Here is a 57,671-nt window from a genome sequence, read left to right as displayed (position 1 = left end):
CGAGATGACCTCTGCTCCGAAGATTTTCGAATTGATCTCTCTGCAGTTGATGGACTGCTCCAATGGTATGCCTTCAGCGGCGGTAAGCATCAAGAAAGATGACAATGAGATCATTGATGCGAGTATCGGTGACGGGACTATGGATGCCATTTTCAAGACCATTGACCGTATATCCGGCTATGACGGTCAGTTGTTGGACTATAAGGTCAAATCGGTCAGCAAGGGAAAAGATGCTCTTGCAAACGTGACAGTCAAAGTATCCTTCAACGGAGAACCTGCCATTATAGGGCACGGATTGAATATCGATACGATGCTGGCCTCTGCCAGAGCCTATATAGGTGCACTCAACAGCTACTTGAGCATGGAAGGGAAATTGAAATCACGTCACAGTGACAGTTCGAAAACAATATGATTATATTTTTGCGTAGGGTGTGCAGTTGCACACCTCATATATAAATAATTGTGTTATATTTTTGATCATATTTAAATTGGTGTGCAATTGCACACCCTACATATATTTTTTTAACACTTCCGGAATCTCTATCGTCCCGTCTTCATTCTGATAATTCTCCATGATTGCGATCAGCGTACGCCCTACGGCAAGTGCCGAACCGTTCAACGTATGGACCAGCCTGTTCTTTTTGTTGTCTTTAAACCTGATCTTCGCACGTCTTGCCTGAAAATCCCTGGTATTGGAGATGGAAGAAATTTCCCGGTATTTGTTCTGCCCCGGAAGCCACACTTCAAGGTCGATGGTCTTTGACGCCGAAAAACCGAGGTCCCCTCCGCAAAGTTCCACTACCCTATGCGGCAAGCCAAGTGCCGTCAGGATATCCGAAGCATTCTGTACCATCATATCAAAGACTTCGTCACTCTTGTCAGGGTGGGCAATAGCAACCATTTCTACCTTGTCGAACTGGTGCTGGCGGATCATCCCTCGTGTATCACGTCCGGCTGAACCTGCCTCTTTTCGAAAACAGGGAGTATAGCCTGTCATGAGTACAGGCAGTTCACTCTCCGAAAGGATCTCATCATTATACATATTTGTTAACGGTACTTCCGCCGTAGGGATCAGGTAGAGATCCTCATCTTCTATTTTGAAGAGATCATCTTCAAATTTTGGAAGCTGTCCCGTTCCCTGAAGCATCTGGGCATTGTTCATAAACGGCACACAAAGCTCTTCAAAGCCTCTTTCTGTGTTGGTATCAAGAAAGAAGTTGATCAGCGCTCTTTCAAGCCTTGCAGCCTCACCACGTAAAACAGAAAAGCGGCTTTTTGCCAATTTTACACCGCGTTCGAAATCGATCCAGCCATTTTTCTCCGCCAGTGCCCAGTGTTCCAACGGTTCAAAGTCGAAACTTTTCGGTTCAAGTACTTTGATCAGTTCAACATTGTCCTCTTCATCGGTACCTTCTGGAACAGAATCGTCAGGAAAGTTCGGGATAGCCAGTGCTACTTCATACAGGGATGCCTCTGCTTCTCTTGCCTTCTCCTGCAGAGGTACCATCGCCTCTTTATTTGCATCGACCTTTGCCTTAAGTTCAGTAATATCCTTCCCTTCGCGCTTATACTGCCCAAAGAGTTTGGACATACTGTTCTGTTCTGCCTTAGCTGCTTCGAGTTTTGCGTTGGCCTCTTTGAGTGTTTTAAAAAGGTTTTGCAGATGTTCAAGTATTGCTGTATCCACACCTTTTTTTTGCAATTTTGTACTTGCTTCATCGAAGTTGTTCTGGAGGTATTTTAAGTCTATCATGAGTCTTGCCTGATATGTGGTTTATGTTAGGGGAATTATAGAGTAAAAAGAAATAGAGTCTGATTAAAATTAATCAGATAGAAGATTGATGTACGATATTTTAAAAAATTTTGAAAGTAGATAGATAAGACTCATGGGGTTTAAAAAGTGTTCTAAGTGGTAGCAAGACGGGAACTCGAATCCCGGACCTCCGCCTTATGAGAGCAGCGCTCTAACCAACTGAGCTATCTTGCCACTAATGAAGAGACCGGAATTTTAGCTAAAGTTTGCTTTATTGTCAATAGTTTTTTAAAAAAATCATAAATTTAACACTTTTTCCACTTTTTTCTGATCGAATCCGCAGATCCATTGTGAGCCGATCAGATAAACAGGAACTCCTCTGCACCCATGCTGTTCACAGTCTTTTGCCGCTTTCTGGTCTTTTGAAATGTCAATGACCTTGAATTTGATGCCGTGTGATTTCAGGTGGTTTTTTGCCGTCGTACACCATTTACACGTCGGTGTAGTGAAGAGTACTACTTTTTTTTGTTTTTTTTCCATAATATATACTATCTCCTTTATTGATTTTTAAAAAGATTATACAACATTTACAAAATGAATTCAATATATATCTTAAAGATATTTGTTAAAAAACTTTAGTGATAATGACTAAAGACTATTGACAAAACAGACATTTTTTTGTATGATTGCATTACATAAATTATAAATCGTAAGGAGATATCATGAATTTTAAGCCATTAGGTGACAGACTTTTGATCCAAAGAGTTGAAGAGGCCAATACAACGGCTTCAGGAATCATTATACCTGATAATGCAAAAGAGAAACCGTCAAAAGGTAAAGTGATCGCTGTAGGCAGCGAAGTTGAAGATATCAATGTGGACGACACTGTCGTATTCGGAAAATATTCCGGAAATGAGATCATCCTGGATGGAGAAGAGTTTCTCATAATGGAGAGCTCCGACATCTTTGGAATACTCGTATAACATTTAAAATAATCTAATAAGAACTACATAAAAGGATAGAAGATGGCAAAAGAAATATTTTTTTCAGACAAAGCAAGAAACGGACTGTTCGAAGGTGTCACGAAATTGGCAGATGCCGTAAAAGTGACTATGGGACCAAGAGGGCGTAACGTTCTCATTCAAAAAAGCTTTGGTGCCCCCCACATCACAAAAGACGGTGTGAGCGTAGCCAGAGAGATCGAACTTGACGATACACTGGAAAACATGGGTGCACAGCTGGTCAAAGAGGTGGCAAGCAACACAGCCGATGAAGCGGGTGACGGTACAACAACTGCAACCGTACTGGCACACTCTATCTTCAAAGAGGGATTGAGAAACATCACGGCCGGCGCCAACCCCATCGAAGTGAAAAGAGGTATGGACAAAGCCAGTGCAGCGATCATCGATGAGCTCAAAAAGATCTCCAAAGAGGTCAAAGACAAAAAAGAGATCGCACAGGTAGCGACGATTTCCGCAAACTCTGACGAGACCATCGGTAACCTTATTGCCGAAGCGATGGAGAGGGTAGGAAAAGACGGTGTTATCACTGTTGAAGAGGCAAAAGGGATCAATGATGACCTTGAAGTGGTTGAAGGTATGCAGTTCGACAGAGGCTACCTCTCACCCTACTTTGTGACCAACACGGAGAAGATGACCTGCGAGATGGAAAATCCGCTCTTACTCATCACGGACTCGAAAATCACGTCCCTCAAAGACCTGATCCCTGTCCTTGAGCAAATTCAGCAGAGTGGAAGACCGCTGCTCATCATTTCTGATGACCTTGAAGGTGAAGCCCTGGCAACACTGGTACTCAACAGACTCAAAGGCGTACTCAATATCGCTGCCGTTAAAGCTCCCGGCTTTGGAGACAGAAAGAAAGAGATGCTCAAAGACATCGCCATCCTCACGGGAGCGAACGTCATCACCGAAGAACTTGGACTCAGCCTTGACAAGGCGACACTTGATGACCTTGGACAGGCAGCACGCGTGGTCATAGACAAAGACAATACTGTTATCGTGGACGGTAAAGGCGACAGTGCTGCAGTTGAAGCAAGAGTAGCCGAGATCAAGGTGCAGGTGGAAAATACCACAAGCGAATACGACAAAGAAAAACTCCAGGAGAGACTGGCAAAACTTTCAGGCGGTGTAGCGGTCATCAAGGTCGGTGCGGCTACTGAGACTGAAATGAAAGAGAAGAAAGACAGAGTAGATGATGCACTCTCTGCAACCAAAGCAGCTGTGGACGAAGGTATCGTCATTGGTGGTGGTGCCGCACTAGCCAAAGCAAGTAAAGCCGTAAAAATTGATCTTAATGGTGATGAAGCAGTCGGTGCAGAGATCATCCTGAGAGCCGTCTATGCTCCGATGAAGCAGATCGCACAGAATGCAGGATTCGATGCAGGTGTCGTTGCGGACAAGATCGCCAACAACAGTGATGAGAACCTTGGATTCAATGCGGCAACCGGCGAATATGTTAACATGCTTGAAGCAGGGATCATCGACCCGCTGAAAGTAGCACGTGTAGCCCTCCAGAACGCCACTTCCGTAGCAAGCCTTCTGCTCACAACGGAAGCGACAGTCTCAGACATCAAAGAGAAAAATCCAGCACCTGCACCTGCAATGCCAGACATGGGCGGCATGCCTGGCATGATGTGAGAACCGTAAAGAAAACGTGAACTGCTTCACGTTTTTAGGTTCGAAACCGAAGCGGTCGGAATGACCATCGGGAATGTAGCCGCGTAGGCTGGAAGATACGTAAATAGACGTGAATAGTTTCACGTCTATAGTGTCGAAACTGTGAAAGCCGTTAAAACAACACAAACTTCTATTGCCGCAACATCTTCTGAAACTCAACGACCGGTAAGGGTTTCGAGAAATAATATCCCTGCATGTAATCACAGCCATACCCCTCAAGAAGCTCTACCATTAGGCTGGTTTCCACCCCTTCGACAACCACCTTCATTCCCAGACTGTGTCCAAGATCGATAATCGCTTTTACAATACGCTGATCCTCCTCATTCATCACTATATTGTCAATGAGTATCTTGTCAATTTTCAAAATACTGGCCGGAAACCTTTTCAGATAGGAAAAAGAGGTATAGCCTGTCCCAAAATCATCCAGTACAACACCTATACCCAGTTTTCTAAGTTCATAAAATATTTTGGCTGAATGTTTCTCATTCTGCATTGCCAAACCCTCGGTTATCTCATACTGGATCAACTCCGGGTTGACCTGATGGTGCTCAAGACGCTGGACTACCTCTTTAACAAAATGGCCCGTCTCTATCTCAAGTAAAGAAAGGTTGATCGAAACGACTATCTGTCTGAACTTGAACAGTTCCCATCTTTTTTGCTGTTTAAGCACCTCATCCAGTACAAATTTACCCAACTCTACAATAAAACCGGTCTTTTCTGCAATTGAAACAAAAAGATCTGGAGGAACCAGTCCATACTCAGGATGATGCCATCTGATCAGGGCTTCTGCCTTGACTGCCTCTTTATTCCGGGTGTCGACAATGGGCTGATAGTACACTTCAAATTGTTTTCGTTCTATGGCTGCATGCATATCATTGTAGAGTATCAGTTCGTCATAGTTATTCTTTTCAGTCTCCTTCAGGAAAAACTCTACTCTCCCATAGCCGCTCTTCTCTGCCTGGGTCAAAGCCCTATAGGCAAGATCAAAGAGTTTTGCAACCGGACCACTATCCGGATACACACCAATACCTATGGATGCGGAAAGATGTAGCCTGCTCTCACCCAGTTTATAGAACCTGCTTAACTCTTTTTGGATCCTCTGTGCCAGATCATTCAACTCTTTAATGTCTTTCACATCAGGAATGATCAGCAAAAAATTATTGTAAAAGGTATGGTATGTCTTAAAGCCTGTCTTGACTGACAATTCGGTAAGGTAACTGGCAAACTTTTTGAGTATCAAATTGCTCTGACTAACGCCTATGATAGAGCGCAACACAGACAAGTTGTCAATATCGATCACCATTACAGCCAGTTTGTCATCTGAAAGATGCAGCCTGGCATTGAGCGCATTAAGGTCATACTGCGCTTTTATCTGGTTTGGCAAGTGTGTAAGCCGGTGGTAGTATTCTGCATCCTCCTTTGCCTTTTTCTGACTAAGATCATGTATCGATACAATACTCCATACCAGACTTGAAACACCTTCTTCCTCTATCCTGTCAATACAAATATCGACAGGCAATTCATGCTTGTCTTGTGTCAACAGTTCTGTTCGAAGCAGTGTAAAATGTGAAGCTTCACTTTCTGAAAGTTTCTCTTTGATCACTCGTCCCAATGTACGCCACTCTTTTCCTACCTTGACCTTGAGTGTATTGTTCAAAATACTATTTTCATACTTTTCATGTAAATGGAGTAATGTTCTCATTGATTTATTGGCATAGAGTACTTTCTGATCCATTGAAAGGATCAGAACGGCATCCGTACAGGTTTCAAGTGCCTTTTGCATCACCGATACCTCGCCAGAAGCCAATGCCTGAAGCTTATTTTTTGCATGCTTGATGAAAAAGATATACAGCAATATCAAAAGGATCAGTATGACTGCCAAAACAGTAAAAGGTATCGAAATAAATTGCTGCATGATGATTCCGCCTATTTCTTGAGTACCCATACCCTGCCTTTGGAAGAGTGAATGCTCATTATATCATACCCTACGTAAAAGGGTCGCATTGTCTTATTCATACCTATACCTATTCATACAATTTTTGTTTATTGACACATACCGCTTCGATTCTGATAGAGGCATCTTCAAGAATGAAACGTGTATCTTTGTCGATCGATGCAAGTGCAACGGGCTTTCCATTCTGTGATATCTGTGCCCATCCCGGACGGCACTGTGAGCGCGGGTCATTCATCTGGAATTTTTGCATCAAATGGTCGAGATGCTGCTCTTTTCGCTGTAGTATGAACTGCATTGTCTGTATGTAAGTATTTCTCATGCTTGGCAATGCTGATTCGAAACGTTCCATTCTATAGGAGATTATACGTCTGAATTCTTCCTCCATACGTTTGAATTCCATTTTGGACTCTTCCAGCCTTCGCAGCGGTGATGAACGATAAAGCATTTCCTCCACATGTTTGAGTTCACGTATCGATTGATTGAGTCTGGAAGTGATCACCTGTTTGAAACGCTCCTCATACTCCGAAAGAGTGTAAAGAATTTCCTGAAGATCGGGAAGTATCATTTCCATCGCAGCACTGGGTGTCGGTGCACGAAGGTCCGCTACAAGATCACTGATAAGTACATCCACTTCATGCCCGACTGCAGAGACCACAGGCGTCTGCATGGCGAAGATCGCATCAGCCACAAGCTCTTCATTGAAACACCATAGATCTTCCGTACTGCCCCCACCCCGTCCAACTACAATGACATCTGCACCGAGAGTGTCGGCATAGCGAAGAGAATTGGCGATCTGGTCTGCTGCAGACTCGCCCTGTACCAGCGTATCAACGATCGTAACTTCCAGCAGTGGCCAGCGCTTCTCTATAATTTTGAGCATATCGTAAAGAGCAGCACTCTCTTTGGCTGTCACCAGTACGATCTTCTGTATGCTTTTGGGCATAGGTTTTTTTCTATGGGCATCGAAATAGCCTTTAGCTTTAAGACGCTCTTTGAGCTGCTCATAGGCCAGTGCCAGTGCCCCTTTGCCATAGGGTTCGATACGTACCGTCTGAAACTGGTATTCTCCTCTGGGCGTATAGACAGAGACCGAACCTTCCACAACGATGTGCATCCCTTTTTCAATATGGAATTTCATCCTGGCAACCGAAGATCGCCACATCACACATTTAATAGCACTTTTGTCATCCTTGATGGAAAAATAGAGATGTCCTGAGGAGTGATAGGTCACAGAAGCCACTTCCCCCTCGACAAGAATATGCATAAAGGTAGCTTCAAGCAGGGATTTTATCTTGGTATTTAGGGAAGATACTGTCATCATATTTGACATTATTTACCTTGTAGGGTGTGCAATAGCACACCTCTGTGTATTCATTTTTATCTGGTGTGCAGTTGCACACCCTACGTTATTTCTTTTGTGCAACCAGCAATGTTGAAATACCCATTGAAAAAGACTTGGTATATTTCATTTCAAAACCTGCCTCTTCCAACTCTTTGGCCAACATCTCCGTAGTCAGAAACTCTTCTATGGAATCGGGCAGATATTTGTATGCTTCATAGTTTTTGGAGATAAAACCGCCTACTCTTGGAAGTATGTTTTTCATTCCGAAATCCACCACTTTGTCTACCAGTCCGCTGCGTTCCTGTTTTGTGAACTCGAGTATCATCACAATACCCTCCGGCCTCAATGCCCGGTGAAACTCCTCCAGTGCCTCAACTCTGTCAACGACATTCCGTATACCGTAAGAGATGGAGATCACATCTGTACTCCCGTCGCCTATAGGCAGTTCCTGTGCTTTGCCTTCTATGAACTCGGCAAAATCCACTTTTTGGCGGGCCACATCAAGCATACCTACAGAGGGATCGATCCCTACGAACTTCTCTATGTTGACACCCTGCTTTGCCGCCTGTTCTTTCCAATAGATCAGCAGGTCACCTGTACCTGTCGCCACATCTGTGATCTGCCCCAGATTCTCTTTTCCCAGAATTTCAAAGGCTTTGTCACAACCTTTTTTACGCCACTGTATATCGATACCCATACTGAGTACCCTGTTGGCTTTATCGTAGGTCGATGCGATATCATCGAACATATGTACGATCTTTTCCTGTTTTTCCTCTTTGTCCGTCAGTTTTTCAATGCCCAATTCTTCTACTCCATAGTAACAGATCCACATCTTTTTTATCCTGATGCAAAAATGCCAAATTCATGTCGATATTATAGGATAATTGGTTGGTAGAGAGCTTAGGTGTCTGATAGATCAGCATCCAATCTATTTTCTCTTTAAGTGCATTAAGCATACCCTCACCCCCTTCCACAAGAACAAAAGAAGGTTTTTCCAAAAAGTTTAAATTATCTGTAACAGTGACCGTTCTATTCTTGATAGTAAAAAGTGGCATTTGTCTGTCTATATCATCTTTTTTTGAATAGATCATGACATCCGGTGCCGCACCACCTGTAAATCGGCAATCCAATGTCGGCCTGTCTGTTCGTACCGTATTGCCTCCAATGAGCAGCGTATCACATTTTTCTCTGAATTGATGCACATGCCTGAGTGAACTTTTTGAACTGAGATACCCGCCGCCGATACGTCCATTGGTCGTCTGTGCCAGCTTGAAAAGTACAAAAGCTCTCTTTTGCCATATCATAAAAGGTTCTATGAGTGCCTGGCAGGCCTCTTCAAGTATACCAGAAGTACAATGTTTCAGGTATTCCATTCCTCCGCCATGCCCTTCAATAGGGTCTTTTGTCCCGATGATGACTTTTTTGAGATCCAGTGTTTCAAGAAGTGTTGCACAGGACGGTGTTCTACCTTCATGGGAACAGGGTTCAAGTGTCACGTAAATACTGCATTCCGAAAAGAAATCTTTAGGTATGGTATGAAGAAAATTATGTGCCTTTTGGGCATCCATCCGGTCGAAATCGACAGTACTTTTGGAAAGTGTTTCATAGGCTTTAAGCAGGGCAAGTACTTCTGCATGTGAAGTTCCTGCCTTTTTGTGGGCTTCAACAGCAAGAATAGTACCATTAAGTGTTACTACGGCACCAACGGCGGGGTTCGGATAGGTAAGAAGCTGATACTCCCAGGCTTTATCGAGTGCGAGTTGCATATAAAATTCATCGTTCATTGCCACTCCTTTTTATGCTTTGCCTTCGTGGGTCTCTTTGCTCCACCACTTCGGTTTCAAACCTACAAAGGACAAGCAGTTGTCCTTTGTTTAACGGTTCTCACCACTCATAATAGGTTTTTACTGTACCAAGATCACTGTATGAGTAGCTCTCTTCACCCTGTTTTGTTTCAAGAGTAATACCCTTATCATCGGCAGCTTTCAAGACACCTTTGAGTTTGTCTCCCCCCAGAAGTTTCACCTTGACCTTTTCACCGATGGCATTCTGAAAATGTACCGGCTTGGAGAGTTTTCTCTCGATGCCGGGAGAGCTGACCTCCAGGCGATAGTGCCCGCTCATAGGTGGATGCACATCCAGAAAAGGAGAAAGCTCATTGGAAATCGTTGCACACAGATCAAGGTTCACACCACCTGTTTTTGTGATCAGTACACGGTAGATGGTTTCATCGAATTCATTTGCTGTCTCAATATCGTAAAGCGCTGCACCGTTGGCTTCTACGATCTTTGCAATTTGTGTTTCAAGATTCATCCGAATCATCCTTTTCTTCACTGTTCTCGTTTTTTCTGCTGATCTGTTTGAACAGCTCTTCCATACGGCTTACTTTTTCCAACTGCTCATCGAATTCAAAAGTGAATCGTGGTGCCTTGAACCACCCTTCACTCTGTTTACAGTGGTTCTGGATATAGCCCGCCACTGTTCTGAGCTGTCTAAGTGCTTCGCCCTGTTCTTTGGGAGAGAGAAAGGATTTATCCAGATAGACCTTGGCATCTGAACGTCCTTTTGAACAGACGACATCGGTGACTACCAGCGCATTGATACGCTCATCATCCAGGGTACTCAATGCTTCCGGAATGATCTCTTTGAGAACGGACTCGACCCTGTGCCGTTTAATCTCTTCTTGTGTCATTTTACAATGAGACCTGCTCTTCAACATCTTTGAAGGTTTCGATCACATCACCCTCTTTGATATCGTTGAAGTTCTCAAGCATGATACCACATTCATATCCGTTCTTAACCTCTCTTGCATCTTCATTGAAACGCTTGAGAGAAGAGATAGTACTTTCATACACAACGACACCGTCACGGATCAGTCTTGCTTTGGCATTTCTGGTGATGACACCGTCAATGACCTTGGCTCCTGCAATGGTACCGACTTTCCCGACTACGAATGTCTCTCTGACCTCTGCCTGTCCTGTCACCTCTTCTTTGATCACCGGACTCATCATACCGCCAAGCAGTGCCTTGACGTCATCAAGAAGATCATAGATAATATTGTATGATCTGATCTCAATGCCAAGCTCTTTTGCTTTCTTCCTCACTGCACCGGTAGGGCGTACATTAAATCCGAGAACCACAGCATGCTCACTTGCATCCGCAAGTGTAAGATCACTCTCTGTGACTCCACCTACACCTTCATGAATAATGTTTACTTTCACTTCTTCATTTCTAAGTTTCTCCAGACTGCCCTTAATCGCTTCAAGAGAACCTTGTACATCTGCTTTGATGATCACAGGAAGTGACTTGAGCTGTCCTTCTGCGATCAGAGCAGAAAGATCATCCAGAGATGCTTTTGTAGTTTTCGAAAGTTGTTTTGCTCTGTCATATTCAGCTCTTTTTTCAGCAAGTTCACGTACTTCTTTTTCTGTATCCATGGCAACAAGGACATCCCCCGCACCAGGAACATCATGGAGTCCAACAATCGCTGCAGGTGTGCTTGGACCTATCTCTTTGACCGAAGATCCGTCATCCATCTTGATCGCCTTGATACGTCCGTAAGTCTTCCCTGCGATCACATTGTCACCTACATGCAGTGTACCGTTCTTGATGATCACATTGGCGACAGGACCAAAGCCTTTTTCAAGTGAGCTCTCAACTACGACCGCTTTTGCTTTCCTTGTAGGATCTGCCTTAAGTTCCATGACTTCAGCTTGAAGCAAAATTGTTTCGAGCAGTTCATCTATGCCCATTCCCGTATATGCAGAAACCGGTACAAATTCATATTCTCCACCCCAGTCTGTTGCCATGACATCCATCTCTGCAAGCTGAGACTTGACATTATCGGGATTTGCACCTTCTTTATCCATTTTAGTGATTGCAATGATAAAAGGAACACCTGCCGCTTTAGTATGCGCGATCGCCTCTTTGGTTTGAGGCATAACACCGTCATCGGCCGCAACGACGATAATAACGATATCGGTCGCCTGTGCACCACGTGCACGCATTTCGGTAAAGGCTTCGTGACCCGGGGTATCTACGAACGTAATCTTCTTACCGTTTTTCTCTACCTGGTAGGCACCGACATGCTGCGTAATGCCGCCCGCTTCCCTGTCTGCCACTTTGGCTGAACGAATTCTGTCAAGCAGAGAGGTCTTACCGTGGTCAACGTGACCCATGATCGTAATGACCGGCGGTCTCTCTTCAAGATGTGTATCTTCCACCTCATCGTATGCCTGAACATAGTCAAGCTCGTCAAGCGGGTTCATCGTACTGACTTCCACACCAAACTCTTCTGCCAGAATCTCGATCTCATCTTTGGAGAGGAAGTCGTTCTTCGTCACCATCATTCCAAGGGCGAAGAGGACTTTTACCACTTCACCTACGGAGCGGTTCACCTTCTCGGCGAATTCATATACTCTTACATTTTCCGGGATCTCCACTGATGTTACAACCTCGCTGCTCTCTTCTTTAGTATACTTCTTGCGCTTTCCGCCACGCTTAAGTGAACGTCTCTGCTGGGGACGAAAAGGCTGTCTGCCTTTTGCAGGCCCGCCGTTCGCCGCTTCTCTTTTCTTCGCTTCTTCTCTACGCTTCTGCTCCTGGCGCATCATATCTTCATAGATATTCTTGTCAGAGAAGTCAAGCAGTACGACTTCTTCTTCGCCAAAGCCGCTGTCGATATCTCCGCTCATGCTGTCATGATTGAAGATATCGATCTTCTTGCCGGTCTCTCTTGCTTCCGCAGGCCCTTTTTTGACCTTCTTCTTGCTTGGAGGTGTCGGTGCTCCACTGCCCATTGATATCTTTGTTGCCGCTCTGACAGGTGCAGGTTTCGCCTTTCTGACGATCTTGATCCCTGTACGGGAAAGTACTCTGCGCTTTGGCTTCTCTTCTGCCGATTCCTTGTCAGAGCCGGATTCTATTTTTTTACTGACAACGGAAATACCTTTGCGCTGCTTCACCTCTTTAACCGCAGGTGCTGTCTCCACACTCTCCTCTTTGTCCACTTCAGAACTTTTTTCTTCAAGCACTTCAGGGCTCTCTTCCGCAACAGCCTCTTCTTTACTTTCAGCTACTTCTGCTGCCGGGACTTCCTCTACGGCTACTTCTGTCGTTTCAACTGCAGCTTCTTCCACCACAACAGGAACTTCTTCAGCAGGGGTTTCAACACTCTTTTCGGGTACTTTTTCAACCTCTTTTTTCTTTACGACTTTCAGTTTTGGTTTGTCGCCCGGTTTTTTGAAACTTTTAGGCAGAGTTCCGCTGATAGCATAGTCAACAAGAATACCGGCATCATTTACATTGATGGCACTGTTGGCTGCCTTTACATTGAACCCTAGCTCTTTGGCCTTCTCTATCAGTTCGCCGTTCGACAATCCTGCTTCTTCTGCTATCTCCTGGATTTTCACTTTATCCATACTTGATTAACTCCTTTAATATACTGCGTCTTTGCGCATAGACCGGCTTTAGGCCAGCGTTCCCAAAAGTCTTGCCAATTGTTCCAAATCCTGTTTGAAACGTTTGGCAAGACCTTTGAGCTTTTTTTTGTCATTCACACAGTTTCTACAGAGGTAAAAACTTCTACCCATACCGTTAAATGCGATAACCTCTTTACCGTTCTGTTTTAATCTGATCAAACTTTTTTGAGGATGTCTACTGCGGCAGATGATGCACATTCGAATGGGCTGTGATTTTTTCATGCGTATTATACCTAAAAAGAGATTAAGCCTGCAGGCTATTATCTGGCGATAGCGCCATTATTGTCCAAAGCGAGTACAAAAACCCTGAAATGGGGAAATCTGTCACGCAGACTCTGGGCGATCTTGTCGGCATCTTTTTCATAGGCAAGGTTAAAGAAAGTAGAACCAGAACCTGAAAGTGTACTCATCAGTGCACCCTGCTTAAGTGCCAGTTTCTGTACATCGAAGAGTTCAGGCATCATCTTCATACGTCTTGCCTGGTGTAGTTTGTCTTTGGAGGCGATACGGAGCAGATCCCAGGATTCACTCATGAAAAGTGCCGTCATATAGGCTGCACGTGAAAGGGAATAGACCGTCTCCTCCTTTTTGTACATTTTTGGCAGTACGGTACGTGAACGCGCCGTAGAAATCGTCCTGTTTGGTACCACCACAACCGCACGGAGGTAGTCGGGCATACGGCGCTTTTTACTATAAACCCTGTCCCCTTCCACACAGGCAACATTGAAACCACCCATCACTGCCGGAGTGATATTATCGGGGTGGTGTTCATAACGCAGCGCCTGGTTGAGTATCTCCCGCTTGTTGTACTTCACTCCCGCCATAGTGTAGGCACCGCTCAGGGCCGCTACAATCACTGCAGAGGAACTGCCCAGACCGCGTGAGATAGGAATGCGGTTGGTAAACTCAAACCTAAAGTTATCTGTCTTCCCACTCAAACGTTTGTAGTTCTCGTTGAAAATACTCAAAAAAAGTGAATTCTTCTTGATCTTGGGATTCTCCGCACCTTCACCGTGTGTTGAGAGGCTCAGGAATTTCGAAGGTTTGATAACGATCTCGTTGCGAAGATCGACTGCGAGTCCCAGGGTATCGAACCCCGGTCCAAGATTTGCGCTGGTTGCCGGTACACTTATTAACATCTGTTGCTACTTTATCAAACGGCCGGGAGCAGATACTCAGGTGTCGATTCTTCATCCAATTCAAGATCATGAATACGCTGGGGTAATCCAAACTCCGTTTCAGGCGGCTGTTCATATTTTTTTGTAATTATAGTCTCTTTTTCCTTGATAAAATAGAGTTTGCCTATGGCTTTGATGGGTCGACCCCCGTTCAGGAGAAAAGCACTGCATCCATAACAGGGGATATCACGCAGGATCTCGATGGTCTTAAGCATGATATAGGTCAGCTTGATGGCCATGTATGAACCCGGTCCTCTGGTGTAAATGATACTCTCTATAGAGTAACGTTCCATGATCTCAGTAATCAGAGGAAGCAGGATTTCAGAGGTTTTTTGATCTGAGCTGATCTCTTCGATCAGTTCACCTTCTCTGTAAACGCCTACCAAAAGCGGTGTGGCAATAGAGATAATAAGCAGTTGGAATTTATGCGAAGGATTTTGCAAAAGCCCTGCTTTGTAACGCTTCGACCGCAACGAACTCGTAATTTCTACTGTCTGAAAGCAGTTTGGAGGTGAGTCTGTAGTTCAGGTTATGGCTGCCGGCGAATGATTCATACTTTGCAAGAATGTTGTGTCCCGAAACCATCATATCTCCCATGGCATCAAGGATCTTGTGTCTGGCAAATTCGTTCTCGAAACGAAGCCCTTCTGGGTTGAGTACCTTATGGTCGTCCAAGCCGATGGCATTCTGCAGGGTCGCCCCAAGTGCCAGGTTCTGGCTTTGCAGATACTGGATGTCTTTGGCAAAGCCGAAGGTCCTTGCTCTGGCGATCTCTTCGATGAAATTATGGGTACCGAATTCAAAGCGTTCACTCTGTTCCCCGATGACCGGGTGGTCAAACTTAATTCTGAAATCAAAAGTAGCTTTCTCGGAGGGCAGGAGGCGGACAAATTTGTCACCCTCTTTGATCTCGACGGCTTTTTTGACACGAATGACCTTTTTGGGAACATCCAGTTCCTTTATACCCGCTTCATCGAGGAGCAGACAGAAGGAGATGGACGAACCGTCCATGATGGGCATTTCATTCCCATCTACTACCACACGCATATTGTCTATCCCATAGGCATATATGGCTGAAAGAAAATGTTCGATCGTGGAGATGAAGCCTTTTTCACTGCCTATGACCGTAGCCATACGCGTATCGATGACAGCATCGGGAGAGAGCGGGATACTTAAGGCAAGATCTTCACGGTAAAAAACAATACCTGCATTTGCAGCGAGCGGTTCGAGTCTCAGCCTGATAGGTTCACCTTTATGCAGGCCGATACCGATGACTTCGACAGCTTTTTGAATAGTACGTTGCTGCATAAAGAAACTCCTTAGTTTGATTTTTTGCTATTATACTATAAAATATAAATAATTGCAAAGTATAGAACTCAATGTATACCCTTACTTTTTTTAGCCTCCTTTTGTTACCGGTGGAGAAATAATAGCATCAGCCTGCTTGAAAGGTTTGTTGATGAATTTGTTGATCCATGACTTGTCGAACCATTCGATCGGCCTGACCTCTATACCTTGGACCAGTATACCAAAATGCAGATGGTCACCCAAAGCAAGCCCGGTCATTCCAGTTTTGGCTATGGCCTGCCCTGCATGCACCTCATCACCCTCATTGACCAGGAACTTCGAACAGTGCCCATAAAGCGTATAGAGACCGAGACCATGGTCGATCAGGAGCATATTCCCGTAAATACCGTTATCTTCGGCAAAGACCACTTTTCCGGAGTTGGATACTTTGATATCTGCCATACTGTTGCTTGCCAGGTCATACCCTACATGGTAGGATTCCGAAACAACATTATCTTTCTTGCCGTAATAATAGTAACGGTGGTCACCGAAACTTGCCACTTTCTTCCCGTTTCTCAGTGGATAGAACTTTTTGATCTTCCAGTTGTCAACCATCTCATCTGAGACAGGTTTGCTCTTTTTGTGTATCAGTACTTCATTTTTCAGGCGCATAGTCTCATTGATCGCTTTGAGTTTTTCAAGTTTGTCAGTGATATCGGCATATTCAGGATCACTTGAAGCCAGATCGGTGATCTTGCCGTTGATGAATTTATCGGTCGCTTTGATGTACGAAGTCTTGTATCTTGGGTTACCGTGATAATAAGGAATATGCACTTCACGTCTGTTTCCTGCCAGGTCCGTTGCCACGATCTTTGCATCGAAACTCTCATCTTTGAACGGCCAGGCGATCAGGGCGGCATAATAGCCCTCTTTTTTGTACGGCTGTACTTTGAACCTGTTCTTGTTGGCAAGTACATACAGCTCATCCATATTTTCATCATCCGCCTGGAAGACCACCAGTGCGGAACCGCCCTGGTTTATCATACGGGAATTGGCAAGGATATTGACATTGGGCCTTTTATAATCCATTGTCACATCAACCGTTTTTGTCGCTCTATTCCCCTCCATCATATTCCACATACTTCTGTCGCCTACCGTCACGGTCAGCCTGTATTCTTTTGCTTTGGGATCAAACACTTTTCCTTTGGGGTATTTCACCTTTATGAGCGCTTCTTTGGTCCCCTGGTTGAAAAAGCCCTGGTCGAGTATCACGCTTTTAGTCCCGTCAGAGAGTTTGACCTCATAGGAATTTAGACCGACATTGTCCGTTACTTTGACCTTGAGTGGTTCTTTTCTGTTCCAGAACACATGCTTTTCACTTTCGATCTGTGGTTTGACCCGTTCGAACTCCGGTGCTGTATAGACATACCAGGCACCTGCGGCTATCCCGACCAGCAGCAGCAGGGAAAATATCTTGTTCGCAATATTTCCGCTACGTCTTTTCTTTGCCATTTTTCAATCCTGTTTCTTGAATTTTTAATACTATTGTATCTATTATTTCTTGTAAGTTACCTGCTTTAAAGGTCACACCTGCGGCTACTTTATGCCCACCGCCGCCAAAGTCGGCGGCAATGACGTTGACATCGATTCCTTTGCTGCGGAAAGAGACTCTGATCCCCTCTTTGAGCTCCATCAGGAAGACTGCCACTTCCACAGTCGCCAGAGAACGGGCATAGTCCACAATCCCATCCATATCGGGTACAGTCGCACCCGTTGCGGCGATATCTTCTTTGGTCACATAGAGTACGGCGATACGGGCATCGCTGTAAAGTTTCAAACTTTTCAGCGCCCGCTGCAGAATACGAAATGAGGCAAGAGAGCGTCTCTGAGTGAAGTGGTAGGCCACTCTCGCAGGATCCACCCCGATCTCTACCATCTCTCTGGCCACTTCAAAGACACGGGCTGTCACTGAAGAGGTGGTGAAATAGCGTGTATCCGAAAGCAGTGCGGCATACAAACACTCTGCACTCTTCGCAGAGATCGCATAATGCTTTTTAAAAAGTTCAAATGCAACCTGGGAAGAGGAAGCGTACTCCGGCAGGACCACATTGAGCGTCCCGTACCCCTCATTGCTGCGATGATGGTCGATATTGAGTATCTGCCGTCCTTTAAGGTCAAACCCAAGCCGCTCCAGGTTTGCACAGTCACAGGCAATGATCAGACTCTTCCCGTATTCCATTTTTGTTTTGATCTTTTCAAATCCTGCCAGAAAATCAAGATAGCGCGGCAGTTCGTTCGAAGCGTTCACAACCTCCACTCTTTTTCTCTTCGATTCTTTCAGGATATTGTAAATACCCAATGCTGTTCCGATAGCATCAGGATCAGGGTTGAGATGGGAGAGTATGGTAATAGAGTCCGCTTCTTCTATCAGTTTTTGTGCTTCATCATAAGGGAGGTTTCCGCTATCAGTCATCATAACACTGGTCTATTCACTATTCGACTTTCATCGAAAGGTCGATCCAGTTGGCCTGATGGATGATAGATCCTGAAGAGATCGCATCTACTCCTGTAGCAGCGATTTGGGTGATAGTCTCAAGTGTAACGTTCCCACTGGCCTCAAGCAGGATGTGCGGGTAGCTCTCATTTCTGTAAGCCACTACTTCCCCTGTCTCTTCAAGACTCATATTGTCACACATTACTATATCTGCACCTGCCTGCATTGCCTTTTTGACCATCTCCAGACTCTCACACTCAATTTCGACTTTTGAGGTAAAAGGAATCTTCTGCCGTACTTCCTGCATAAATGCATCCAGATCATCGATAGTCTTGAGGTGGGTATCTTTGAGCATCAGACAGTCGTCCAGTCCCATACGGTGGTTCAGTCCCCCTCCGCACCGTACTGCATATTTTTCAAATTCACGCAGCAGCGGTCGCGTTTTTCTTGTATCAAGCAGTTTGACACCCGTACCTTCAATTGCTTTGACATACTGTGCCGTCAGTGTAGCAATGGAAGAGGCGTGCAGTACCATATCGAGCATGGAACGCTCCAGAGAGAGAATGCGCTTGGAGTCTCCACTGACCAGAAGCAGTTTGTGCCCTTTTTTAAAAGGCTCACCATCCCTGATATCCCAACTCAGTGCCAGGTCATACATATCGGCCAATACTTCAACATACTCCCGACCCCCAAACACTCCATCACTTTTGGCAATAAGATAGGCGCGGATATCCCTGCTCTCGCTGATACGGGAAAAAAGGTCCCCCCGTCCGATATCTTCGGAAACCAAGGCTTCTATAAATCTTTTTTTTAACATGTGCATTCCCTGAATGACGTGTTACGGATTACGTGTTACGTGTTACGAGATATTCGTAGCACGTAGCACGTAGCACGTAGCACTATTTAATTTCCAGCATTCTCTCGAGTGCAAGGTTGGCATACTTGACCGTATGCGGGTCCACCACGATCTCGTTGATCGGCTGATCGTCCTCGATGGATTTGAGGGTATTGTAGAGATCTTCGAGTGTCGTTTCGTTCATCGTCGGGCACTCCGGTTTGGTGGACGAGAGGACATAGGTATTCTTCTTTCGCATGCGGTTGACCAGGTTGTATTCCGTTCCCACCGCCACTTTCTGTTCCGGGTCAAGCTCGGAGACATACTTGATGAGCTGGGAGGTCGAACCTGAAAAATCTGCGGCAGCTACTATCTTGGGATCACACTCCGGGTGTACTGCTATCTTGATGCCCGGAAATTTGTTGCGGTAGAATTCGATATCGTCCAGGGTAAAGAGCTGGTGTACGGAACAGAAACCGTTGAAACAGATGACATCGGCCTCTTTGGGGTCACATTCACCCTCACCGATCACGCAGGATTTCAACCCCATTTGTATAGCAAAATTCTGCCCGAGACATCTGTCGGGAACAAAGAGGATCTTCTTGCCGCTCTCCAGACCTTTTTCGATGATCTTGAAGGCGTTGGAGGAGGTACAGACCATCCCTCCCATCTCTCCGACCTTCGCTTTGACCGTCGCATCAGAGTTGATGTAGGTAATAGGCAGTATATTCTCTTTTTCAATGCCATGTTTCACCATATAATCGATCGAATCGTCAAAATAACTTCCATCGATCATACGCGCCATTGCACAGCAGGCGATCTTTGGCATCAAAACACGTTTTTCCGGTGCGATCACCTTGACGCTCTGCCCCATAAAACCGACACCGCAGAAGACTACCCAGGGATTCTCGTCCGCTTTACATTTGCGTGCCAGTTCAAGACTGTCCCCGGTAATATCCGCCATCTCAAAAACTTCATCCCTCTGATAGTAGTGTGCAACCACGGTGACAGGAAGTTCCTGCTTGAGTCGCTCTATCTCTGCTTTATAATCTATGCCCATAGCTTTCCTTCAAAACCCGAATTTCACCCTGTACTGCCTTCACTATCATGCAGCTTGATGACAATTTCTGGCTATTTTATCAAAATTCGGTTAAAATTGCACCATCAAATTCAAATCATGGAATTCATAATGAACATCAATCTTATCCTCTACCTCTCGGCCTATCTCATTGCAGGCATCCCTTTCGGTTACCTGCTGGCAAAACAGTTCGCCGGTGTGGATATCAAAAATGCGGGAAGCGGGAACATCGGTGCAACGAACGTACTGCGTGTCGTCAAAGAGAAAGATCCCAAACTTGCCAAAAAGCTCGGGGCAGCCACACTCTTCCTTGATGCGATCAAGGGGATCATCGTCATCCTTGTCGCCAAGATGCTCGGTGCCCCGGAAAGCGTCCTCTGGACGATAGCTGTTCTCTCTGTCGTAGGCCACTGCTTCTCTGCTTTTCTCATGTTCGAAGGTGGCAAAGGCGTAGCGACAGGTTTTGGCGTACTGCTGGTCATGATGCCGATCCCGGCCCTTATTGCCATTGTTGTCTGGCTCGCAGCAGGCAAAGGGTTGAAGATCTCTTCTCTCTCTTCTCTCATTGCACTGACAGCATTTATCATCGCTTCGTACATCCTCTACCCTGTCGTACCGGGGATCGGTTCACATGCCCCTATCTGGATCATCGCTATTATCATCTTTTACAAACATATTCCCAACATTGTCCGTCTTTTCAAGCACGAGGAGGCCAAAGTCTAAATGACCATCCATATTGAAGCACTGACGCTCGATATCATTATCGGCCTTCTTGATTTTGAACGCGAACATACACAGAGGGTTATTATCGATATGACAGCGGACTATGCCTACAATGAAGAGAGTTTTGTCGACTATGGCGATATTGTCATATTGATAGAAAAAGAGCTCAAAGAGAAGCGCTACGAACTGCTCGAGGAAGCCCTCCTTGGCCTGAAAAGCATTATCACATCTACCTACCCACAGATAACGGATCTTACACTGAAGATCACAAAACCGAACATCCTTCCCCAATGCCATGTTGCCCTGAGTAACCACTGGATTTTGAACTGAGAGAAAGTTTTTTTAAAAAAACTTTCAGGAACCTCTTGTTTTATGATATAATTAAGAATGGTTTAACTTTAATCCGAATATTACGAAATGCAGGTTTAAAGAGAGTAAGCAGATTATATATGATACACGTAACACGTAAAAAATAAAGGATTCAAATGAGAGTATTGATCATTGAAGAAGACAAGATCCTGGGCAACACTCTGGAGAAAGTACTTGTAGAGAACAATTACCAGTGTGATCTGGCTGAGAACATGGGTGATGCCAAATACTACCTCGATATCCGTAACTACGATCTCGTACTGATAGGATGGGGTACAGGCAAACCTAATACCGCGCTCATTGCAGATATCAAAAAAGAGGCACACAAGACTTCCGTCATTATTCTCTCGGAAGATCCAAGCAAAGAGACTGAAATAGAGGCGCTTCGTTCCGGTGCAGACGATTTCATCCGCAAACCGATCGACGAGGATATACTGCTCATCCGTATCGAAGCCAAACTGCGCTTCGGCATTTCCAACATTATCGAGATCGAAGAGCTAATCATTAACCCGGAAGAAGAGAAGATCATTTACCAGGGAAATGAGATAGAGCTCAAGGGAAAACCCTTCGAAGTATTGACACACCTTGCTATGCATAAAGACCAGATCGTTTCCAAAGAGCAATTGCTCGATGCTATCTGGGAAGAACCAGAACTTGTTACCCCCAATGTCATTGAGGTCGCCATTAACCAGATCCGCCAGAAGATGGACAAACCACTTGACATCACTACCATTGAAACAGTTAGAAGACGCGGCTACAGATTCTGTTTTCCCAAAAAAATATCCTAATAATACGGGGTACTCCTGACCCACAGGTACCCCAATCTGCTCCTTCGCTTTCCAAATTTTCCCCAAAGCTCTTTTTTACCCTTTTTTTAAATAAAGCATAAGGTTTATTGGGTTATAACTCGAATACATAACTAACGGTCCTCATAGAGAGGCCGAAAACAGAGGAAATAATGGCGCTTTTAATAACTGATGAATGTATAGCATGTGACGCGTGTAGAGAAGAGTGTCCCAACGAGGCGATCGAAGAGAATGACCCAATTTATATTATAGATGCAGACCGCTGTACCGAGTGCGTAGGACATTTCGATGAACCGCAGTGTATCGCTGTGTGCCCGGTAGACTGCATTATCTCTGACCCGGACAATGTCGAGAACATTGAAGAACTGAAATTCAAATATAAAAAACTGCAGGAAGAAGAGTAGCTAGGTCATGGCCAAACGGACCGCGATCATCGATATCGGTTCCAACTCGGCCAGGCTGGTCATTTTTGAAAGGAGTAGCCATTACGGCTTCCATCTCATCTGTGAACAGAAATCAAAGGTACGTATAGGCGAAGGGGCTTATGAAAAAGAGGGCTACCTCCAGCCTGCCGGCATAGAACGTGCTTTTCTTGCACTTCAGTCTTTCATCTATACCATCCATAAATATCAGGTACGCAAAACGATCTGTGTGGCGACCTCCGCACTTCGTGATGCACCCAACGGAAATCTATTTGTCAAGTGGATCAAAAAAGAACTTGGGCTCCATATCAAGGTCATCAACGGGAAAGAGGAAGCCAAACTCGGTGCAATCGCCGCGAACAACCTGCTTCCCCTCAATGATGCCATTACCATCGATATCGGCGGAGGCTCTTCCGATATCGCCCTGATCGAGAATGGACGCATTATTGATACCCATTCTCTCGATCTCGGTACCGTCCGCCTTAAAGAACTCTTCTTTGACAAAGAGTGTTCTGTTAAAGAGAGCAATATGCATGCCAAAGCATTCATACATCAGGAGCTTGAAAAACTGCCTGCCAAGTTCAGGCATAGTGTAGCTGTCGGCATAGGCGGTACGGCAAGGGCACTCAGCAAAGGGGTCATGAAACGCAGTAAGCATCCTCTGGACAAACTGCACGCCTTTACCTATGAGGTTAAAGCATGGAGGAACTATTTCGATGCCATTCCCAGAAGCTCTGCCAAAGGCCTTAAAAAATTCAACCTGAAAAAGAGCCGCTACGATACTATCCGTGAGGGGACTTTGATCTTTAGCGAGATCCTTTCTCGTCTCGGTACCCAAAAAGTAGTCAGTAGTGCGGTTGGAGTACGTGAAGGTGTTTTTCTCGAACAAATGCTCAGAAACGAAGGCCTTGCTTTCCCCAAAGATATCAATCCTAGCGTTACCTCTATCCTGGACCGTTTTCATCCTCTCATCAAACTGGAACAGAAGAACCGTGGAAAACTGAAGATCGCCTCAAGACTCTACAAGGTCATGCAAAAAGAGATCAAAGATGACAGACGTTATAAAAATGAGCTCACCTGGGCACTGAAACTCTCCTATATCGGAGAAATACTCAATGTATACAACTCTCATGAAACAGCCTTTTATATTGCTATACAGGAGTTGAACTACGGATTCACCCATGAAGAGATAGTCCTTGTCTCCTCACTGCTGCGTATACACGGTAGAGAGCTACTCTACCAACCGCTTGTCGAGGAATACAGTGTGATTCTTCCTGAAAAAAAGACCCTTCTCTGGCTTAGTTTCATCTATACACTAACCGTATTTCTGCATGAAACGTCACACTCCGCACAGATCGATTTCGGCTATAAAGACAAAACATTGACGATCACATCGGACCAACCACTCTATCTGGCAAAAGAGAAGATCAGAAAACTTGAAAAGCCTGTACCTTTCGCCATCATCATCAAAGACAGAAATAAAATACCTAAAAACAAAGCATTGGGAATATCCTGACTCTTACCACATATACACATCATGTATTCGTTATTGTTTCACTGAAGTGATCCATCTTGAAGGGGATCGTTGTGAGCTGCTCAAAACGGAACTTAGCCCGCAAAAAGGTAAAATGCGGTTCATTTTTATAAATTTTGAAAATCTGCCGTATCATATTTTTACGGTGAAAATCTCCAAAGTGTCTTTTTCTCTCCTCAGGCATCTTACGGAGCTCTTTCCTTATGGAACAGTCCTTCATACTTTCACACCCCTCCACTACCAAAAACTTGTAGGCAGCCAGTTCATAATAAAAAAGATCACTTGTCTTAATCTTGTCATAGGCAGAATAGTGGATGATCTGTACAAGTGCATCCAGAGGAACGATCAGCCCATGCCATACCAGCGTTGTATAGAACTTCACCAGGTAACTGACATTTTTGATCTTATTATTCTCAAGCAGGGTTTTAAAATGTTCCAGGAGTTCAGACGTAACATAACGTGTTCTGAAACGTGCCACCTCTTTATCTATATGCGCATGCTCCTGCGGTGACTCATTCATGAGCAGTTCCCACTCTCTGGCAAGTACATCGGTACGGTGTATCATTTTCAAAAAAGCGGTATCATCATTTTTGATCTCACTCAACTCTTCAGGTGTCAATTCATTGAGCTGGGTCAGAAGGTCTTTAAAAAGCCTGAGATTCGTCGCATAATTGACAAGAGCAAGTTCCTCTTCACTCATTACCCCTTCTCCCGTATGAATCAGGCCCAGGCCATACTGCTGTGCCAACTGATGATAGCGGAGGATCACGATGATCATCAAAAGATTGCATTTATAGATACTCTCATCTGCTTTGAGCAGTTCATAAATATCAAGATAACGTCTTAATGCCTCCTGTACAAAACGGTAGATATCTTCACTGTTGAAATAGCTTCGGTGGTTGGCCAGCCCATAATGCATAAAGGCACTCTGCATTAAAAAAAGGATCTTCACCGTCGGGTAGTTCTGCACTTTGGCGATCACTTCAAGTTCTTTTGAAAGTCTATAAGCCTCTTCCACATACCCCTGTCTTGAGATCTCATGGTCCTTGAGCAGTGTTTCAAGCGATTCACTCTTTTTTACATACGAAAGATAGGTCTGATATGCCGACGTATCCAACCGTTCCAATACATTTTTGACAAAGGTATATCCTTGACGGTACCCTACATCGAAACGGGCCTGTTCAGTATCGACCTGTAAGCGTTCAAACTGTATTTCAAGGTTTTTCATCGTATCGGAAAGCAGGTTCCACTGCACAGCGATCTTTTCACTCCGGCCTGCCCCTTTGGCCTGAATATTGTAACTGTTTCTATGTTCCATACCAGCCCAAAGGTTTTCAAACGCCGTATGCAACTGTATCTCGATATTAAAGAAATATCTGAAACGATCTAGTATTTCAATTTCGGACATCACAGGATCATACAGTTCAAAAATATCATCTTCCAATGGTTTTTCCTCTTTGAAACGTGTATCGAAACGAGGATAGAAACGGGTATGGTCGCAGTGCAGGCCACGGTATCCGCTCTTTCTTTTCACACTGTAAAACCCGTACAGCAAATGGTCATCCGTTCGGTGCTCATAATCAAAAAAGCTGTAAAGTGCCCTTGCCGCCCACTCGCGCTCATAGGGGCTTGAACAGATAAAAAGCATACCGATCAGGTCATGCAGTGCCCCGCCTTTCATAAATATACTGAGAGGATCATCTAGTAGAGCCGGATCATTAAGCCCCAGTTTGACGAGTTTTTTGATCACACTCTCCGTATATTTGTAACGTATTTTGATCGTCGTGATCCCGGAATTCTGAAGAACTGCGATCTCTTTGTTCCCTGCCATATCCTCTTTGAGAGCCTGAAAATAGTGTATCAGCCCTTCAGTGAACCTTGGCAGTATTCCCTGCGGCACTACACTGCCCTTCCCTGCTATCACCTCTTCATTGATGCCTACAAGGCGGTAATAGACTTGCATGCATTCCAGGATCTTTAGCGCAAATGTATCCAGCCCACCTTCTCCCAGAACAGCTGCTGCCTTTTGGTTAAGCATACTTTCCCTTATGATGGGGGCAAGGCTTTCAAGCGGTCTATATTCTGGGGTTGGCGTAAAGTTGAAGATCTCTATATATGAATGCATGATTATCCTAAATATTTGTGCGGCAATGAAACAATAGTGACATTATACCTTTTGATGTTTTATGTTAAAATCATACCTATATCTTGAAAAAGGATCTGCATGCAACATGCCAGCATCTACATCGCTTCCACGGAACCCCAGTCGGGCACAATGATCATTGCTATAGGCTTCATGGAGATGCTGAAAGGGCGCTATACCAATGTCGCTTTTTTCCGCCCCGTCATTCCTGACCGAAAAGAAGATGAGACCCACATCGGTTTCATGCGTGAACATTTCGGGCTGAAAATCCCCTATGAAGCCTGTTATGGATTCACTGAGTCAGAGGTCATCCAGGCCTTTGCAGATGACCGTGAAGAGACATTCTTTGAAGAGCTTATGGCCAAAGTGGATAAGCTGCACAGGGAGTATGATTTTGTTATGATGGATGGGTATCCGAGAAATCGGTTTGCCTCTACCTTTGATTTCGATATCAACCTCAAGATCGCCAAAAATCTCGGTACGGCTTTTATCCCTGTGATCAATGCCTGGAAAAAGAACAGTGATGAGATCATCAATGAGATCCAGATCATCACAGAGGCCATAAAAACCGAAAGCTGCGGCGAACTTGCCACCTTTGTCAACCGCTGTGATGAGGACTGTATGGAAACCCTACTGCAGGAAGTAGAAAATTCAGGAAAAGAGAAACAGGTCTATATTCTCCCCGAGGTGAAGGAAGTCGATACACCTACACTGCGTCAGATCGTCAAAACACTCGATGCCAAAATGATCTTGGGAGAAGAAGAGCAGCTCAACCATTTGGTGCGCAGCACTAAGATCGTGGCGATGGGTGTAGAAAACTATCTCAAGCGCATTGCGGACGAGGACCTCATCATCGTACCCGCAGACCGTAATGACATCATACTGGCTTCTCTCACCTCCTATGCAGCAAAGAATCATCCCAACATCGTCGGAATGATACTCAGTGGAGGTATAGAACCCAGCAATACCATTATCGATCTGATCAAGGATTTTTCCACTTCTGCTCCTATTCCCATTTTTACCATACACAGTGACAGCTATGAAACAGCAATTGCAGTGGCGGAGGTTCGGGCAAAGATCAGTCCCGAAGACACAGACAAGATCACGCTGGTCAAAGCGCTCTTCGACAAATATGTCGACAAAGAGAGAATAGCCCAGAAATTCAGACAGAGCCAAAACAATGTAATGACACCCCTCATGTTCCAGTACAGCCTTTTTGAACAGGCACGTTCCTTACGCAAGCGCATCCTCCTGCCAGAAAGTGATGATGAGCGTATCCTCAAAGCCACAGCCATCCTCTTACAGAGAGATATCGTTGATATCATTCTGCTCGGAGAGGAAGAGAGCATTCATCATCGAGCGGCACAGCTCAGAGTCGATATTTCAAAAGCACAGATCATGGAGCCGGCCAAAAGTGGACTGATTGAAAAGTTCTCCCGGCAGTTCCAAACGCTCCGTGCCTCCAAGGGACTGACACTTAATGCCGCCAAAGATGCCATGGAGCACAGGAACTATTTTGCCACGATGATGCTTTACAACGGTATGGCGGACGGTATGGTCTCAGGAGCAACGCATACCACAGCCGACACCATCCGTCCTGCCCTGCAGATCATCAAAACAAAACCCGGTATTTCCATCGTCTCAAGCATATTTTTTATGCTGCTCGATACCAAAGTACTGGTCTATGGTGACTGTGCTGTTAACCTCGACCCCAATGCCGAACAGCTTGCGCACATAGCCATTTCCTCGGCAGATACCGCTGCACAGTTCGGCATAGAACCACGGGTCGCCATGCTTTCCTACTCTACGGGGGATTCAGGGAGCGGTCCTGATGTCGAAAAGGTAAGGGAAGCAACAAGAATAGCCCAGAAGATGCGCCCTGACATGCTTATCGAAGGGCCCATACAGTACGATGCCGCCATCGATATGAAGGTTGCCAGAAAGAAACTGCCAAACAGCAAGGTTGCCGGCCGTGCAACCGTATTCATCTTCCCAGATCTCAATACAGGAAACAACACCTACAAAGCGGTGCAGCGTTCCACAGGTGCCATTGCTATCGGTCCCATTCTACAGGGGCTGAAACTTCCTGTCAATGACCTCAGCCGCGGCTGTCTGGTCGATGACATCGTCAACACTGTCGCCATTACTGCCGTACAGGCACAGCATCTGGAGAGATCATGAAAATCCTGGTACTCAATGCAGGCAGTTCATCGCTCAAATGCCAGTATTTCATCGATGAAGAGAGTATCGCTTCCGTCACCATTGAACGTATCAGAGAGAAAGAGAGCTATACAGTCCTGACATATGCCAATGAACAAAGAGAACATACCTCAACCATCAAAGACCACTATGAAGCCTTCGAGACGCTCTTCTCCCTTTTAAAGGAATCTCACATCATTACAGATGTCACTGAACTAAATGCAGTAGGCCATCGCGTAGTACACGGAGGACCGTATTTTTCCAGACCGACACTGATCAATACAGAGGTCATAGAGCAGATACGCTCGCTCATACCTCTGGCACCACTTCACAACCCTTCTAATCTTGAGGGTATAGAGGTCATTGCAAAAGCCTATCCGGCACTCAAACAGGTCGCCGTATTCGATACCGCTTTTCACCAGACTATGCCTGAATATGCAGCACGCTATCCTCTGCCCTACGATCTTTATGAAGAAGCTCATGTGCGTCGTTACGGCTTTCACGGTACCTCTCATGCTTATGTTGCCAAAGAAGCGGCCAAAATGCTTCAGCAACCTTTGGAAACGCTCAACCTGATTACTCTGCATCTGGGTAATGGAGCCAGTGCCGCAGCCATCAAAGGGGGCAGAAGCATCGATACTTCCATGGGCATGACACCGCTTGAAGGCCTGATGATGGGATCACGTTCAGGCGACATTGATCCGGCGATCATCCCCTATCTTGTACAGACACAGGAAATGGATGTTGAAGCTGTTGACGCTATGCTTAACAAAAAGAGCGGCCTCAAGGGTGTCTGCGGGAATAATGACATGAGAAAGATCATCGAAAAGATAAACGGCGGCGATGATAAAAGTCAACTTGCCTTGGAAATGTACGTCTATCGCATCAAAAAATATATCGGAGCCTATGCCACATCACTCGGACATGTAGATGCCATAATTTTTACCGGAGGTATAGGTGAGCATGCCGACTTGATACGAAAAATGGTATGCAAAGGGATGAAACAGACTTTTGGAATGATATTAGATAAAGAGAAAAACCGTTCTGTTTCAGGAGAAAAGTCTGCTATCCACAACCCTGAAAGCAGGATTGACCTTCTTGTCATCCCCACCAATGAAGAGCTGGAGATAGCAAGGCAGACAAAAGAGGTCATCAGCCGACTCTCTTAGAACTGGTTCCCCATCGAGAATTCAAAGGTTGCCGTATCATCATACTCATCCGGATTGATTGCATAGGCGAAGATCAGGTTGATCGCACCGAAAGGCGACTGCCACTCTATCACGGCACCTGTTGAGGATCTTACAAGTGAATCGCCATAGTACGACTGGCTTGGATCATGGAAATCCACATTACTATTCGGGGTTCTGCGTATGGCATCCGTACTTATCCTACCGATATCATAAAAGGCTGAGAGCCTCATTTTTGCCGCATCAGAGAGAGGAATATTCGCTTCCAGTGAGATTGACTCACGTTCAGTACCACCAATTCTACTTCCCGGATACCCGGGAATACCACCTTGTCCTATAACATCCGGAGAGAGAGAATATGGGTTATATCCTCTGACCGATCCAACACCACCCATGAAAAGTCGTTCACCAATAGGGATATACTGGTCATCTCCGGAGATGATCTTTGTATAACGCGCCTTGAATCGCAAGATCAGGTCATAGTCGATCAGATCTTCCATACCATAGAATGCACCAAAACGTGCATTGATCTTCGTGAAACTGGCAAAATCCGTATAGCCTCTATCTCTATTCTCCTGTGTTATATCACCATCCATCTGTGAGAATTCCCCATTGACTGAAGCAATAAAACCCTCTCTTGGCAAAAGGTAGTCATCTGTATTGTCAAACTTCAAAGAAGCAAAACCAGACATCTTTTTGTACTGATCATTATAGAACTGGCTGGAAATCGAATTCAGGTTCTGCAGGTATTCATCGCTGTACTCAGACTGGTTATCTACATAACCAACCCCAACTGAAGCATAGAAATGCCTCCAGAATTCACGCCCCACATTGAGTGATCCGCCAAGCTGGTCGATCGTATAACCATCTGTCTGATCATAGTTGTAGTCATATTTCTTCTTATATAGACTTAATCCCATACTGTACAGACTGTCCCAAACCCTTGGGTTGACAAAAGAGAGGTTAAAGTTCTGGGATACTTTAGACCACTCAACACCAAATGTAGAGTTGATACCCGATCCAAACAGGTTCCTGTCGGAAATGGAAGCATTGACCATGAACCCTTCATAGGAGCCGTATCCACCACCTGCAGAGATGGTACCGGTCTGTGTCTCTTTGACTTTGACAAGGAGATTGATCTTGTCTTCTGAAACCCTTTGGCTCTGAATATCCACTTTCTCAAAGAAGCCGGTTCTCTGAAGCGCATTTTTACTCTCTTTAAGATCGGTTGCATTGTAGAGGTCGCCCGGAGCAAGATAGATGTAGCGTCTGATGACTCTGTCCTTTGTCTCGTTATTCCCTGAAATGAGCACATCCCCAATGGTCACTTTCTGTCCCGGAGTGATGATATACTGTATATCCACAGTACCCTTCTCTGGATCTTTGTGCATATTTGGCGTTACTTTGGCATAAGCATATCCAAGGTCACCCGCTTTGTTCTCCAGCATTTTTATGTCTTTACGCATCTTGGTGATGTTGAACACTCTTCCAGAGTGTAAGTCAAGATCTGAGACAAGATCTTCCATTTTTAGGCCAGGGATACTTTGGGCAATACTCACTTTCCCAACCTTATACTGTTTTCCTTCATTGATCTTGTAATCCACTTCTGCAGAATAGGAACTGTAATCCACACGCATCAAAGGTTTACTGACCTCCGCATCGATATAACCATGCTTCATATAGGTCTCTTTGAGTCTGTAGGCATCATACTCCAACTGATCGACCTTGACTTCGCCATTGTCAAAAAAGAAAGGAATGAAACCGAGTGTATCCTCCTCTTTGTTGACAAGATCACTTTCCAGATCGCTCTTGTCCAGTGCTTTCGCTCCGATGAAGTTAAGCTTTTTGATCTTGATCTTCTCACCTTTGTTTACATCAAAGGTCACCGCTACAGCGTTCTTCCCGACAGGTTTAGTAGTCACTTCCACTACAGAGTCATAATTCCCTTTGGCTTCAAGTGCCTTCTGCATCGTTTTCTTGGCTCTCTCTATGCGCATTTCGTCATAAAGATCACCTTTTTTGATACCAGCACTTTCAAGCAGTTTCTTACCGTCGTCACCATAACCGTTCACAATCACTTTGGCAATAGCTCTTTTCTCGTTGAAGTGGTAGATGAGCGTACCGCCCTTCTGCTCAACCCATACATCTTCAAAATAGCCTTGATCGAAAAAATTCTTCACTGATTCGTCAAGCAATTCACTGTCAATAGTGTCTCCGATATGGACACCGGCCACCTCTTTGGCTACAGTAGGGGAAAGGTGTGCCAAACCTTCAAATTTTATCTGTGTAACTTTCTGTGCCAGAAGTAGTGAGCCCAGCAGCATCCACGAAAGAGCGATTTTCCTTGTCATCATTGGTCAACCTTGTTCATTAAGTGCATTATTTTATCTTTTTTTCAATAAGAGAGGAGTTAATTGATATTTCCGGATTTTGGTTAATATGCTATAATCACATCCAAAATACTGTCTATGCAAAAGGGTACTAATGGCAACAAAGATCGGCATCATCGGGCTTGGACTGATGGGAGGTTCACTCTCCCTCGCACTGAAAAAAACGTCAGGAAACTACCATTTTACAGGGCTCGACCACAATGAAGAACACTGTAGCCAGGCACTTTCTCTAGGGCTTGTCGATGAGATAGTATGTACCCTCGAGGAGATAAAAAAGTGCGATGTCATCATTCTGACCATTCCTGTCGACGGCATCATTTCTGTCGCCAGACAACTGGGAGAACTGGATGAAAAATGTACAGTCATAGACCTGGGAAGCACCAAAGCGAAGATATCTGAAAGCATTCCAGAGAATATCAGAAAGAACTTCGTGACCGCCCACCCCATGACCGGTACGGAGAAATTCGGGCCGACCGCTGCGCTTGATGATCTCTATGAAGACAAGGTCGTAGTGCTTTGCGATATGGAAAAGAGTGGTGCACATCAGCAAAGTGTCGCCAAAAATCTTTTCTCCGATATTGGAATGAAACTCGTCTATATGGGTGCCAAAGAGCATGACAGACATGCGGCCTTTATCTCACATATGCCGCATGCCCTCTCCTATGCCTTGGCTAACTCCGTGATGGAACAGGAGGACCCGGAAAGCATCGTTGCTCTTGCCGGCGGTGGGTTCAAAGACATGAGCCGTATCGCAAAATCTTCTCCGAAGATGTGGGAAGACATCTTCAGACAAAATAAAACAAACCTCATCGAAGCGATCGAAGCCTTCGAGACAGAGCTCAAACAATGCAGAAACATGGTAGAGAATGAAGAGTGGGAAATCCTCAACCGGTGGATGTCCAAAGCCAATACACTGCACGATATCCTATAGCTTATATCTGAAAGTGGCGATCACTTCGACTTTTCTGCCGATGGTTTTCTCTATGACCTCTTTGAGCAGTTTTTTCTCTTCGGGAGAGAGGAAACCGCTGGCGATCACTTCACAGCGTACTTCAAGTACTTTGCTGTGTTCTATGAGCTGAATGTGGGTTAAAACTACTTCCTGTTTGTTCAGCTTGAAGTGGATATTGGCAAGGGTCTTCTGGATCGCAATATTCTCTTTCATCTGTTCAAAAGAACTGTAAAGAGGAATAGACACAAGTGCTACGATCATAAACCAGGTAATGATCCCTTTCTTTGCTACACGGAGGGGAGAGTAACCCAGCACGACAAAGGTCAGTGCCGCTGCCAGAACGATGCCTACCAGGTTTGTCAGAAAAAGCAGAAAAGCCGAGCTGAACATATGCCACTGAGCCCAGCCCAAACCGACACCTGCCACAGCAAGGGGAGGCACCAATGCTACCGCGATTGCCACACCTGCAAGTGAACCGGAGATCTTTTCGTTGCTTTTGGCATAGGCAGCAGCCATCCCCGATGCTATGGCGATAAAAAGGTCGAGGGTCGTAGGAAAGAGCCGTCCTGACATTTCGGTAGTCAACTTCTCAATGGGAATGAACCAGGCGATCAGCGCCGCGGTCAGCAGTACTGAAAGCACCCCGACAACGATTGTCTTCACAGAAGAAAGTTCCAATGCACTGTCCTGCCTCAGTACACCCATACTCATACTGACGATAGGCTGCATCAGGGGAGCCAGGAGCATTGCCCCGATGACCACAGAACTTGAATTGATAAAAAGACCGAATGTTGCGATCATCGTTGCCAGGATCAGCAGTACCATGAATGTACTGCTCAACCGCCCTTCTTCCCTCAGGCTCGAAAAAAGCGAAGCATACTGCTCCTGGCTGGCATGATTGAACAGAGGAATGGCTTTTGCCAGATAAGTTGCACTTTCTTCATCACGAGGAAGGTGGTCTATCTTGACACTGTTTTTTCCCGTCACATCCTTACTCTGTTTTTCCCAGAATGCTTCCCCTACACTCAACTGAAGATCTTCTTTGGTACTACGCAGCACCACCGGTGTTTCAAAGGGTACAGAGGAATCAATCAGTACTTCAAGCGGTCTTTCGGTTTTGATCTCCAGTTTACTGCTGCGCATATAGCCCACTGATCTCGGCAGCTGGTCAGATTTCCACTGTGACACCAGTGACCTGAAAAGATAGCCCATATACTGAAGAATAGAGACCGGCGCCAAAATCAGCAAAGAAAGCTTACCATCCGCTGCATTGATCTGTGAAGCGATAAGCTTCGAGGCAAAAGTACTGTTTTGATACTCCACTCCTACCAAACCTACCGCAGAAACTTTGGTCTCCTGTTCGTTCTCGTCAGTCAGTGTAACCCGGGTATGATGTAAACGTTTTACTTTTCGCAGCGTATGGAAGAAAAGCTGTATTCTGCTGAAAAAACTTTGCTGCTTCAGTACGGTATCATAGATATCCAGTGGCGGGGCATCACCGATAACCACTTCCTGTAATACCAGTTCATCATTGCAGAAAAGCAGGTCTATCTTTTTTTCCGCCTTCTCTTTTGCCACAGCGATACCCTCTTCAAGTTTGGAGGGAAGTGCAAAAGTACGCATAAGGTTCTTCTGTGTCGGCAGCGGTACGATACCGATACTCATCCCTGCCGACTCGGCATAAGTAATGGCTTCTTTTACTTCATCGAGCTGCCCTGAGACCATAAGATGGGAGTATTTACCCTCTTCTATGGCATGTATCCTGGCAAGAGGAATATAGGTAACCCTCTCATCTTCGAGTGCTTTACGACAGGTATCCAGAAATTCCTCTTCTATATTTCCGTAGATATAAGCAATCTGCGAGAGCTCCATCTGACTTCTCTCCCCTCGATATCAAAAGATCAATGGACTCTGTACTTTTCCACCAATGCTTTCAATTCTTTTTTATCAATTATAACACTTTTATCACCGTTTTTCTTTGCATAGAGTTTGCGCACCATCTCTTCAGCCTCTTTGTCATCATTGATATGTGCATAAAGTATCTTCAGGGCTTCCGATTCTTTGAACGGACTGGCATGCCTGCCTTTGAATTTCGGCAGCTGCTGAAACAGGTACATGAGAACGGCACCGGCAATGACGGCAAGCAGGAGCATCCACCATGCCACACGCTCCACTTCCACTTTTTTCTCTATGACTTTCCCAGAAGTACTGCCGGGTTGCTTCAAATTGGTCTGTACTTTACCGACTGTTTGGTTCCCGGACGGTGCCGCCACAGCCGTTTTCTGTCCGACAGCCACTTTCACCTCATAAGAAGGGATCTCAAGTCTGCTGACATTACCGTCCTTTGGATCGTACACAGAAATGGTTCTGGCAGGAATCGTAAAATCATGATCTGAAATGAAGGCAAAACTTTTCTCAAAAGTACTTTTGAGAGCATTTCCGGAAAGCTTGCTTTCCACCTTTGGATCATCACTGTACACGGTCACTCCGTCTATCTCGTAGTCACTTAGGTCAAAATCTTCAAGAGACCCGTTACCTTCTATGCGCACAGTAAGATTGGCAGGTTTGTTCGCCTTGGTCTCCGAGTGGTCCAGATGGCTTTCGAGTTTGAACTCCCCGACCAGATCCGTATCTTCCGGTTTTGGTTTCACCGTGATCGTCAGAGTGTTCGAAGCAATCGATTTCTGGTTTCCGCCGAAGAATCTTCCGAACATATCCCTTCTGCTTCTGTCCATTTCGGAAATGACGGCCGTTGCCGGCCCGACGGTGTAGGTTCCCTCTTTTTGCGGCGTCAGGATATATCTGAGCTCCTGGATCTGCTGATCACCTTTGATATAGGCCCTTGGATCATTGACTTCCTTGACAAAGAAGCCTTTGAATTCCGGTTTGGTGTACTGTGGATTGTCCGTAAGCCTGACACCCGTTTTAAGACTGAAATAGACCGTCACAATCAGAGGTTCACCGACGATCACCTCTTTTTTGTTCGCACGCATCTGAAGAGAATATTTCACATTACTTCCCACACCGGGCGCAGCTGCTTTGACCACTTTGACCTTGAGAGGATCGGTCCTGTAAACCTTTCCGTCAATGGTCACGCCGTACGATGGAACCATGATATCATGCTGAGGCGCAAAGGTCAGGATGAGACTCGTCGAATGTTCATTTGTCAGTTTTCCGTTGATATAGGTGATTGAATTGTTCTGCGACTGCGAACGTCCCAGCACTTTTGTACCATCGATCTCCTGAATATCGGGAAATTCCGCCCTGTCTCCTGTTGCTTTTATCTTTAACTGCACCATATTCCCCTGTACGACTTCCGTATCGGAGAGGCTTGCTTCAACACCGGCAGCATTGGCTATGGTGAACAGCGCCACAAAGAATATTAGTAACTTACGAATGCTCATATTATTAAAGTTTTGCATTTTTAATCCTTTTTTATTTTTTCTTATCTGAAATATCATTTGCTTCTCTTTCCTAAATTATTTTCATATTTTTCTACCAGCATCTTCAATACCGCTTTATCGATCACGATAGTTTTGTCGCCGTTTTCCTTCGCATACAATGTACGCACCATATCTTCGACTGCTTTGGATCTGTTGGTATGCGGATAAAGTATTTGAAGCGCTTCGCTCTCTTTGACTGCGGCTCTCCTTCTCTTCCGTTTTGTTGAAAGAAAATACTGAAACAGGTACATGGCCAGCAAACCCAAAACAAAAGCCGAGGCTATCATCCACCACGGTGGAGGCTGCACTTCGGAAATGTTCTTGCCCTCTTCGGTATCCAGCATCGATTTTTGGGGCTGTTTCAAATCGCTGTGCACCTTGCCTGCACCTGCTGTCCGGCTTTGGGACTTTTGTGCGGCGATCCCCCGTGAACCCTCCACATGCACATCATAGGAAGGCGTCTCCAGATATTTCACTGTTTTGCTTTTCGTGTCATACGCGGATATACGTCGTGCCGGGATGGTAAAATCATGGTCTGAGATGAAGGTAAAGCTTTTGACATAATCGCTTTTAACCTGATTTCCCTCCAGTGTAGTCCGGACCTCTGCATCGTCACTGTAAACGGTTACTCCATCCATCTCAAAATCGGGGAATTCAAAACCTTCGAGTGTCCCGTTCCCTGCTATCTTTACGGTAAGGGTTACCGGTTCGTTGGCTTTTACATTGTTTGTATCAAGCGAGCTCTCTATGGTAAATCGCCCCACAAGATCACTCTCCTGCGGTTTCTTTGTAACGTCTATCTTGACACTGTTGGAAGCGATCGGTACCCAATAGGTACGCACAGCTCTTCCGAACATATCCAGTTTGCTTCTGTCGGACACGCCTATCTTGGCTCTTGCCGGCCCCACGGAAAAACTGCCTGCAGAATGTGGGGTTAAAAGGTATTTCACTTCCGTGATCTGCCGGTCTCTTTTTATGTAGACCTTTTCCTCACCGAGATCTTCAGAAAAAAACCCCTCAAATGCCGGTCTGGTATATATGGGGTTCTCTGAAAGCCTTGTCCCTATTTTCAATGAAAGGGATACCGTGATCACAATCGGTTCGCCTATGATCGCAGATTTCTTGTTTGTCTCGAGATGGAGGAAAAATTTGTTACTGTCTTCCGTATTTTGTGCGTTTACAGGCATTACTTTTATTTTGATAGGTTTTGTTCTATACGTTCTTCCGTCTATCTCGACATTATAGGAGGGGATGGTCACATCATGATGAGGCGCAAACGTGTAGATCCGTATGGTACGTTCCTTTTTCAGTACACCGTTTATGTAATGAGGCCTGTTGACAACAATCTCACGCTCTTCCAACACTTTTACCCCGTCTATCTCGTCAATTTTCGGAAATACCACTTTATCTCCGTTTGCCCTGATCTTGAGCCGTACCATATGCCCCGCAACGATCTCCGTATCTGAAACGAGTGCTTTTGCTTCGGGAACATATGAAAATACTTCAACTTCATTGGCATTTGCAAATGTGCATAGTGCCAGGATCAATAACAGTAGTTTCTGGATACCCTGATCACCATGGATTGGCACCATCACTCCTTTTTGACTTTTTGTCATTGCTCATCTGGTACATCATGGTCGGTGTCCCTTTTTGCTGCATTTTCTTCAGTAACCTTTTGAGTTCCTGCTGTTTGATTTTCTCTTCTTTGGACATTTTCTTTTGCTTTTTTGCTGCACCTGAGGACTGCTCACCCTTTTTATTCTGGGGCTTTTTCTCTTTTTGGGAACCCGACTTCTGCTTGTCGCCCTCTTTTTTATCATTCTCTTTTTTCTTCTCTTTCTTTTGTCCCTCTTTGTTCTTTTTCTGCTGATCGCCTTTCTTTTTCTGGTCTTTTTTCTCCTGGTTCTTTTTATCTTTCTTTTTCTGGTCGCCCTGTTTCTTCTGGTCTTTTTTCTGATCGTTTTTCTTGCTCTTTTGATCTTTCTTCTTCTGATCCTGCTTTTTCTGATCTTTATTTTTCTTCTTGTCTTTGTTCTTCTTGTTATCTTTCTTTTTCTTCTGATCTTTTTTCTGCTGGTCTTTTTTCTGCTGCTTTTTCTTTTTCTCTTCTTCTTTTTTCTTCATCTTTTTGGCAAGTTCCAGGTTGAAACGTGTATCTTTGTCTTCCCGGATCTTCAAAGCCTCTTCATAACTTTTGATCGCATTGTCAAGATCTTTTTTCTGAAAATAGGCATTGCCTATATTGTGCAGACGCATCGCCTTGTCTATCCCTTTTGCCTTTTTATAGGACTGAATGGCTGCATCATAGTTCTTGGACTTGTAGTAGGCATTTCCGATATCATACTCTTTCTGCGGCGCCTCTTTGTCCAAAGAGTGCAGAAGTGCCGCACTTTTGCTGTACTCTTTACTGTCATATGCCTGTTTTGCGGCTTCGATAGTTTTGAAGTCCGTCAACCCAGCATGCAGGAAAGTGAATAGTATCAGTAATAGTAGTTTTTTCATTTTTTACCTCCATCTTTGCCGGATGCTTTCTTTTGGCTTTTGAATCTGGGAAACGAACTCAATCCGATCAGCAGCAAAAAGAGTCCCAGCCCAAGCGGATAGTAAAAATACTCCACTCTCTGCTTGACCCTGACTTCACCCTGCTGCTGTTCCTTGTATTTTCCTTTGATCACTGCGGCCAGGTTTTCAATATCTTCTTTTCCGGGTCCGGCTATCACATAGGCACCGCCATTCTCTTTAGCCAATAGCCCCAACGTATCGTTTCTCTGTGAAATCGCGATAGTACCGTCCTTCTGCATGATCGGTTTGCCGTTTTCATCGATGACCGGTGCACCTTTCTCCGTACCCACGAGTACTACATACAGGTCAATCTTGTTGGCCTTGAGCACATCCGCAAAACCGGCAATGGCTTTTTCGTCACCGCCGTCCGTAAAGAGTACCAGGATCTTCGGGTTTTTCTTTTCAAGCAGAGAGCTTGCAAGTTCACCCAATGCCAGGAAATCCGTTGACCCCATATTGATGTAGGAGTCATCCACCCCTTTTACCATCATCTTGAGGGTCTCTTTGTCAGAGGTAAACGGAGCAAGCACAAAGGGACTGTAGGCAAAGGCAACAACCCCTATCTCGTCACTCGGCATGGCATCAAAGAATTCATTCATCTTCTTTTTGGCAAAGGCCAAACGGTTCGGGTAAACATCTTTGCTTCGCATGGAACCTGAAATATCCAATGCCGTCAGCAGAGTCAATCCCTGCACTTTCACCACTTTGTCTTCCAGCTCTTTGACCGGGCGCGCCAATGCAACGATCATAAAAAAGATCGCTGCGAACATGATGATATTTCTCAATCTGAGAGGCATCCCCTCAGAACTTGCCGTCAAACGCGTTAGTACTTTTTCGTCAAAAATACGTGAGAGACGCTCTTTGTTCGTAGAGATCAAAAATGCAAAGAGTACAAAAGGTACAAGCAGGATCCAAAAAAGATACGGGTTTACAAATTCCATTTATACTCCTTTCGAATTTCTGTAATAAACAAATAACAATAAACTCAACACAGCAAGAAAAAGAGGATAGACATACAGATAGGTATGCTCTACGATCTTCTTGCTATCGAGCTTCGTGACTTCAAGTTTGTTGATCTCATCATAGATATTGCTCAACATGGCTGCCGATCGTGCTGCATACGCCTGGCCTTTTCCTGCTTTTGCAAGTGTTTTCAGGTATTGCGCGTCATAATCCCTTGGACCGCCAATACCTATGGTATAAAGCTTCACATCTCTTTTTTCGATCATATGTTTCACATCCGACAACGGGATCTTGGACATATTGTCCCTTCCGTCTGTCAGAAGAATGATTATTTTTGATTTGGCTTTACTCTTGCTCATCAGATTGTACGCCTGGACCAGCGCATCATTGATGGCCGTTCTTTTTCCTGCCATTCCAAGTTTCTGCATCTCGGTAATGTTGGTCAGAAAATCCTTCTCAAAAGTCAAAGGCGAGGCGATGAATGCCACATCCGCGAACGTTACCATTCCGATACGATCATTTTTACGCTTCTTGATGAAGTCGGCGACCACCTCTTTGACCACATCAAATTTGTTCTTGTACGGATCTTTCGGGTCAAACCCCATCTGTCTCATCGAGTCAGAACTGTCAATGACAAGGACAATGTCCCGTCCTTCTTTCTTGGAATTGATATAATTCTTTGTCAGGATCGGTGACGCCAGCGCGACCACCGCAGCAACAATTCCGACCCATTTCAACCAGGAAAGCAGTGAAGACTTGTTCGTCTCTTTGGCTATCAGCGTGTTGACATGCGGGAAAAAGATCGCCCGGCTTCGCTCTTTACACCATTTGCTGCATATGATAAAGAGCAGCAGTACCAACAGTAATAACGGATATTCAAAACTAAATTGACTCATCTGCCACCTGCACAAAAAGGTTGAATTTATTTTTTGTATCACTATCCACTTCATCTACCTTTTTCTTATATTTGTATTTTTCCAGCATCGGTTCAAGCTGGGAAAAAAGTTCTTTTCTTCTCTCATCGGTTGCCAGCAGCCTTGCATAATGCGTCGCTTCATACGCCGACTTCTTCGGATCTTTCCAGTCGATCTCCTTGAGTTTCGCCAGATACCCTTTTGCGAGGTTGATTTTTCTCTTCTCCCAGAGTTTTTTGATGACAAAAAAGAGCACGGCAAGCAGCAACAGAACACCGAAACCTATCAGTCCCCAGTAAATGTAGAAAGAGTTATCCGGGATCTCCAATAAAGGTTTGATATCTTTGAGTTGTGCTGTCAAATTTTGTTCATTCATCATATTTTCCTTCACTGCTACCTGCTATCTTCTCATTACTCACTGTCATCTCCTCATACTCTTCATCAGTTTCAAGGCTCCGTCCTCGTGCGTATACACTTTGGTGAACCTGATGCCGTGTTTCTTGAATTGTTTGTAAAGTTTTTCATCATTTTTCAGAAGAGCTTTTTTATAGTTCTTCAGTGTTCCGCTGTCGATATTGCCTTCGAAACTCTGTTTCGTTTCCATATCGATCAGTCTGAGATACCCCAGTTCACTCGGCTCTTCTTCAAACTTGTCACGTACGATGACCGCAAAGACATCATGTTTCTTGCTCAACAGTTTCAAGTCCACATCACCCACAAAGTCCGAGAGGATGAAAAGCAGTGCTTTCTTCTTTAAACGGTTGTTCAAAGTCTCGACCAGTGCTTTGAAGTCACCCTCTTTGCCGATGGGTTCAAAATCGACAATATTCTCAACCGCTCTATTTACGGAAAAAAGTTTTTTACTCGGCTTGCTCAGATCATAGAGTTTGTCCGCAAAGATCATATGGGAGAAGAGGTCTGCATTCTTCACCGCAGAGAAACCGAGCGTACCCGCCACTTCGGCGATGATGTCGGATTTCTGCTTTACTGTCCCAAAATAGGTGGACCCTCCCAGCATGGAAACGACCACCACATTGAGCTCTCTTTCTTCTTTGTAGATCTTGACAAAAGGCTTGCCCAGTTTGGCCGTCGTCTTCCAGTCTATCTTACGGACATCATCCCCGTAGACATACTCACGAAGCTCCGTAAACTCAAAGCCCTCACCCTGGAACATCGAAGCATTGTTACCGAGCATATCCCCGTACACCTGCTTCTTCGTTTTGAGAACGATCTTTTTCGCTTTTTTATTCATACTACCTCTTGCGTAGGGTGTTGTTCCCCGACAGCACCACTCACTATATTTCTATATTGTGGTGTTGAGAGGGCACAACACCCTACATTTTTTATTTCATTTTTCATCATCATCCCGATTCCTACGGAATTGGCACTGCCGCCAAAATCTTCTCGATGATATGATCCTGCGTAATATCCTCAGCCTGTGCTTCGTAGCTCAAAATGATACGATGGCGAAGGATCTCTTTGGCGATATAGGCTATCTCAATAGGCGAAACATAATCCTGTCCTTTGAGGTAAGCGATCGCACGTGCCGCCTTGTACATATCGATACTCGCCCTTGGTGAAGCACCAAATTCAATGTACGGTTCAAGCTCTTCAAGGCCATACGCTTTTGGATCACGCGTTGCAGCGACAAGTTCGATGATATACGCTTCGATCTCTTCGTCCATATGCACTTCCAGCGCTTCTTTACGGATCTGTTCAAGCTCTTCTCTGCTCGCTACCTGCTGGATAGTTTCAAAGCTGTTGTTCGCCACACGTCTGGCGATCTCAAGTTCTTCCTCTTTGGTGTTGTAGCCCACGACCACTTTCATCATGAAACGGTCAAGCTGTGCTTCGGGAAGTTCGTATGCCCCCTCCTGCTCTACCGGGTTCTGTGTTGCCATAACAAGGAATGGTGAATCGATCTTGAAGGTCTCATCTCCAATAGTCACCTGTCTCTCCTGCATGACTTCAAGCAGTGCTGACTGCACTTTGGCTGGGGCACGGTTGATTTCATCTGCAAGTAAAAGGTTAGTAAATACAGGTCCCTGTTTGATCTTGAAAGAGTTCTTGGAAGGATCATAAATCTCCGTTCCGATAATGTCTGAAGGCAGCAGGTCAGGTGTGAACTGCACACGTTTGAAGTTCAGCCCCAATGTCTTCGCAAGCGCATTGACCGCAGTGGTCTTCGCAAGCCCGGGTACACCTTCAAGCAGTATGTGCCCACGGCAAAGCAACCCGGCAAGCAGTCCTTCGACCATCTTGTCCTGGCCAACCAATACTTTGGAAATTTCCGTTCTGATATTTTGTATGATTTGACTCAAGTTTTTCTCCTAAAACTATTTGATAATAGTAGTTTACTTGAGTGAGGTTAACTAAGGTTTAATAAGAGAGGAAGAAGGGCAGATAGCTGCCCTTCAAGAAGAAAAAGAGTTAAAAATCGTATCGGACACCTACGGAGATAACATCCATATCCGGTACGTCCGATTTGATCAGGAGACGCTGATAGTCCACAAAAAGGCTCCAACCTCTTCCCTGGTCCGCGTATCCATCAAACGCCCTGTCGTAGTTGCCGTTCTCCACTCTGTCACCTTCACGGTCTGACAGGTCATACTCCAGACCGGCACCGGCCGAGAATCCCCAGTCATCGTCAAAATAGTTCAGGCGCGCACCGTTGCCAAGGTTTTTCGTATATCCGTACCCAAGAAGTCCGTAAAGATTCACTCTTTCACTTATTGGATACTGTGGTTTGGCAAACAGCCCTACGTGCATCAGCGGTGCTCCGCCGAAAGGACCTTCATCCATAAACGTATCGATAAAACGTCCTTCGATCCCGAAGTACTGGTTGACCTCGTATCCGCCACGTACCATGACCCCGTAGGTCGTATCTTCATAGGTACAACCAGGAGCACCTCCACAGTCATCCACGCTGAACTTTGCCCAGACCAGACCTGCCCCCAGATACCAGGGAGAGATCTCCACAGTTTCTATTGGGATAACCGGTACTATGGCCGGAGCCATATTCTTTCCCCCACCTGCAAAAAGTGCTGTACTTGCTAAAAGCAGTGATACACATGGTATTAGTATTATTTTTTTCATTATATCTCTCCTCTTCTTTCTTCTCTTCTAACAAAATAGAATCCCGATAACAGGGTCATAAACATCATCATAAGCATACCCAAAGAACCTAAAGCATCACCGCCATCAGAAGATTGTGAACTTGTACAATCTATATCGACTGTAACAATCGCTGTAGAAGTATGGCCTTCTGCATCAGTGATCGTATAGGTAAAGGTATCTGTTACATTGTTTATATCCGCTGCAGGCGTATAGATCAATACATCATCTGTTGGATCATTCGGTGTACCGCCATCATCCAATGCTACATTACCATATGTCGGCTGGGTAAAGGAGATGCTTTCCGTTCCCGGACCGAACGCTCCCCAATCATCATTGTTTGCCAATACATCAATGACTATCGGAGCATAAGAGCTGACCGGTACATCAAGGTTGTCTGTTGCATTTGGACCTCCACTATAGTGAATACTGATCAATGCTTTATTACTTTCCTCACCATTTTCTTCTCTGACAGTATACTGAATCGGTGTCGGGTCCGAAGTCTCTAAATTTCCATCCGGATCAAATGTAACTTCACCAGTGCTTTCATCTACAGACCACATTCCTTCATCAGGTACGGTAAATCCTATCACATCACCTTCACTATCCGTCAAAACATTTATTGCATCTGTACCAGGTACAAGACTTACGCGTGTCGAATCCAATGGTGATGAGGTATTAATATCATTATTCAGGATATCAAGAGTGGCAGTCTCACCTTCAAATACAGGACCATATGAATCATTGTTTGCCAGCGGCATATAATTAATGGTTACCCTACCTATATCACTGTTACCGTCTACATCATAGACGATATATTCAATCGGTGTTGGATCACCCACATACCCTTGTTCGGGAGTAAAAGTTATCTTTCCGGTATCAGGGTCGACAGTCCAGGTACCTTCACCAGGTACAATATATGTTGTAACCTCTCCATTAACAGGATCTATAATACGTACCGTTGATGCATTTAAGTCTGAAGTTCCATTAATATCATTCTGTATGACATCTATGGTCACCTCACTTCCGTTTGTAGCATTCACATTATCATCTTCAGCAGTTGGCGGTGTGTCATTATCAATAATTGTTCCTCTTCCTGTATCTGAACTATCTCCTACCGAACCGCTATTGACTGTACTGATATGGATATCAAGATATTCATCTGCCTCTACCAGTCCATCATCTTCTGTGCTAACTGATGCCGTAACATGTGTTGATCCAGCAGGGATCACTACTGTTACTGTTGTGGGTATATAATCCTCACCTTGGGTTGTCGTATTATCTTCCAATGTCAATGTTAGGTTAATGTCTTCACCATAGGCATGTGTAAGATTGACATCAAACACAAGGTCACCACCCTCTACGATCATTGCATCTCCTATGAGGACATCCGGAGCGGCAACAACAGTTACCGTGACTGCCGCTGAAGCAGTATCACCGTTCTCGTCAGTAATGGTATACATAAAGGTATCATGGCCGCTGAATCCTGCATTCGGCCTATAGACAAGCCTGTCATCAGTCGGATCATCAGGTGTCCCGTTATCATCGAGTGTCACTGTACCATTTGACGGTTCGGTGAATGCTGTGATATTGAGATCATCATTGTCAGGATGCGTATCGTTGCCCAATACATCTATGCTTACAGGTAATTCCTGGTCAGTCGTTGCACCGTCAGCCACAGCATTCGGCACAGCATCAGTCGCAGGATCCACAACGGTTACAGTAACGATAGCTACATCTGTATTGCCGTTTGCATCAGTGATCTCATACTCGAACGTATCCGTACCCACAAATCCTGTATTTGGATCATAGATAATATAGTCATCCGACGGATCATTAGGGGTTCCGTTATCTTCTATACTCACCGTACCATTGGATGGTTGAGTTATGATAGTTGTAAGATTAAACTCATCGCCTTCAGGGTCATAGTCATTGTTCAGTACCGGAATATCTATAGAAGCTGTATTGTCCGTACTGGCACTGTCAGCAACTGCCGCCACGGAATTGGATTCCGGATCTTGAGGATCGGTTACAGTAATGATCACCACTGCCATATCTGTCCCGCCATTTCCGTCACTTATTGTATAGATAAATGCCGTGGTGCCGATAAAGTCTGTATCAGGTGTAAAGATTACTGTTCCATTCGCATCAAATGTCACCGTCCCATTGGTATCTGTCGTATTAACATCAACTATTGCCAATACATCACCATCCACATCATGATCATTGTTCAGTACCGGTACTGATACCGCTGTATTGATAGGTGTTGACTGACTGTCATCTTCTGCTACCGGTGCATCGTTAACCGGGTCTATTGTAACAGTCACCGTTGCCGTATTACCTTCCTCATTTGTATAGGTAAAGGTATCTGTGCCATTATAGTTTTCTTCTGGAGTATATTTTACTGTTCCATCAGGATTGATCGTTACTGTTCCATGCTCCCCATCCGTCACTGAAGCTACAGGTGACTTTGTACCTTCCGGATCAGTATCGTTTGCCAAAACATCTATATCAACCGGCGTATCTTCTTCTGTCGTTGCACTGTCATCTGCGACTACTGTCGGGTCATCTACTGCTGTGACTGTAATTGTAAGCGTTGAACTGGATGTTCCGCCGTTACTGTCACTGATAGCATAGGTTACTGCCGGAACAGGACCGTTAAAGTTCGCTGCCGGATCAAACGTGTAAGAACCGTCTGCTGCAATGGTAAGGTTACCTTCTGTCAGTACCAGCGGATTGCCTACGGTTGCAGTGTTCGCACCAACATTATATCCAGTCACCGAAAGCGTATCTCCATCTGGATCCGTATCATTCCCCAGTACGCCTGTCGCAGCCACAACCAATTGTGTATCTTCTGCTGTGCTTCCTGTATCCGGGTTGGCTGTCGGTGCAGGGTTGGTTACCGTCCAACTGAATGTCTCGCTGGTGCTTGCATTACTTGAATCTTTTGCAGTCACCGTGACGCTGTACGGCCCGCTTTGGCTGGCCGATTTATCGATCGTCCCGCTGATCACTCCTGTATTTGGATCGATGCTCAGTCCTGTTGGCAATCCTGTCGCCGAGTATGTCAGTGTGTCCCCGTCCGGATCCGAGAAGTTGCCGCTTACATTCACGCTTGGCGTATCGGCATCGGCATTTGTCTGGTCGGCGATCGGTGTGCTTGTCGGTGTATCGTTTTGAGGTGTGACTGTAATTGTAAGCGTTGAACTGGATGTTCCGCCGTTACTGTCACTGATAGCATAGGTTACTGCCGGAACAGGACCGTTAAAGTTCGCTGCCGGATCAAACGTGTAAGAACCGTCTGCTGCAATGGTAAGGTTACCTTCTGTCAGTACCAGCGGATTGCCTACGGTTGCAGTGTTCGCACCAACATTATATCCAGTCACCGAAAGCGTATCTCCATCTGGATCCGTATCATTCCCCAGTACGCCTGTCGCAGCCACAACCAATTGTGTATCTTCTGCTGTGCTTCCTGTATCCGGGTTGGCTGTCGGTGCAGGGTTGGTTACCGTCCAACTGAATGTCTCGCTGGTGCTTGCATTACTTGAATCTTTTGCAGTCACCGTGACGCTGTACGGCCCGCTTTGGCTGGCCGATTTATCGATCGTCCCGCTGATCACTCCTGTATTTGGATCGATGCTCAGTCCTGTTGGCAATCCTGTCGCCGAGTATGTCAGTGTGTCCCCGTCCGGATCCGAGAAGTTGCCGCTTACATTCACGCTTGGCGTATCGGCATCGGCATTTGTCTGGTCGGCGATCGGTGTGCTTGTTGGTGTATCGTTCACCCCGTTGACCGTAATATTCTCATTTGCTGTAGCTGTAGCACCTTTTCCATCACTTATTACATACGGGAAACTTACCAGCCCATTATAGTTTGTATCTGGCGTGAATGTGATCACACCTACTGCATCAACAGTTACGGTTCCGTTTGTTACAAGAATCGTTTGTGCTACACCCGGGGTCAAAGTCACACCATTAATAGAAACAACCCCTATACTGTCACCATCAGGATCGCTATCAGCTGTTAATGGTAACAAAGTCACACTACTATCCTCAGCAACTGTATAACTATCGTTAACTGCAGCAGGCCCCCTGTTTACTACTGTCAAAGACTCATTAAGATCATCATTTACATTAGTTGGATCAGCTTGATCTCCTGTAGCCGAAGTTGTAAAGTTAGTAATTGTCAACAAAGATGTTCCAGAATCAACAGTTCCTGAAAGTGTCAAGTTCGCACTTGCACCATTTGCCAATGTTCCTATGGTCCAAATACCTGTACCAGAGTTATAAGTTCCCTGGCTTGGAGTATTGGAAGCATAAGTAATTCCAGTTGGAAGTTGATCTGTCAAACTTACATTTGTTGCTTCTGCGGGACCATTATTTGTGACAGTTAACGTATAGGTAACTGTATCGCCAACATTGGGAGATACTTTATCCACGACTTTAGTTGTGCGAAGATCCGCTTGTACTTGATATCCATCATCTCCCACTGAAATTGTTCCGCCTGCTGAAACATCAACAGTTTCGGGGTCTGTTCCCGCTGTTTGGGCATAACCTACGGGGAGAGTGGATTCATTTACGTCAATGACTACACTGGATTCAGTTGCCGAAGTATACGCTACATAATCTCCATTTGTATCTGTTGAAACAAAAAATGTTCCTGTCGTATCTGTAATAGCTATCGTGATGTTGGAGAAACCTGTTTCACCAGAATCATATGCACCGTTGCCGTTTGCATCGTCAAATACCTTGCCTGTCATTTTGGTCCGAGGCGTATCATCAGGTTCTATAGCCAAACGAAGAAAGACGGGTTGGGAAGTCGCTCCTATAGAATAAGTATCCAAATATGCTTTATTTCCATCACCACCACTTGTAAAATCACCCCAATTGTGGTATTTATATGTTCCGTCTGCATTATATGAATCGGCATGTGTCAACCCTAAATAACTATTATCATCCCAGTAAACTTTATTCGATGTATCAATACTACCATTATCTAAAACTGCATTGATTGTCAAACCATTATTACCTGAACCACCACTTGTTTCTGCATCCGCGGCAGTAAAGTGAAACTCTCCTGTTTTAAGAACGATCTGTGCTTTGTAAGTACCATTAGGAACGGTATTACCACTATTATCTACGCCATTCCAGTTAACACTATTGTCTCCAGGTACAGCTGTTCCGTTCAGAAATACATCCCCACTACCAAAAACATCATCATTGTTTACATCTATTATAATGGTATAGGTTCCACTTATTGCCAAGTTTGTTGTAAAGAGAAAGTTTCCTGTATCCTGTACTGTCACTGTGTCACTTGGTGAGATCGAATCATCAACACCTTGATCATCAAGAAAATGGAAATTTGTAATCTCAGGCAGCGTTGTGGGCCTGGGGTAAGAAGCAGCAGGGTTGGAAAGATAAAGTTTATATTGCGCTTCAACATAGTTTCTATTTCCAGATACAGAAGGACAGGGTGCCGCACTATCTGAATCAATACATCCACTCAAAGCGGCAACAATCGTTCCATCAGCATTAGGACTCGTAAGTCCCAAATTATTTGCTGTTAATTCGTATACATATCCGGCAAAATGGTCAAGATCAAGTTCCCATGTATAATAACTGCCATTAAACCCACCGTCAACCACAGCGTATAAATTGGCACTGGTGGAGTGGCTATCTCCAAAAGAACCTGCATCAAAAGCCCATCTATAGGCCCAAAGCCGCCCTTGATCTATACGTGGGTCCACATCATCACCAGGGTTTGTCTTGACAAATACATCAAAGCGTTTTAAAACATCTTGCGTCCCTTGTGTATTGTCTAAACGTATCTGATAGGTACCTACTGCTCCTGGAATAAACTCATATCCTCCACTCAATATACCATTAAAATCATCAGTACAATCGACATTTGAGCTATTCATTGTCGTGGAATCCAGTAAGGTTGTACCCGATTCATCATAAATCTCGATGGACAGATTATCACCATTTGCCTCTCCACAAATATGAATATTTATAATTTCATTTGCATTTGTGATATCAACATAGAGAGGTCGTTCTTTAACTTCCAAACCTGTACTTGAGTTATTATAAGTACTGTTCCATTGAAACAATGGCTGTTCATGTGTTACATCTTCATTCAGCCCCATCTGCCAGGAACCTTCAGCATGCAACTGAACCCCAAAACCTAAAAACAAAAAACCAAAAAGGGCAACCGCCCTCAACCATGACCAAATTAACTTCATTTACAACCCCTTGTAATTTTGTAAAATATTTATTTTGGCAACCCGGCGGTCTGCCCTCAAAAAAAAGGGGGAGATCCGTAGCTTTCCGTCCCACCTTCTCAGGTGGTTTGGCTTTGACAATATGCTGTATTTCCTCTCTTCAATTTAGAAAGGGAATAACATAACATTGCATTATAACAGATAAATGTCACGCAAATGTCACGTAAAGAGTATTATTATGCTATAGTACATTTATAAAAACCAGCATCACCGGTGACAGCCTATGAAATTTGTATATCTTTTTTTATCTTTTTTCCTGACCTTTCATCTTTTTTTACATGCAAAAACTCTGCCTTCAGACCTTAACCTATCAGAGCCAAAGAGTACCTTTACCTCTTTGGGTGAAGCACGCTTGGTACAAAACATGCATACAGACGACAATACCCGGTATACAGCTGAGAATCTTTTGAAAATGCTCTTTCCTTTTGCCCTGCTTGTCCTGCTCATACTGCTCAGCCTCTATGCACAGCGCCAATACAATAAACGGTTGAGAAAACAGATGGAATTGGCGGTGGAAGAGTTGCGGCACAAGGATGAACTGCTACTTCAACAGCAGAGAATGGCTGCAATGGGAGAGATGCTCAGCATGATCTCGCACCAGTGGAAACAGCCGCTTGGAGCCATAAATTCCGCTGTCATAGGGGTTAACATGAAGATCGCAAGCGGTAAATTCGACCTTGCCCAACCTACCGAACGAAAAAAGTTCCTTGCTTATCTACAAAGGAAACACGACAGCATTCTGGAGTATGTGCGCTATCTTTCCGATACGACGGACGACTTCAGGAACTTTTTCAACCCCTACAAAAGCAAGGCGACAGCACCCTTGAGCCAACCCGTTGAAAATGCCCTGATGATCATTCAAAAATCACTTGAAGGCAAAGGCATTCAAGTCATTACAGAATTGAATGACCATACCGAGATCATGATGTATGAAAATGAGATCATTCAGGTCATACTCAATCTGCTGAAAAACAGTGAAGACATTTTTTTGGAAAAAAATATCCAAGTCCCGAAGATCATTATCGCTACGCTTCAACAAAAACAACAGTGTCTCATACGGATATACGACAACGGCGGAGGAATTCACGCTACTGTTGCCAAAAAGATCTTTGAACCCTATTTCAGCACCAAGGAGCACAATGTCGGTACAGGACTTGGGCTGTATATGTCCAGGATCATTATGGAAGATCACCACAACGGTTCCATAAAGATGCGAAACAAAAACGGGGGGGGTCTGCTTTGACCTCACTTTCAATAAGCCTAAAAGGACTGACTGAACAATGAGAACTTGTATCCCATACCATAAATACTGCTTATCACACTCTTGGGAAGTTTTTTACGCAGTTTGAAGACCAGGTTCCGTATATTTTTTTCATCCAGCTCAACACTCTCAAGGTAGAAATAATGCAATATCTCCTCTCCCGTGCATACCTGTTCAGCTTTTCTTACCAATAACTGCATCAGAAAGGTCTCATGCCGGGTCAACTGCACAGGATAACCGTTCTGCGTCAGCAGGCTCCTCTCTTTGTCCCAAAACATTTTTTCTCCCAGATCAAGCATACTGCCTTGAGAAACTGTTGCATTTTCTTTACTGACCTTTCCGCATACAAAAGAGAGTGAATCGAACAGACGGTCATGCTGTACGGGCTTGCTGATGAATTGTGCAATACCCAGATTGATGAGCCTGAGAAGATATTTACTGTCCGTATGGGCAGAAAGAATGATGATCTGCTGTTCCTCGTTGCGTTCACGCAGAGCCTCACAAAGGTCAACCCCATTCATCAGCGGCATCTGTATATCCGATATGACAATATCAAAGGTACGGTGGCGTTTTGTACGATACTCATCGTAAAGTCCCAAAGCTTCCACACCGTTCGATGCTGCTACCACCGTTTCAAAAAGATCTTCCAGCATTTCTGCCATATCGTTGCGAAGCGGCTCATAATCTTCCACCAACAGCACCGAATACGCATTGGTCAGTTCGAAAAGTCTCTTGTAGCCAATCACTATTGTTTCCCCTTCAAATATCCCATCGCGGTTGCAATGATATCGTCATCATCTTTGGAGTTGGATTTTAAAACCACGCGCTCTTTGCCCTCTTCCCTGAACTCAATGAAGACATTCTCCCCGTAGGAAGAAACTTTGGAAATGCCCTGCTCTTTTGCCAGTACTTTCATGACCATGACATCGATAAACTGTCTGGTGATGGTGTCAAGTTTACCAAAGCGGTCGGCAATCTCGGCTTCTATCTCGTAGACCTCTCCTGTTGTTTCGCACAGTGAGAGCCTGCGGTAGAGTTCGAGCCGCAGCCTGTCCTCTTCGATGAGCTCTTCGTTCAGGTAGGCGTCAATGGAGAGTTTCATATCGATGTTATGCGCTACCTCTTTGTCCTGTCCACTCAATTCTTTGATGGCATCTTCAAGCATACGCAGGTAGAGCGAATAACCAATCTGCTTGATGTGTCCACTTTGTGCTTCCCCGATGATGTTACCACCACCACGGATCTCAAGGTCATGGAAAGCCAGCACGGCACCCGAACCGAGATCGGAGTGCGATTCCAGTGCGATGAGGCGCTTTTTGGCATTCTCGGTCAATCTGTCCTTGTCCGTTACCATGAAGTAGCAGTAACCTTCCCTTCCGCCCCGTCCGACACGGCCTCTGAGCTGATGCAGGTCGGCGATACCGAAATTGTCCGCCCCATCGACGATCATCGTGTTGGCATGCGGCATATGGATGCCTGACTCGACGATGGAGGTGGAGAGCAGTACGTCATACTCTCCATCCTCGAACTTCAGCATCTCGTCTTCCGTCTCTTTAGCGGAGATCTTGGAGTGCAGTACGGCAACACGAAGCTTAGGCAGAATTTCAAGCAACTGTTTCTTCTTCTCGTCTATCCCGGCAATGGAGTTGAAGACATAGAAGATCTGCCCACCGCGCCGCATCTCCCTCAGAATGGCCTCTTTGATCACTTTGTCATCATAACTCTTCACAAAAGTACGGACGCCCTGGCGTTCTGTCGGAGGTGTAAGTATCTCAGAAAAGCTCTTGACCTCTGAAAGCGCCATATTCAATGAACGCGGTATAGGTGTGGCAGACATCGAGAGCAGATGCACATCGATACTCATCTCTTTGAGTGCCTCTTTCTGTTTTACACCGAACTTATGCTCTTCGTCTATGATTACCAGAGCAAGGTTCTTGAACTTTGCCTTGAGCAGTGCATGTGTACCCACTACTACATCAATGCTCCCTTCCGCCAATCCTTTCAGGATGGCATTTTTCTCTTTGGTCGTAGAAAAACGGTCGAGTTTGGCCACTTTGAACCCGTAATCATAAAAACGCTCCTTGAGGCTTTTGTAATGCTGGGAACTAAGCAGCGTGGTCGGTGCGATCATCATAGCCTGGTAACCGTTCCTGACGGCAACGAACATCCCGTTCATCGCCACTTCCGTTTTTCCGAATCCCACATCGGCAGAGAGCAGACGGTCCATCATCCGGCCCGAACTCATGTCATCGAGCATATCGTTGATCGCCCTTTCCTGATCTTCGGTATGCAGGAAACCGGCTTTGGACATGAAAAGCGTATGTTCCTCTCTGTCGATCTTCATCCTGATACCTTTTTTCAGGTGTCTCTGGGCGGAGAGATTGATGATCTGGGAAGCGATGGCAAAGAGTTTCTCCCTTACCTTGCCTTTGAGCTTTTTAAAGCTTGCCTTGCCAAGCCTGTCCAGAACCGGCAGTGCTCCGCCCTCTGCCACATAGCGGTCTATCACTTCAAGAGAGGAGACCGGAATGAGCAGAGAATCCTCATTCTGATAAAAGATCACCACAAATTCACTGGTCGCCCCCAGCACATCACGCTTTTCGATCCCTTTGAAGATACCCACACCGTGGTTCTCATGCACCACATAATCACCGGGTTTGAGTTCATCAAGGATGATCGTCGCTTTCTTGACCCGTTTCTTCTTGAGCGGTTTGTTCAAAGAGATGACAAGCCTGTCATCTCCCATGATATTGACGATACCGTCCTGATAAACGAATTCAATATTCTCAAAACTGCTCAGCTCAGAGCCCCTGACGATACTCTCGTTCCTGGCGATGACCGTGATCTTTTTGTTTTTGTGGACCTCAAGCAGTTTGTTGGGCTCCACCACTTCAAGGTCACGGTAGCGGTCACTCTCCGGCACGGAAGGAAGCAGGAAATCTTTACGCGGTATCAGCGGTTCACCCAATTCGTAGATCTCTTTGAGTTCCTCATCCAGATTACTCGCCCAAACAGCTGGGAACTGTTCGAGTGCACTCTGACCAAGATCCTCAAGATGCCACAGTCCAAGAGAATCTATATCTTTAACAAAAGTGTCGTACCGGCTTCTCTCTACTCTGTTTTTAAGGGCCTCATACTGCTCCTTGTCAAGTGCAAGAAAAGCAGGCGTAAACGCTACAGTGTCCAACTCCTCTTCAAAACGCTTCTGTGTCGCTTCATCATAATGCTGTATCGACTCTATCTCGTCATCAAAAAGGGAGATACGGTAGGGTTTTTCAGCATCGATAGGAAAGATATCGATGATATCACCACGGAAAGAGACCTCTCCCCTGCTCGCAGCGATATCGGTAAAATGGTATCCCCATTGATACAGAGTATCTTTCAGTGCGTTCAGGTCGACCGTGTCACCGAATTCCAGGACTTTCTTCCTGAAAAATTCAGGTTTTGGAAAGGGCAGCAGTACAGTCCGGACTGGAGAAATGAGAATCTTTTTTCTGTCGGAAGCATGATAGGCGGAAAGCTGTGCAAAAAAGAGCTGAAGGTCTTCTGTATAGGCACGAAGGTCTTCACCTACATTCACCCTGATATCGGGTAGGACAAACGTATCAAACCCAAGCAGTTGTGCTACATCTCTTATCTGTATTGACTCTTTATCATCTTTGCAGAGAAGAAGTTTTTCTTCTCTTAAATTTTCCAAATATTCATAGATATTGCTTTGATACATCATTTTAATTTCTAACTTTTAACTTTTAATTTTTTCAAGAATGCTTCCACCGTATAAAAAGAACCAAACACCAGATAATGCTGATCATCCTCCATGCTATTTTGAAAATCACTGTACGGTAAACCAACTTTCTCCAATGCAGCTTCAATATCCTTTACCGTTGTCGCTCTTTGGGAATCGATCCTGATAATCTCTACCCGTTTAACCTTGGGTTTCAATGTTCTCAAAACCTCTTCATAGTCCTTATCATCCAAAGAGTTGTAGATAAGTACCGTATCCGGCTCCATCGCTCCGACGATCGCCTTTGCCGCCAGAGGATTATGTCCAACATCGATACGGATATTCTTCGTTAAAGGATAGAAGCGCCCGAAAAGTTCCAATGTTCTAAACGCTTCTATATCATATGGAATATTCAGAATATCCAGTGCTTGCAACGCCACCATTGCATTATCCACAAGATAACTGCTCCAAGATTTTTCAAAGGCAACATACTCTAACTGCTCCCTGGTCTCTACTTTCTGCTTACTAAGAAAAAACTCCACTCCTTTCTTCTCTGCGATCTGTGCTGCCACCTCCACTACTTCTTCATAAGGCTGTGGAGCAATAAGCACTTTACCGCCGGACTGGATACTGCGTATTTTAGTTGCAGCGATCTCTTCTATAGAATCTCCCAAAAAAGCCTGATGGTCGATCCCGATGGGGGTAATAACACTCAGCTCCTTGTCACAGACATTGGTTGCATCAAATTCTCCGCCAAGACCTGCTTCAAGCACCATCAAGTCACAATTCTCAAATACAACGAATGCCAACAGAGTGGTATACTCGAAATAACTCAGTGCATGACTCATCTTTTCACCCAAAATAGCAAAAAGCTTTTGGTGTGCCGCTTCCAGAACCTCATCAGAGGCATCACTGCCATTCATCCAGATACGCTCATTGAATTTCAGGATATGCGGAGAGGAGAAGTGGCCAACAGACAAACTTGCCCCCTGCTCCCTGCTCCCTGCCTCCTGGTAAGCGAGGTGGCTGATCATGCGTCCCGTCGATCCTTTGCCATTCGTTCCGACAACATGCACGGTCTTTGGTCGGTCGATATGCGGCTTGAGCATCCTATAGGCGACATGTACCCGCTCATGGTCAATCTTTTTGTAATAAAGCGGCTTTTTGTCTAAGAATTCCGCAAATGTCAAATCCTTCACTGCTACCTACTACTTTTTTCTATCAACATTCCCTTCGCACTGGCATAGGCAAGGAATTCGTTGAGTGATTTTTCCAGTCCTTTACGGATCGCTTCCGTTCTGAGGGCTGAAGAACTGATGGAACTCTTTTCGATATCAGATTCAAATACCGAAACGATCGTTTTGGAGAGCTTGCCTTTTTTGGTTACCATATCGAACTTCACTCTGATGTTGGCACGGTAACGGACCACATATCCGTCTTCATAAGTCAAAGGGGTAAAGGTACTGCCTTTATAATCGATGCTTATCTGGCTCTCTGCCTGATCTTTGGGAACGATATGCCCTTTGAAACGCGTATAGACCAGACGGTTCATCTCATCTTTGACATACGGCGCATTTTCCGGTTCTACCCTGTCAATGACCACTTCGACATAGACCGAATCAGAAAAGACGTTACGGATGAGATGAGAAGAGGGTTTGTAGCCGCACGCGGTTAATAGCAGCATTGCTGCTATTAAAGTGAAGAGTGCGCCCGAACGAAGTGACAAGTGCCCTTGGGGTGAAGAGTGAAGAGTGGAAAGTTGTGGTTTGTTTTTCTTTGAAAAACTTCTATTTAGTGTTGTCATCTTTTTACCTTTTTCAATAAAAACGGAGCCACTGCACCGCATACTTTCACTCTTCACTCTTTGTTATTTACCCTTCACTAAATTGGTTTCACCGCCAGGTTCACTAATTTATTGGGTACGACGATCTCTTTAACGACCTGCATACCCTGTAGCCACTTGTCTCCAGCCTCTTTGGCAGCAACCAGTATCTCCTCGTTTGATGCACCTGGACTGACCTCTATTTCGGTCCGTTTCTTGCCACCGATCATAACAACATAAAGAATACTCTCTTGCACAAAGACCTCCTCTTTGACTTTGAGTACGGCAGCAAGATTCTCTCTGTTGAAAAGCTGTTCACTCAATTCTGCAGTCACATGCGGGATGATCGGTTCGAGCAAATTGAGCATGATGTACATCCCCTCTATCCAGACATCGCCGTTGTCCTGCTTGTCCAAAGCATTGAGTGCTTCCATACAGGCTGCAATCAAGGTATTGAACGCAAATGTATTTTCATAGACATCCGTTGATTTCTGCAGAGCCTCATAGACTTTGACACGTGCCAGTTTACTCTCTTTGGATAGCCCGCTGTGGTCGATATCTATCAGCATGTTGCCTGTCACTTTGCTTTTTCTGTCATAAAGCTTCTTGATGAACCTGAAGGCACCCTCTACCGCCGAATCGTTCCACTCCAATTCTTTTTGCGGCGGTGCGGCAAAAAGGATGAAAAGTCTTGCCGTATCGGCGCCATACTTCTCGACCAGTGCGTCCGGATCGACGGTATTGCCTTTGGACTTGCTCATCTTG

47 protein-coding genes, 1 tRNA gene and 1 riboswitch (2 of these 49 cut by a window edge) are annotated in these 57,671 nt (G+C 45.1%); of the genes, 12 read left to right on the top strand and 36 right to left on the bottom strand.

Annotated features, from left to right (window positions below; all coding sequences use genetic code 11):
• Positions 1-412 carry the 3' end of a 2-isopropylmalate synthase gene (locus YH65_RS02200; RefSeq protein ID WP_046550436.1) on the top strand. 1,145 nt of this gene lie to the left of the window's left edge, so 412 of the gene's 1,557 nt are visible here — the last part of the coding sequence; its start codon lies beyond the left edge, outside the window; it ends in the stop codon at positions 410-412.
• Between the two features lie 96 nt (positions 413-508).
• Here YH65_RS02200 and serS read toward each other — a convergent pair whose 3' ends face one another.
• The 3 genes from serS to YH65_RS02185 all read right to left on the bottom strand — a co-directional run bounded on the left by serS (position 509) and on the right by YH65_RS02185 (position 2,293).
• On the bottom strand, positions 509-1,753 hold the full coding sequence (serS, locus tag YH65_RS02195) for a serine--tRNA ligase (protein WP_046550435.1): 1,245 nt from the start codon (positions 1,751-1,753) through the stop codon (positions 509-511).
• Between the two features lie 157 nt (positions 1,754-1,910).
• Positions 1,911-1,987 (bottom strand) — tRNA-Met (locus tag YH65_RS02190).
• 63 nt (positions 1,988-2,050) lie between these two features.
• Entirely contained in the window at positions 2,051-2,293 is a 243-nt protein-coding gene (locus YH65_RS02185; RefSeq protein WP_046550434.1) for a glutaredoxin family protein, read from the bottom strand.
• A gap of 182 nt (positions 2,294-2,475) precedes the next feature.
• Between YH65_RS02185 and groES the strand changes: the two genes are divergently transcribed.
• The gene (groES, locus tag YH65_RS02180; protein ID WP_046550433.1) at positions 2,476-2,736 is read left to right on the top strand and encodes a co-chaperone GroES; all 261 of its coding nucleotides are present in this window, start codon (positions 2,476-2,478) and stop codon (positions 2,734-2,736) included.
• Positions 2,737-2,778: 42 nt separating this feature from the next.
• Entirely contained in the window at positions 2,779-4,410 is a 1,632-nt protein-coding gene (groL, locus tag YH65_RS02175; RefSeq protein WP_046550432.1) for a chaperonin GroEL, read from the top strand.
• A 169-nt stretch (positions 4,411-4,579) separates the two neighbouring features.
• Here the strand turns inward: groL and YH65_RS02170 are convergent, their stop codons facing one another.
• The 15 genes from YH65_RS02170 to nadA form a co-directional block, all read right to left on the bottom strand.
• Positions 4,580-6,394, bottom strand: a complete 1,815-nt coding sequence (locus YH65_RS02170) for a sensor domain-containing protein (RefSeq protein ID WP_046550431.1) — start codon at positions 6,392-6,394, stop codon at positions 4,580-4,582.
• A 79-nt stretch (positions 6,395-6,473) separates the two neighbouring features.
• A complete protein-coding gene (gene xseA, locus YH65_RS02165) occupies positions 6,474-7,733 on the bottom strand; it encodes an exodeoxyribonuclease VII large subunit (RefSeq protein WP_046550430.1) in 1,260 nt (419 codons plus the stop codon).
• A 76-nt stretch (positions 7,734-7,809) separates the two neighbouring features.
• Positions 7,810-8,577: a bifunctional demethylmenaquinone methyltransferase/2-methoxy-6-polyprenyl-1,4-benzoquinol methylase UbiE gene (gene ubiE / locus YH65_RS02160; protein ID WP_046550429.1), complete on the bottom strand. Its 768-nt coding sequence runs from the start codon at positions 8,575-8,577 to the stop codon at positions 7,810-7,812.
• On the bottom strand, positions 8,537-9,529 hold the full coding sequence (ribD, locus tag YH65_RS02155; protein WP_046550428.1) for a bifunctional diaminohydroxyphosphoribosylaminopyrimidine deaminase/5-amino-6-(5-phosphoribosylamino)uracil reductase RibD: 993 nt from the start codon (positions 9,527-9,529) through the stop codon (positions 8,537-8,539). Before ribD ends, ubiE begins: the two co-directional genes overlap by 41 nt.
• Positions 9,530-9,629: 100 nt before the next feature.
• Complete coding sequence (gene rimP / locus YH65_RS02150; RefSeq protein ID WP_046550427.1) at positions 9,630-10,058, bottom strand: ribosome maturation factor RimP; 429 nt, start codon at positions 10,056-10,058, stop codon at positions 9,630-9,632.
• On the bottom strand, positions 10,048-10,437 hold the full coding sequence (rbfA, locus tag YH65_RS02145; RefSeq protein ID WP_046550426.1) for a 30S ribosome-binding factor RbfA: 390 nt from the start codon (positions 10,435-10,437) through the stop codon (positions 10,048-10,050). The genes rimP and rbfA overlap by 11 nt, the downstream gene beginning before the upstream one ends.
• Before the next feature lies 1 nt (position 10,438).
• A complete protein-coding gene (gene infB / locus YH65_RS02140) occupies positions 10,439-13,165 on the bottom strand; it encodes a translation initiation factor IF-2 (protein WP_046550425.1) in 2,727 nt (908 codons plus the stop codon).
• A gap of 48 nt (positions 13,166-13,213) precedes the next feature.
• On the bottom strand, positions 13,214-13,423 hold the full coding sequence (locus tag YH65_RS02135; protein WP_046550424.1) for a DUF448 domain-containing protein: 210 nt from the start codon (positions 13,421-13,423) through the stop codon (positions 13,214-13,216).
• A 62-nt stretch (positions 13,424-13,485) separates the two neighbouring features.
• Complete coding sequence (thrB, locus tag YH65_RS02130; RefSeq protein ID WP_046550423.1) at positions 13,486-14,364, bottom strand: homoserine kinase; 879 nt, start codon at positions 14,362-14,364, stop codon at positions 13,486-13,488.
• A gap of 14 nt (positions 14,365-14,378) precedes the next feature.
• Complete coding sequence (locus YH65_RS02125) at positions 14,379-14,846, bottom strand: hypothetical protein (protein ID WP_046550422.1); 468 nt, start codon at positions 14,844-14,846, stop codon at positions 14,379-14,381.
• Complete coding sequence (gene lpxC / locus YH65_RS02120) at positions 14,827-15,711, bottom strand: UDP-3-O-acyl-N-acetylglucosamine deacetylase (protein ID WP_046550421.1); 885 nt, start codon at positions 15,709-15,711, stop codon at positions 14,827-14,829. Before lpxC ends, YH65_RS02125 begins: the two co-directional genes overlap by 20 nt.
• A gap of 90 nt (positions 15,712-15,801) precedes the next feature.
• The gene (pgp6, locus tag YH65_RS02115; RefSeq protein ID WP_046550420.1) at positions 15,802-17,202 is read right to left on the bottom strand and encodes a peptidoglycan metallopeptidase Pgp6; all 1,401 of its coding nucleotides are present in this window, start codon (positions 17,200-17,202) and stop codon (positions 15,802-15,804) included.
• On the bottom strand, positions 17,183-18,166 hold the full coding sequence (locus YH65_RS02110) for a DHH family phosphoesterase (RefSeq protein WP_245609211.1): 984 nt from the start codon (positions 18,164-18,166) through the stop codon (positions 17,183-17,185). Before YH65_RS02110 ends, pgp6 begins: the two co-directional genes overlap by 20 nt.
• Before the next feature lie 16 nt (positions 18,167-18,182).
• Positions 18,183-19,001 carry a carboxylating nicotinate-nucleotide diphosphorylase gene (nadC, locus tag YH65_RS02105; protein WP_046550419.1) on the bottom strand — a complete coding sequence of 273 codons (819 nt, stop codon included), beginning with the start codon at positions 18,999-19,001 and terminating at the stop codon, positions 18,183-18,185.
• 82 nt (positions 19,002-19,083) lie between these two features.
• Positions 19,084-20,079, bottom strand: a complete 996-nt coding sequence (gene nadA / locus YH65_RS02100; protein WP_046550418.1) for a quinolinate synthase NadA — start codon at positions 20,077-20,079, stop codon at positions 19,084-19,086.
• 129 nt (positions 20,080-20,208) lie between these two features.
• Between nadA and plsY the strand changes: the two genes are divergently transcribed.
• From plsY to YH65_RS02075, 5 genes are all read left to right on the top strand, one after another.
• A complete protein-coding gene (plsY, locus tag YH65_RS02095) occupies positions 20,209-20,820 on the top strand; it encodes a glycerol-3-phosphate 1-O-acyltransferase PlsY (protein WP_425427562.1) in 612 nt (203 codons plus the stop codon).
• Positions 20,821-21,150 carry a dihydroneopterin aldolase gene (locus YH65_RS02090; RefSeq protein ID WP_046550416.1) on the top strand — a complete coding sequence of 110 codons (330 nt, stop codon included), beginning with the start codon at positions 20,821-20,823 and terminating at the stop codon, positions 21,148-21,150. It abuts the gene before it with no gap.
• 155 nt (positions 21,151-21,305) lie between these two features.
• Positions 21,306-21,977, top strand: a complete 672-nt coding sequence (gene hsrA / locus YH65_RS02085) for a homeostatic response regulator transcription factor HsrA (protein WP_046550415.1) — start codon at positions 21,306-21,308, stop codon at positions 21,975-21,977.
• Between the two features lie 170 nt (positions 21,978-22,147).
• Positions 22,148-22,399: a YfhL family 4Fe-4S dicluster ferredoxin gene (locus YH65_RS02080; RefSeq protein WP_046550414.1), complete on the top strand. Its 252-nt coding sequence runs from the start codon at positions 22,148-22,150 to the stop codon at positions 22,397-22,399.
• 7 nt (positions 22,400-22,406) lie between these two features.
• Entirely contained in the window at positions 22,407-23,933 is a 1,527-nt protein-coding gene (locus tag YH65_RS02075; protein WP_046550413.1) for a Ppx/GppA phosphatase family protein, read from the top strand.
• Between the two features lie 19 nt (positions 23,934-23,952).
• On the opposite strand, the gene YH65_RS02070 is transcribed toward YH65_RS02075, so the two are convergent.
• On the bottom strand, positions 23,953-26,076 hold the full coding sequence (locus YH65_RS02070) for a nucleotidyltransferase family protein (RefSeq protein ID WP_046550412.1): 2,124 nt from the start codon (positions 26,074-26,076) through the stop codon (positions 23,953-23,955).
• Between the two features lie 99 nt (positions 26,077-26,175).
• Here YH65_RS02070 and pta point away from each other — a divergent pair, with 99 nt between their 5' ends.
• Positions 26,176-28,275 carry a phosphate acetyltransferase gene (pta, locus tag YH65_RS02065; RefSeq protein ID WP_046550411.1) on the top strand — a complete coding sequence of 700 codons (2,100 nt, stop codon included), beginning with the start codon at positions 26,176-26,178 and terminating at the stop codon, positions 28,273-28,275.
• The gene (locus tag YH65_RS02060; protein ID WP_046550410.1) at positions 28,272-29,462 is read left to right on the top strand and encodes an acetate/propionate family kinase; all 1,191 of its coding nucleotides are present in this window, start codon (positions 28,272-28,274) and stop codon (positions 29,460-29,462) included. Before pta ends, YH65_RS02060 begins: the two co-directional genes overlap by 4 nt.
• Here the strand turns inward: YH65_RS02060 and bamA are convergent.
• On the bottom strand, positions 29,459-31,834 hold the full coding sequence (gene bamA / locus YH65_RS02055; RefSeq protein ID WP_046550409.1) for an outer membrane protein assembly factor BamA: 2,376 nt from the start codon (positions 31,832-31,834) through the stop codon (positions 29,459-29,461). The genes YH65_RS02060 and bamA overlap by 4 nt on opposite strands.
• A gap of 130 nt (positions 31,835-31,964) precedes the next feature.
• Here bamA and YH65_RS02050 point away from each other — a divergent pair, with 130 nt between their 5' ends.
• Entirely contained in the window at positions 31,965-32,801 is an 837-nt protein-coding gene (locus YH65_RS02050; protein WP_046550408.1) for a prephenate dehydrogenase, read from the top strand.
• Here YH65_RS02050 and YH65_RS02045 read toward each other — a convergent pair.
• The 11 genes from YH65_RS02045 to YH65_RS11175 form a co-directional block, all read right to left on the bottom strand.
• On the bottom strand, positions 32,796-34,694 hold the full coding sequence (locus YH65_RS02045; protein ID WP_046550407.1) for a TIGR00341 family protein: 1,899 nt from the start codon (positions 34,692-34,694) through the stop codon (positions 32,796-32,798). The genes YH65_RS02050 and YH65_RS02045 overlap by 6 nt on opposite strands.
• Before the next feature lie 29 nt (positions 34,695-34,723).
• Positions 34,724-36,244, bottom strand: a complete 1,521-nt coding sequence (locus YH65_RS02040; protein WP_245609210.1) for a BatD family protein — start codon at positions 36,242-36,244, stop codon at positions 34,724-34,726.
• Positions 36,245-36,279: 35 nt separating this feature from the next.
• Positions 36,280-37,857, bottom strand: a complete 1,578-nt coding sequence (locus YH65_RS02035; protein ID WP_245609233.1) for a BatD family protein — start codon at positions 37,855-37,857, stop codon at positions 36,280-36,282.
• On the bottom strand, positions 37,838-38,767 hold the full coding sequence (locus YH65_RS02030) for a tetratricopeptide repeat protein (protein ID WP_046550404.1): 930 nt from the start codon (positions 38,765-38,767) through the stop codon (positions 37,838-37,840). The genes YH65_RS02035 and YH65_RS02030 overlap by 20 nt, the downstream gene beginning before the upstream one ends.
• Positions 38,764-39,768, bottom strand: a complete 1,005-nt coding sequence (locus tag YH65_RS02025) for a vWA domain-containing protein (protein ID WP_046550403.1) — start codon at positions 39,766-39,768, stop codon at positions 38,764-38,766. Before YH65_RS02025 ends, YH65_RS02030 begins: the two co-directional genes overlap by 4 nt.
• Positions 39,769-40,686, bottom strand: coding sequence for a vWA domain-containing protein (locus YH65_RS02020; protein WP_046550402.1), 918 nt, complete (start codon positions 40,684-40,686; stop codon positions 39,769-39,771). It lies immediately after the preceding gene.
• Positions 40,673-41,080, bottom strand: coding sequence for a hypothetical protein (locus YH65_RS02015; RefSeq protein ID WP_046550401.1), 408 nt, complete (start codon positions 41,078-41,080; stop codon positions 40,673-40,675). Before YH65_RS02015 ends, YH65_RS02020 begins: the two co-directional genes overlap by 14 nt.
• Positions 41,081-41,125: 45 nt before the next feature.
• Positions 41,126-41,956, bottom strand: a complete 831-nt coding sequence (locus tag YH65_RS02010; protein ID WP_052746060.1) for a DUF58 domain-containing protein — start codon at positions 41,954-41,956, stop codon at positions 41,126-41,128.
• Between the two features lie 121 nt (positions 41,957-42,077).
• On the bottom strand, positions 42,078-43,025 hold the full coding sequence (locus YH65_RS02005; RefSeq protein ID WP_012083767.1) for an AAA family ATPase: 948 nt from the start codon (positions 43,023-43,025) through the stop codon (positions 42,078-42,080).
• Between the two features lie 109 nt (positions 43,026-43,134).
• The gene (locus YH65_RS02000; RefSeq protein ID WP_046550400.1) at positions 43,135-43,800 is read right to left on the bottom strand and encodes a porin family protein; all 666 of its coding nucleotides are present in this window, start codon (positions 43,798-43,800) and stop codon (positions 43,135-43,137) included.
• Positions 43,800-49,739 (bottom strand): beta strand repeat-containing protein, encoded by a 5,940-nt coding sequence (locus YH65_RS11175; protein ID WP_169745657.1) that lies wholly within the window; start codon positions 49,737-49,739, stop codon positions 43,800-43,802. Before YH65_RS11175 ends, YH65_RS02000 begins: the two co-directional genes overlap by 1 nt.
• Positions 49,740-50,093: 354 nt before the next feature.
• A riboswitch (cyclic di-GMP riboswitch) is annotated at positions 50,094-50,182 on the bottom strand.
• Positions 50,183-50,322: 140 nt separating this feature from the next.
• On the opposite strand from YH65_RS11175, the gene YH65_RS01990 reads away from it, so the two are divergent.
• Positions 50,323-51,342 carry a sensor histidine kinase gene (locus YH65_RS01990; RefSeq protein ID WP_052746058.1) on the top strand — a complete coding sequence of 340 codons (1,020 nt, stop codon included), beginning with the start codon at positions 50,323-50,325 and terminating at the stop codon, positions 51,340-51,342.
• Between the two features lie 17 nt (positions 51,343-51,359).
• Here YH65_RS01990 and YH65_RS01985 read toward each other — a convergent pair whose 3' ends face one another.
• The 5 genes from YH65_RS01985 to leuS form a co-directional block, all read right to left on the bottom strand.
• Positions 51,360-52,106 carry a response regulator transcription factor gene (locus YH65_RS01985; RefSeq protein WP_046550399.1) on the bottom strand — a complete coding sequence of 249 codons (747 nt, stop codon included), beginning with the start codon at positions 52,104-52,106 and terminating at the stop codon, positions 51,360-51,362.
• Positions 52,106-55,084 carry a transcription-repair coupling factor gene (mfd, locus tag YH65_RS01980; RefSeq protein WP_046551972.1) on the bottom strand — a complete coding sequence of 993 codons (2,979 nt, stop codon included), beginning with the start codon at positions 55,082-55,084 and terminating at the stop codon, positions 52,106-52,108. The genes YH65_RS01985 and mfd overlap by 1 nt, the downstream gene beginning before the upstream one ends.
• A gap of 11 nt (positions 55,085-55,095) precedes the next feature.
• Positions 55,096-56,283, bottom strand: a complete 1,188-nt coding sequence (locus YH65_RS01975) for a bifunctional folylpolyglutamate synthase/dihydrofolate synthase (protein WP_046550398.1) — start codon at positions 56,281-56,283, stop codon at positions 55,096-55,098.
• A gap of 2 nt (positions 56,284-56,285) precedes the next feature.
• Positions 56,286-56,888 carry an LPS assembly lipoprotein LptE gene (lptE, locus tag YH65_RS01970; protein WP_245609209.1) on the bottom strand — a complete coding sequence of 201 codons (603 nt, stop codon included), beginning with the start codon at positions 56,886-56,888 and terminating at the stop codon, positions 56,286-56,288.
• A 77-nt stretch (positions 56,889-56,965) separates the two neighbouring features.
• Positions 56,966-57,671 carry the final stretch of a leucine--tRNA ligase gene (gene leuS, locus YH65_RS01965; RefSeq protein WP_046550397.1) on the bottom strand. 1,736 nt of this gene lie beyond the right edge of the window, so 706 of the gene's 2,442 nt are visible here — the last part of the coding sequence; its start codon lies off the right edge, out of view; its stop codon occupies positions 56,966-56,968.

It is taken from the genome of Sulfurovum lithotrophicum, from assembly GCF_000987835.1.
Classification (GTDB): Bacteria; Campylobacterota; Campylobacteria; order Campylobacterales; family Sulfurovaceae; genus Sulfurovum; species Sulfurovum lithotrophicum.
This window is presented reverse-complemented; position numbering and strand designations above follow the sequence as displayed.

Coding starts and splice junctions, on each gene's coding strand:
- serS (WP_046550435.1), bottom strand. CDS start 1,753: ATGATAGACTTAAAATACCTCCAGAACAACTTCGATGAAGCAAGTACA.
- YH65_RS02185 (WP_046550434.1), bottom strand. CDS start 2,293: ATGGAAAAAAAACAAAAAAAAGTAGTACTCTTCACTACACCGACGTGT.
- groES (WP_046550433.1), top strand. CDS start 2,476: ATGAATTTTAAGCCATTAGGTGACAGACTTTTGATCCAAAGAGTTGAA.
- groL (WP_046550432.1), top strand. CDS start 2,779: ATGGCAAAAGAAATATTTTTTTCAGACAAAGCAAGAAACGGACTGTTC.
- YH65_RS02170 (WP_046550431.1), bottom strand. CDS start 6,394: ATGGGTACTCAAGAAATAGGCGGAATCATCATGCAGCAATTTATTTCG.
- xseA (WP_046550430.1), bottom strand. CDS start 7,733: ATGTCAAATATGATGACAGTATCTTCCCTAAATACCAAGATAAAATCC.
- ubiE (WP_046550429.1), bottom strand. CDS start 8,577: ATGTGGATCTGTTACTATGGAGTAGAAGAATTGGGCATTGAAAAACTG.
- ribD (WP_046550428.1), bottom strand. CDS start 9,529: ATGAACGATGAATTTTATATGCAACTCGCACTCGATAAAGCCTGGGAG.
- rimP (WP_046550427.1), bottom strand. CDS start 10,058: ATGAATCTTGAAACACAAATTGCAAAGATCGTAGAAGCCAACGGTGCA.
- rbfA (WP_046550426.1), bottom strand. CDS start 10,437: ATGACACAAGAAGAGATTAAACGGCACAGGGTCGAGTCCGTTCTCAAA.
- infB (WP_046550425.1), bottom strand. CDS start 13,165: ATGGATAAAGTGAAAATCCAGGAGATAGCAGAAGAAGCAGGATTGTCG.
- YH65_RS02135 (WP_046550424.1), bottom strand. CDS start 13,423: ATGTGCATCATCTGCCGCAGTAGACATCCTCAAAAAAGTTTGATCAGA.
- thrB (WP_046550423.1), bottom strand. CDS start 14,364: ATGTTAATAAGTGTACCGGCAACCAGCGCAAATCTTGGACCGGGGTTC.
- lpxC (WP_046550421.1), bottom strand. CDS start 15,711: ATGCAGCAACGTACTATTCAAAAAGCTGTCGAAGTCATCGGTATCGGC.
- pgp6 (WP_046550420.1), bottom strand. CDS start 17,202: ATGGCAAAGAAAAGACGTAGCGGAAATATTGCGAACAAGATATTTTCC.
- YH65_RS02110 (WP_245609211.1), bottom strand. CDS start 18,166: ATGATGACTGATAGCGGAAACCTCCCTTATGATGAAGCACAAAAACTG.
- nadC (WP_046550419.1), bottom strand. CDS start 19,001: ATGTTAAAAAAAAGATTTATAGAAGCCTTGGTTTCCGAAGATATCGGA.
- nadA (WP_046550418.1), bottom strand. CDS start 20,079: ATGGGCATAGATTATAAAGCAGAGATAGAGCGACTCAAGCAGGAACTT.
- plsY (WP_425427562.1), top strand. CDS start 20,209: ATGAACATCAATCTTATCCTCTACCTCTCGGCCTATCTCATTGCAGGC.
- YH65_RS02090 (WP_046550416.1), top strand. CDS start 20,821: ATGACCATCCATATTGAAGCACTGACGCTCGATATCATTATCGGCCTT.
- hsrA (WP_046550415.1), top strand. CDS start 21,306: ATGAGAGTATTGATCATTGAAGAAGACAAGATCCTGGGCAACACTCTG.
- YH65_RS02080 (WP_046550414.1), top strand. CDS start 22,148: ATGGCGCTTTTAATAACTGATGAATGTATAGCATGTGACGCGTGTAGA.
- YH65_RS02075 (WP_046550413.1), top strand. CDS start 22,407: ATGGCCAAACGGACCGCGATCATCGATATCGGTTCCAACTCGGCCAGG.
- YH65_RS02070 (WP_046550412.1), bottom strand. CDS start 26,076: ATGCATTCATATATAGAGATCTTCAACTTTACGCCAACCCCAGAATAT.
- pta (WP_046550411.1), top strand. CDS start 26,176: ATGCAACATGCCAGCATCTACATCGCTTCCACGGAACCCCAGTCGGGC.
- YH65_RS02060 (WP_046550410.1), top strand. CDS start 28,272: ATGAAAATCCTGGTACTCAATGCAGGCAGTTCATCGCTCAAATGCCAG.
- bamA (WP_046550409.1), bottom strand. CDS start 31,834: ATGATGACAAGGAAAATCGCTCTTTCGTGGATGCTGCTGGGCTCACTA.
- YH65_RS02050 (WP_046550408.1), top strand. CDS start 31,965: ATGGCAACAAAGATCGGCATCATCGGGCTTGGACTGATGGGAGGTTCA.
- YH65_RS02045 (WP_046550407.1), bottom strand. CDS start 34,694: ATGGAGCTCTCGCAGATTGCTTATATCTACGGAAATATAGAAGAGGAA.
- YH65_RS02040 (WP_245609210.1), bottom strand. CDS start 36,244: ATGCAAAACTTTAATAATATGAGCATTCGTAAGTTACTAATATTCTTT.
- YH65_RS02035 (WP_245609233.1), bottom strand. CDS start 37,857: ATGGTGCCAATCCATGGTGATCAGGGTATCCAGAAACTACTGTTATTG.
- YH65_RS02030 (WP_046550404.1), bottom strand. CDS start 38,767: ATGAAAAAACTACTATTACTGATACTATTCACTTTCCTGCATGCTGGG.
- YH65_RS02025 (WP_046550403.1), bottom strand. CDS start 39,768: ATGGAATTTGTAAACCCGTATCTTTTTTGGATCCTGCTTGTACCTTTT.
- YH65_RS02020 (WP_046550402.1), bottom strand. CDS start 40,686: ATGAGTCAATTTAGTTTTGAATATCCGTTATTACTGTTGGTACTGCTG.
- YH65_RS02015 (WP_046550401.1), bottom strand. CDS start 41,080: ATGAATGAACAAAATTTGACAGCACAACTCAAAGATATCAAACCTTTA.
- YH65_RS02010 (WP_052746060.1), bottom strand. CDS start 41,956: ATGAATAAAAAAGCGAAAAAGATCGTTCTCAAAACGAAGAAGCAGGTG.
- YH65_RS02000 (WP_046550400.1), bottom strand. CDS start 43,800: ATGAAAAAAATAATACTAATACCATGTGTATCACTGCTTTTAGCAAGT.
- YH65_RS11175 (WP_169745657.1), bottom strand. CDS start 49,739: ATGAATAGCTCAAATGTCGATTGTACTGATGATTTTAATGGTATATTG.
- YH65_RS01990 (WP_052746058.1), top strand. CDS start 50,323: ATGAAATTTGTATATCTTTTTTTATCTTTTTTCCTGACCTTTCATCTT.
- mfd (WP_046551972.1), bottom strand. CDS start 55,084: ATGTATCAAAGCAATATCTATGAATATTTGGAAAATTTAAGAGAAGAA.
- lptE (WP_245609209.1), bottom strand. CDS start 56,888: ATGACAACACTAAATAGAAGTTTTTCAAAGAAAAACAAACCACAACTT.